Source organism: uncultured Pelagibacterium sp. (assembly GCF_963972885.1).
In the GTDB taxonomy this organism is placed as follows: Bacteria; Pseudomonadota; Alphaproteobacteria; order Rhizobiales; family Devosiaceae; genus Pelagibacterium; species Pelagibacterium nitratireducens.
In genome coordinates this window covers 1-42,739 of record NZ_CAXAXY010000016.1, presented here as the reverse complement: position 1 = coordinate 42,739, position 42,739 = coordinate 1, and the positions used below count along the sequence as shown (strand labels likewise).

48 protein-coding genes and 1 tRNA gene are annotated in these 42,739 nt (G+C 60.9%); 14 read left to right on the top strand and 35 right to left on the bottom strand.

The features are described from left to right. Positions 1–139: 139 nt before the first annotated feature. On the top strand, positions 140–1,177 hold the full coding sequence (locus AACZ55_RS04850) for an HD domain-containing phosphohydrolase (RefSeq protein WP_339643702.1): 1,038 nt from the start codon (positions 140–142) through the stop codon (positions 1,175–1,177). 338 nt (positions 1,178–1,515) lie between these two features. Here AACZ55_RS04850 and AACZ55_RS04845 read toward each other — a convergent pair whose 3' ends face one another. The 8 genes from AACZ55_RS04845 to gluQRS form a co-directional block, all read right to left on the bottom strand. Further along, positions 1,516–1,707, bottom strand: a complete 192-nt coding sequence (locus AACZ55_RS04845) for a hypothetical protein (protein ID WP_339643699.1) — start codon at positions 1,705–1,707, stop codon at positions 1,516–1,518. A 13-nt stretch (positions 1,708–1,720) separates the two neighbouring features. Next, positions 1,721–1,909, bottom strand: coding sequence for a YjfB family protein (locus AACZ55_RS04840; RefSeq protein WP_339643696.1), 189 nt, complete (start codon positions 1,907–1,909; stop codon positions 1,721–1,723). Between the two features lie 279 nt (positions 1,910–2,188). Further along, positions 2,189–2,869: a rhomboid family intramembrane serine protease gene (locus tag AACZ55_RS04835; RefSeq protein ID WP_339643693.1), complete on the bottom strand. Its 681-nt coding sequence runs from the start codon at positions 2,867–2,869 to the stop codon at positions 2,189–2,191. A 294-nt stretch (positions 2,870–3,163) separates the two neighbouring features. Next, positions 3,164–3,568 (bottom strand): hypothetical protein, encoded by a 405-nt coding sequence (locus tag AACZ55_RS04830; RefSeq protein ID WP_339643690.1) that lies wholly within the window; start codon positions 3,566–3,568, stop codon positions 3,164–3,166. Positions 3,569–3,817: 249 nt separating this feature from the next. Then, positions 3,818–4,690 (bottom strand): GGDEF domain-containing protein, encoded by an 873-nt coding sequence (locus AACZ55_RS04825; protein WP_339643687.1) that lies wholly within the window; start codon positions 4,688–4,690, stop codon positions 3,818–3,820. Between the two features lie 96 nt (positions 4,691–4,786). Next, positions 4,787–5,377 carry a cob(I)yrinic acid a,c-diamide adenosyltransferase gene (locus AACZ55_RS04820; RefSeq protein ID WP_338608968.1) on the bottom strand — a complete coding sequence of 197 codons (591 nt, stop codon included), beginning with the start codon at positions 5,375–5,377 and terminating at the stop codon, positions 4,787–4,789. A gap of 139 nt (positions 5,378–5,516) precedes the next feature. Beyond that, the gene (locus AACZ55_RS04815) at positions 5,517–5,714 is read right to left on the bottom strand and encodes a twin transmembrane helix small protein (RefSeq protein WP_338608966.1); all 198 of its coding nucleotides are present in this window, start codon (positions 5,712–5,714) and stop codon (positions 5,517–5,519) included. 168 nt (positions 5,715–5,882) lie between these two features. After that, entirely contained in the window at positions 5,883–6,740 is an 858-nt protein-coding gene (gene gluQRS / locus AACZ55_RS04810; RefSeq protein ID WP_339643683.1) for a tRNA glutamyl-Q(34) synthetase GluQRS, read from the bottom strand. Between the two features lie 34 nt (positions 6,741–6,774). Between gluQRS and AACZ55_RS04805 the strand changes: the two genes are divergently transcribed. The 3 genes from AACZ55_RS04805 (at position 6,775) to AACZ55_RS04795 (ending at position 8,840) form a co-directional block, all read left to right on the top strand. After that, positions 6,775–7,434, top strand: a complete 660-nt coding sequence (locus AACZ55_RS04805; RefSeq protein WP_339643680.1) for a DNA-3-methyladenine glycosylase — start codon at positions 6,775–6,777, stop codon at positions 7,432–7,434. Between the two features lie 25 nt (positions 7,435–7,459). Continuing rightward, on the top strand, positions 7,460–8,119 hold the full coding sequence (locus AACZ55_RS04800; protein WP_339643677.1) for a prolyl oligopeptidase family serine peptidase: 660 nt from the start codon (positions 7,460–7,462) through the stop codon (positions 8,117–8,119). Between the two features lie 163 nt (positions 8,120–8,282). Continuing rightward, the gene (locus AACZ55_RS04795; protein WP_338608960.1) at positions 8,283–8,840 is read left to right on the top strand and encodes an HNH endonuclease; all 558 of its coding nucleotides are present in this window, start codon (positions 8,283–8,285) and stop codon (positions 8,838–8,840) included. Positions 8,841–8,846: 6 nt separating this feature from the next. Here the strand turns inward: AACZ55_RS04795 and AACZ55_RS04790 are convergent, their stop codons facing one another. Together AACZ55_RS04790 and AACZ55_RS04785 are read right to left on the bottom strand one after the other, a co-directional pair. Further along, positions 8,847–9,365, bottom strand: a complete 519-nt coding sequence (locus AACZ55_RS04790; protein ID WP_339643675.1) for a disulfide bond formation protein B — start codon at positions 9,363–9,365, stop codon at positions 8,847–8,849. A 12-nt stretch (positions 9,366–9,377) separates the two neighbouring features. Beyond that, positions 9,378–9,959, bottom strand: coding sequence for a YqaA family protein (locus tag AACZ55_RS04785; protein ID WP_339643673.1), 582 nt, complete (start codon positions 9,957–9,959; stop codon positions 9,378–9,380). A gap of 281 nt (positions 9,960–10,240) precedes the next feature. Between AACZ55_RS04785 and AACZ55_RS04780 the strand changes: the two genes are divergently transcribed. Next, positions 10,241–10,325 (top strand) — tRNA-Leu (locus AACZ55_RS04780). Positions 10,326–10,391: 66 nt separating this feature from the next. On the opposite strand, the gene AACZ55_RS04775 is transcribed toward AACZ55_RS04780, so the two are convergent. After that, entirely contained in the window at positions 10,392–11,843 is a 1,452-nt protein-coding gene (locus AACZ55_RS04775; RefSeq protein ID WP_339643670.1) for a CHAD domain-containing protein, read from the bottom strand. A 134-nt stretch (positions 11,844–11,977) separates the two neighbouring features. Between AACZ55_RS04775 and AACZ55_RS04770 the strand changes: the two genes are divergently transcribed. Both AACZ55_RS04770 and AACZ55_RS04765 read left to right on the top strand, forming a co-directional pair. Then, on the top strand, positions 11,978–12,727 hold the full coding sequence (locus AACZ55_RS04770; RefSeq protein ID WP_339643667.1) for a GNAT family N-acetyltransferase: 750 nt from the start codon (positions 11,978–11,980) through the stop codon (positions 12,725–12,727). Then, complete coding sequence (locus AACZ55_RS04765; protein WP_339643664.1) at positions 12,645–13,568, top strand: hypothetical protein; 924 nt, start codon at positions 12,645–12,647, stop codon at positions 13,566–13,568. The genes AACZ55_RS04770 and AACZ55_RS04765 overlap by 83 nt, the downstream gene beginning before the upstream one ends. A gap of 7 nt (positions 13,569–13,575) precedes the next feature. On the opposite strand, the gene AACZ55_RS04760 is transcribed toward AACZ55_RS04765, so the two are convergent. Beyond that, positions 13,576–13,977: a helix-turn-helix domain-containing protein gene (locus tag AACZ55_RS04760; protein ID WP_339643661.1), complete on the bottom strand. Its 402-nt coding sequence runs from the start codon at positions 13,975–13,977 to the stop codon at positions 13,576–13,578. Between the two features lie 184 nt (positions 13,978–14,161). Between AACZ55_RS04760 and AACZ55_RS04755 the strand changes: the two genes are divergently transcribed. Further along, entirely contained in the window at positions 14,162–15,295 is a 1,134-nt protein-coding gene (locus tag AACZ55_RS04755) for a D-alanyl-D-alanine carboxypeptidase family protein (protein WP_339643658.1), read from the top strand. A 4-nt stretch (positions 15,296–15,299) separates the two neighbouring features. Here AACZ55_RS04755 and AACZ55_RS04750 read toward each other — a convergent pair whose 3' ends face one another. Further along, on the bottom strand, positions 15,300–15,533 hold the full coding sequence (locus AACZ55_RS04750; RefSeq protein WP_339643655.1) for a sulfurtransferase TusA family protein: 234 nt from the start codon (positions 15,531–15,533) through the stop codon (positions 15,300–15,302). Positions 15,534–15,822: 289 nt separating this feature from the next. Between AACZ55_RS04750 and AACZ55_RS04745 the strand changes: the two genes are divergently transcribed. Beyond that, entirely contained in the window at positions 15,823–16,332 is a 510-nt protein-coding gene (locus tag AACZ55_RS04745) for a PilZ domain-containing protein (RefSeq protein WP_338608947.1), read from the top strand. A 3-nt stretch (positions 16,333–16,335) separates the two neighbouring features. On the opposite strand, the gene AACZ55_RS04740 is transcribed toward AACZ55_RS04745, so the two are convergent. Then, complete coding sequence (locus AACZ55_RS04740; protein WP_339643652.1) at positions 16,336–16,824, bottom strand: CAP domain-containing protein; 489 nt, start codon at positions 16,822–16,824, stop codon at positions 16,336–16,338. Between the two features lie 279 nt (positions 16,825–17,103). On the opposite strand from AACZ55_RS04740, the gene AACZ55_RS04735 reads away from it, so the two are divergent. Then, complete coding sequence (locus AACZ55_RS04735; protein WP_338608945.1) at positions 17,104–17,361, top strand: hypothetical protein; 258 nt, start codon at positions 17,104–17,106, stop codon at positions 17,359–17,361. A gap of 1 nt (position 17,362) precedes the next feature. Here the strand turns inward: AACZ55_RS04735 and AACZ55_RS04730 are convergent, their stop codons facing one another. The 4 genes from AACZ55_RS04730 to AACZ55_RS04715 all read right to left on the bottom strand — a co-directional run bounded on the left by AACZ55_RS04730 (position 17,363) and on the right by AACZ55_RS04715 (position 20,444). Next, complete coding sequence (locus AACZ55_RS04730) at positions 17,363–17,767, bottom strand: hypothetical protein (protein WP_338608943.1); 405 nt, start codon at positions 17,765–17,767, stop codon at positions 17,363–17,365. Between the two features lie 97 nt (positions 17,768–17,864). After that, positions 17,865–19,265, bottom strand: a complete 1,401-nt coding sequence (fumC, locus tag AACZ55_RS04725) for a class II fumarate hydratase (RefSeq protein WP_338608942.1) — start codon at positions 19,263–19,265, stop codon at positions 17,865–17,867. A 126-nt stretch (positions 19,266–19,391) separates the two neighbouring features. Next, complete coding sequence (gene rpmF / locus AACZ55_RS04720) at positions 19,392–19,574, bottom strand: 50S ribosomal protein L32 (RefSeq protein ID WP_041528804.1); 183 nt, start codon at positions 19,572–19,574, stop codon at positions 19,392–19,394. A 156-nt stretch (positions 19,575–19,730) separates the two neighbouring features. Beyond that, the gene (locus AACZ55_RS04715) at positions 19,731–20,444 is read right to left on the bottom strand and encodes a transglycosylase domain-containing protein (RefSeq protein ID WP_339643647.1); all 714 of its coding nucleotides are present in this window, start codon (positions 20,442–20,444) and stop codon (positions 19,731–19,733) included. A 72-nt stretch (positions 20,445–20,516) separates the two neighbouring features. Between AACZ55_RS04715 and AACZ55_RS04710 the strand changes: the two genes are divergently transcribed. After that, complete coding sequence (locus tag AACZ55_RS04710) at positions 20,517–21,407, top strand: polyprenyl synthetase family protein (RefSeq protein WP_339643644.1); 891 nt, start codon at positions 20,517–20,519, stop codon at positions 21,405–21,407. Here the strand turns inward: AACZ55_RS04710 and AACZ55_RS04705 are convergent. The 3 genes from AACZ55_RS04705 to ispG are packed head-to-tail and all read right to left on the bottom strand — an operon-like array spanning position 21,404 to position 23,585. Then, the gene (locus AACZ55_RS04705) at positions 21,404–21,874 is read right to left on the bottom strand and encodes a GNAT family N-acetyltransferase (protein WP_339643641.1); all 471 of its coding nucleotides are present in this window, start codon (positions 21,872–21,874) and stop codon (positions 21,404–21,406) included. The two genes, AACZ55_RS04710 and AACZ55_RS04705, sit on opposite strands and share 4 nt — an antisense overlap. Next, positions 21,871–22,296: a GNAT family N-acetyltransferase gene (locus AACZ55_RS04700; RefSeq protein WP_338608938.1), complete on the bottom strand. Its 426-nt coding sequence runs from the start codon at positions 22,294–22,296 to the stop codon at positions 21,871–21,873. The genes AACZ55_RS04705 and AACZ55_RS04700 overlap by 4 nt, the downstream gene beginning before the upstream one ends. A 44-nt stretch (positions 22,297–22,340) precedes the next feature. Next, positions 22,341–23,585, bottom strand: coding sequence for a flavodoxin-dependent (E)-4-hydroxy-3-methylbut-2-enyl-diphosphate synthase (ispG, locus tag AACZ55_RS04695; RefSeq protein WP_339643636.1), 1,245 nt, complete (start codon positions 23,583–23,585; stop codon positions 22,341–22,343). 281 nt (positions 23,586–23,866) lie between these two features. Here ispG and AACZ55_RS04690 point away from each other — a divergent pair, with 281 nt between their 5' ends. After that, positions 23,867–24,115 (top strand): DUF1232 domain-containing protein, encoded by a 249-nt coding sequence (locus AACZ55_RS04690; protein ID WP_339643633.1) that lies wholly within the window; start codon positions 23,867–23,869, stop codon positions 24,113–24,115. A 79-nt stretch (positions 24,116–24,194) separates the two neighbouring features. Beyond that, complete coding sequence (locus tag AACZ55_RS04685; RefSeq protein WP_338608935.1) at positions 24,195–24,353, top strand: DUF3309 family protein; 159 nt, start codon at positions 24,195–24,197, stop codon at positions 24,351–24,353. A gap of 113 nt (positions 24,354–24,466) precedes the next feature. On the opposite strand, the gene pyc is transcribed toward AACZ55_RS04685, so the two are convergent. The 4 genes from pyc to AACZ55_RS04665 all read right to left on the bottom strand — a co-directional run bounded on the left by pyc (position 24,467) and on the right by AACZ55_RS04665 (position 31,352). Beyond that, positions 24,467–27,907, bottom strand: a complete 3,441-nt coding sequence (gene pyc, locus AACZ55_RS04680) for a pyruvate carboxylase (protein ID WP_339643629.1) — start codon at positions 27,905–27,907, stop codon at positions 24,467–24,469. Positions 27,908–28,050: 143 nt separating this feature from the next. After that, a complete protein-coding gene (locus tag AACZ55_RS04675; protein ID WP_338608932.1) occupies positions 28,051–28,473 on the bottom strand; it encodes a TIGR01244 family sulfur transferase in 423 nt (140 codons plus the stop codon). Positions 28,474–28,562: 89 nt separating this feature from the next. After that, entirely contained in the window at positions 28,563–30,092 is a 1,530-nt protein-coding gene (locus AACZ55_RS04670) for a bifunctional diguanylate cyclase/phosphodiesterase (RefSeq protein WP_339643625.1), read from the bottom strand. A gap of 198 nt (positions 30,093–30,290) precedes the next feature. Further along, positions 30,291–31,352, bottom strand: a complete 1,062-nt coding sequence (locus tag AACZ55_RS04665) for a glycine betaine ABC transporter substrate-binding protein (protein ID WP_339643622.1) — start codon at positions 31,350–31,352, stop codon at positions 30,291–30,293. 256 nt (positions 31,353–31,608) lie between these two features. On the opposite strand from AACZ55_RS04665, the gene AACZ55_RS04660 reads away from it, so the two are divergent. Continuing rightward, positions 31,609–32,817, top strand: coding sequence for an ABC transporter substrate-binding protein (locus tag AACZ55_RS04660; protein WP_339643619.1), 1,209 nt, complete (start codon positions 31,609–31,611; stop codon positions 32,815–32,817). Positions 32,818–32,959: 142 nt separating this feature from the next. On the opposite strand, the gene AACZ55_RS04655 is transcribed toward AACZ55_RS04660, so the two are convergent. The 10 genes from AACZ55_RS04655 to AACZ55_RS04610 form a co-directional block, all read right to left on the bottom strand. After that, positions 32,960–34,243 (bottom strand): branched-chain amino acid ABC transporter permease, encoded by a 1,284-nt coding sequence (locus AACZ55_RS04655; RefSeq protein WP_339643616.1) that lies wholly within the window; start codon positions 34,241–34,243, stop codon positions 32,960–32,962. Further along, positions 34,240–35,238 carry a branched-chain amino acid ABC transporter permease gene (locus AACZ55_RS04650; RefSeq protein WP_339643613.1) on the bottom strand — a complete coding sequence of 333 codons (999 nt, stop codon included), beginning with the start codon at positions 35,236–35,238 and terminating at the stop codon, positions 34,240–34,242. Before AACZ55_RS04650 ends, AACZ55_RS04655 begins: the two co-directional genes overlap by 4 nt. A gap of 18 nt (positions 35,239–35,256) precedes the next feature. Continuing rightward, the gene (locus AACZ55_RS04645; RefSeq protein WP_338608923.1) at positions 35,257–35,961 is read right to left on the bottom strand and encodes an ABC transporter ATP-binding protein; all 705 of its coding nucleotides are present in this window, start codon (positions 35,959–35,961) and stop codon (positions 35,257–35,259) included. Next, positions 35,958–36,743 carry an ABC transporter ATP-binding protein gene (locus tag AACZ55_RS04640; RefSeq protein ID WP_339643609.1) on the bottom strand — a complete coding sequence of 262 codons (786 nt, stop codon included), beginning with the start codon at positions 36,741–36,743 and terminating at the stop codon, positions 35,958–35,960. Before AACZ55_RS04640 ends, AACZ55_RS04645 begins: the two co-directional genes overlap by 4 nt. A gap of 91 nt (positions 36,744–36,834) precedes the next feature. Next, a complete protein-coding gene (locus tag AACZ55_RS04635) occupies positions 36,835–37,203 on the bottom strand; it encodes a methylglyoxal synthase (RefSeq protein ID WP_339643605.1) in 369 nt (122 codons plus the stop codon). A gap of 117 nt (positions 37,204–37,320) precedes the next feature. Beyond that, the gene (locus AACZ55_RS04630) at positions 37,321–37,710 is read right to left on the bottom strand and encodes a response regulator (protein WP_014132207.1); all 390 of its coding nucleotides are present in this window, start codon (positions 37,708–37,710) and stop codon (positions 37,321–37,323) included. 91 nt (positions 37,711–37,801) lie between these two features. After that, the gene (locus AACZ55_RS04625) at positions 37,802–38,851 is read right to left on the bottom strand and encodes a chemotaxis response regulator protein-glutamate methylesterase (RefSeq protein ID WP_338608920.1); all 1,050 of its coding nucleotides are present in this window, start codon (positions 38,849–38,851) and stop codon (positions 37,802–37,804) included. Further along, positions 38,848–39,708 carry a protein-glutamate O-methyltransferase gene (locus tag AACZ55_RS04620; RefSeq protein ID WP_339643600.1) on the bottom strand — a complete coding sequence of 287 codons (861 nt, stop codon included), beginning with the start codon at positions 39,706–39,708 and terminating at the stop codon, positions 38,848–38,850. Before AACZ55_RS04620 ends, AACZ55_RS04625 begins: the two co-directional genes overlap by 4 nt. A gap of 42 nt (positions 39,709–39,750) precedes the next feature. Further along, the gene (locus AACZ55_RS04615) at positions 39,751–41,322 is read right to left on the bottom strand and encodes a methyl-accepting chemotaxis protein (protein WP_339643597.1); all 1,572 of its coding nucleotides are present in this window, start codon (positions 41,320–41,322) and stop codon (positions 39,751–39,753) included. A 70-nt stretch (positions 41,323–41,392) separates the two neighbouring features. Next, a partial coding sequence (locus AACZ55_RS04610; RefSeq protein ID WP_339643594.1) for a PLP-dependent aminotransferase family protein occupies positions 41,393–42,739 on the bottom strand: 1,347 nt, incomplete at its 5' end.

Sequence of the window (42,739 nt, the reverse complement as noted above, 5' to 3'; positions counted from 1 at the left end):
ACATCTGACCGCGACACCTCCCGCAATTTTACTTACTAAAAATTGAGGGATCGGACGCATACTGATCGCGGAGGAGCCGCCACCCGCGGCGGCGAAACAGCGGATCACCAGCTTGGCCAGTTCGAGCGACGCGGTTTTGATGATCACCGACAGCCCTTTGGAGGCCTCGCCGCCGGCTGCCCGCTGGCCGGCGATCGCGCGGGTCGAACCGCTCAGCGCGTTGGGCACGATCGATCTCTCGCCCTATACGGCCATACTGGTCGACGCCGATCTCTCGAGCACCGCCACCATAGACCGTCTCAAAAAGAGCCTGCTCGCCCTTGAGCGCACTATTCCCCGCTATTTCCTGGTCGCCGAGGGCCGGCGCGTCGAAATCGTTCAGGCCAATGTGCTGGGCGCCCACGCCACCGAAACACGGCCGCTGACCGCCGATGGGCTCGAACGCCTGCTCTCGAGAACGGCGCGTCAGTCTCTTGAGGAAATGCTCGATAGCTCGAGCGCCGCCGTGGCGCAGGCCGCCTCACGGGCTTTGGGCACCGCCTTTGAAGCGCTGCGAACCAACACCGGCCTTGATTCGGCCAGCGTGGCGGAAGCCAGCGACACCATCGTTGACAGCGTCGGCACCGACGGGCTCGGCCAATGGCTCGACACCGTGCGCGCTCACCATCAGGGCACCTACCAGCACTGCCTGCTGGTCACTGGCGTTCTCACCAATTTCGCCCAGAAAGTGGGCATGAGCAGCGCCGATATCTCGAAACTCACCACCGCCGGCCTCCTCCACGACATCGGCAAGGCCACCATCCCCGTCGCCATTCTCGAAAAGCCCGGCAAGCTCACCCCCGCCGAATTCGCCCAGATCGCCCGCCATCCTCTCGAAGGTTACGACTACCTCAAGGCCCACGCCAATCTGAGCACCGATATTCTGGCCGCCGTCCGCAGCCACCACGAATATCTCGACGGCAGCGGCTACCCCGATGGCCTCGTGGCCTCCCAGATCGGCGATCTCACCCGCATCGTCACCATCTGCGACATCTATGGCGCGCTCAGCGAACGCCGCGCCTACAAGCCCGCCATGAGCCCGCCCCAAGCGCTGGCCATTCTCGAGGACATGTCCGCCGCCGGCAAACTCGAACCCGCCCTGGTCCGCGCCCTGCGCGGAGCGGTCGAAGCGCGCTAGAGCGCGTCCAGCAAAAGTGGAAACGGTTTTGCGGTTCGGACGCGCGACGAAACAACAACTTAGAGGATTTTCGCGATTCGAAGAAAAGCGGAAATACTCTAGGACCCGTTCGGCGCCGGCCGAACACCAGGATGGCAAGCGCGAACCGTTCTCGAGCGCCAGCGGTCCTTCCCTTTCCCAATCCACCACCGTCACCCCGGCCTTGAGCCGGGGCCCAGTACTCTCAGTGCCCGAGACAGAACCGCCACGCTGCCGCTTACTGGATCCCGGGTCTTCGCCCGGGATGACAACGCCGCGCGGGCAAAACTGGCCCGCTCTCGCCCTCAGCGAAAAAGCCCTCAGGCGCTCTTGTCGATCTGATGCGTCGCTTCGGCCTCCGCCCCAACGGGCGCATCGAGCCGCGCGATGGTCTTTTCGATCATCATCGCCCCGCGCTCCCGGGCGATCAGCGCCGCCGTGGCCTCAAGGCTCCCCGCCCCGATCCTGGCCATGCGGTGCAAAAGGATTTCTGGAGAATGCCGGATCAGCATGAACAGCCGCAGCTCAAGCCTGCTTGTCGACCCTGGTCCCCATCCCGGCAGGGGCCGGCGCCGGGGCGTTCTCGACAGCCTCGGTCAGCATGGAAATCATGCTCATTTCCATTTCGTGCTGCTTTTTGACCATCAGCATCTGGGCGGTCTGAACGGTCTGGGCCTGTTTCATGGCCACCGCCGTGGCGGCAATATCGCTCATCTTTGCCCATCCTTGTCGCTTCTGCGTTCGGGTCCAACTCTAGCGGGACACGCCTAAGAAACCCTTACCCCCGATTAACCATCGCCTGCCGACCAAACACACTGCCTGGCCGCCCCAATCCACCACCGTCACCCCGGCCTTGAGCCGGGGCCCAGTACACTCAGCACCTGAGAGAGAGTCACCACGCTGCCGCTTACTGGATCCCGGGTCTCCGCCCGGGATGACCGCGGAGAGCAGGTCAGCCTGGCGCCTTAATGGCCAGCCTGATGACACCACTCCCTACCCGCCCCACAGCGCAACCTCCCCCCGCTTGAACACCAGAACCAGCACCGCTCCGGCCACGACCCCGCCCAGATGCACCCACCAGGCCACCCCGTCATCGCCCCAGATAAAAACATAGAAAAGCTGTGTCGCGACCCACAGGCCCAGCACCGCCCAGGCCGGAAGCGCTAAAGGAAAGGTGATGATCAGCCGGTTGAGAACGAACACCCGCACCTTGGGATAAAGCACGAGATAGGCCCCGATGATCCCGGCCACCGCCCCCGATGCCCCGATCAGCGGCCCCATGGCATCGGGAAAAAGCCAAAGATGGCTCAGCCCGCTCAACACCCCGCAGGCAAGGTAAAAGACAAGATATTTCCAATGCCCCATGGCGTCTTCGACATTGTCGCCGAATACCCACAAGAACAGGAGGTTCGACAACAGGTGCAGCCAGTCGGCATGCAAAAACATATAGGTGAAAACCGTCGCCTGATCGGGCAGCCACGGCGCCGGGCCTTCGACCGCTCCGCTGACCACCGCCGGGATCATCCCATAGGTGATCTGGCCGAAATAGAGCCCGTCCTGCCCGCCCGCCCATTGCATGAGGAACACGGCGATATTGACCCCGATCAACCCGTAATTGACGAAGGGCCGCTCGATATGGGCGATCTTGTTGCTGTCATAGAGCGGCAGAAACATCGTCGTGGTCCCCTGTCTTAGAGCGTGCCCAGATAAAGTGGATACCACTTTATCGGTTCGGACACGCGACAAAACAAAGACTTAGAGCAATTGAAGCGATTCAAGGAAGCGCTGAAATGCTCTAACGCTCGGTGTGCCCGAGCGCTTCCCGACCACCCGATACCATTTTTGCCGCCGGAACGCGCGCCAAAACAAAAGCCCATGGCGCCGGCCCGTTCTCTCGGATCGGCGCCAAGGATAGCCATTCGTGCACCGGGCGAAAAGCCGCTCGTCCGCCCCGCTGCGGAAGGGCCGCTACTCGGCCGGCATCGGCCGGGCTGGTGAGGCGGTGCGCGCCGGCGCAAACACCGTGTAGCCAAAGATCAGCACCCCGGCGAACGTCACGAGCGAACCGCCCGCCACAAGAGGCTCAAAGCTGGCATTGCCCTGGAGCAGGAAATAAAGCCCCAGGACCATGACGGCCACACCCAGCGTATAGACGCCATAATGCACCATCGCCAGCCGCGTTGCCGCCTTGGCGGGGTTGAGCGCGTAATAGCCGCCGAACAGCGCGCTGGTCACCCAGCCGAGCAGGTTGAGATGGGCGTGGGCGCCGGTCACGTTGTGGACGCCCGATATGGACATCTGCAACCCCATGCCGATGCCGATAACGAGAAAGACGATACCGCTCTGGAAAAAAAGATGTGAGACCCTGGGCATTTTTCAAACCCTCATGGGCAAGCCCGACCTCCCCGTGAAGTCTCCGCCGCCCCAACGCGGATAATACGCCTCGAAAACGATCGCGAAAAGTGGAGAAATCGATGCTGACCGGGCGGTTGCGCCCGGTCCTGGAACGTGTCGGGCAAAACCATGTCCTCGACGCGATGTGGGATGGAAACGGTTTTGCGGTTCGGACGCGCAGCAAGGGTTTGGAGCCAGGGATTTCAGTCAGTCAGATCCAGAACGGCTCTAGGACGCAACCGCCGCCATGTTCCGGCCGTCCTGCTTGGCCTTGTAGAGATAGGCGTCCGCACGCCTGTAGGTGTCCAGGAACCCACTGTCCTGCCGGTGCAGATTGGCCGCCCCGATGCTCACCGTCACCGTCTGGTCGAGCCCGATCCCGCGCAGCGATTGCCCCGCCGCCTTGCGCAACCGTTCGGCCGCCAGCGCCACATCGCTGCCGCCGGCCGACGGCATGAGCACGCAGAACTCGTCACCGCCCGTTCGCACCAGATGGTCCGTCTCCCGGATATTGGCTCTTATGATGTCGGCGGTCGCCAGGATCACCTGGTCGCCCACCGTGTGCCCATGGGTGTCGTTGATGGCTTTGAACTTATCGAGATCGATGACCAGCAGGCCAAAGCTCTTGCCCGCCTTTTTGTAGTCCTCGAACATGGGGATGCCGTATGCGTTGAGCCAGCGCCGGTTGCGTGCCCCTGTCATGTCGTCGGTCAGCGCCACATCGGCCAGCCGGCCCACCTGCCGGTCGATGGTGGCCACCGCCCGCTGTACGTTGGTCATCAATAACCCGGCCTCATCGCCATAGCCTGTCGGCAGGTCGGGAAAATCGCCACGCTCGAGATAATCGGACAGCGCCAGCGACGAGCGCCGGATCGGCTCCATCATCGCCGCCATGGCCACAAAGGCCAGTCCCGTGCCCAAAAGCGTGGCCAGTGTCGCGATCGCCAGCACCGGCAGGCTCCCGCCCACCTCCGATCGCACCGCAAAAAACGCCAACAGCGAGAGCAGCGGGATATGGGTCGAAACAAAGCAGACAAGAAAGATCTTGCCCTGAAAGCTTGCCGGCCATTTCAGCGACGCCATATGCGAATAGAATTTCAAGGTCCGGCGTCCGTTCTCGTTGCCTGCTCGGGTTTTGCCCGGTCTATAGGGCAAGATCGTGATGTCGGCCATCCCCGCCGGGCGCATGGCAACCATTCAGCTTTTTTCGGTGCCCGTATTGCGCCCCGGCTCCCACAGGACGTCCTTGCTGCCATTGCCATTGGCCACCCGGCCCAGAACGAACAGCAGATCCGAGAGCCGGTTGAGATAACGGATCGCTTCGGGGTTGAGATCGGGCTCGGCCCGCCGCGTTGCAACGCACACCCGCTCGGCCCGCCGCGTTATGGTGCGCGCCAGATGCAGCGCCGCCGAAAGCGGTGTGCCGCCGGGCAGCACGAACGAGGTGAGTGGCTCGAGCACTTCGTTGAACGCATCGATCTGGCCCTCGAGCCATTCCACCTGCCGCGCCGTCACCCGCAGGGCCTTGTAGGAACGATCCTCGTCGGGACCGGGCGTTGCAAGATCGGACCCCAGATCGAACAGATCGTTCTGGACCCGCCCCAGCGCATGATCGACCCGCGCCATGTCCTTGGTGGAAAGCCGCGCCAGCCCGATCGCCGCATTGGCCTCGTCCACGGTGCCATAGGCCTCGACCCGCAGATCGTCCTTGCCCCGCCGCGGCCCGTCCACCAGCCCGGTCGTGCCGTCATCGCCGGTCTTTGTGTAGATCTTGTTGAGCTTGACCATCAGAAAATACCTGGGATGTCCAAGCGGGGTCAGGATGAGGCGAAAGCGGTAAACCGTGAGAACCGGAGCGGAGCGTATTTGAGATACGTGAGCACCGGAAGCGCAGCGGTTTGCCGTTTGCAGCCCATCCTCACCCTGCTCAGCGTTGAGGACCGAAGAAATACAATGCCGCCATCAAAAGCGCCACAGCAATAGCTTGCATGATGACGCGGGCCCGCATCAGCTTCTGGCTGGTGTTGCCCGACCCGCCCTTGAACATGTTGTAAAGCCCCATGCCCAAAATGACCGCCACCGCAGCGACGGCCAGAACGATCACGATGTTGAGGGAAGTTTGCATGGGATCGCTTTCAAAAAATGGATCGATACGCGTGTCTACGACACCGCATCGCTATCGGGTCATGCCCCATTTTGTCGCCCCGTTACACCCATCGCGGCAATCATTGCAAATGTTGTGGTCCCGAACACACAAGTCCATAGATTTTCGCGCCATTGTTTGGGCTAAAATTCAAAACGAAAACTGCGCCCTGATGTCCTCGGGCGCAATCCCCAGCGCCCGCAACCCGGCAAGGCTTTCCGACCCTTTGGACTTGGATAGCTTTTCCGCGTCCGCCCCGACAATCAACCGATGATGGGTATAGACCGGGCTCGGCAAATCCATAAGCTTTTGTAAAACAACGTGAATATCGGTCGAGGCATAAAGGTCCATTCCCCGGGTCACATGCGTTGTGCCTTGGATGGCATCGTCGACCACCACCGAAAGATGATAGCTGGTCGGGGTATCCTTGCGCACGATCACCACATCCCCCCACCGCCCGGGCTCGGCCGGCCGCTCGATCACCGCGCAAGAGGGGTCAGGCATCGCTTCGCGGATCACAAATTCCTTTTTTTCTTCAAGGGCTTGCCCCATATCCAGACGCCATTGCACCGGCACCCCGGACTCGAGTTTTTCCAGCCTTTCGCCCCCCGAAAGATGTCGGCAGGTCCCCGGATAGATCGGCGCCCCATCCGGATCGACCCGCCCATCGCTCGCCGCCCGGATCTCGGCCCGCGAACAGAAACACGGATAGAGCAAACCCTTGCTCCGCAAGGCATCCGCGGCCGCCAGATAGTCGGAAAAATGCTCCGACTGCCGCCGCACCGGCTCGGACCATTCAAGCCCAAGCCATTGTAAATCAACAAAAACCGCTTCGACAAATTCGGGTCGACACCGCGCGATATCGATGTCTTCGATCCGCAGCACAAACACCCCACCCGGCGCTCTGGCCCAATGTTGGGTATAGAGCGCCGAATAGGCATGCCCCAGATGCAACAGCCCGTTCGGGCTTGGCGCGAAGCGGAAAATAGTGCGAGATGGCAATGACATGACCGACAGAAAATCCTCTTTGAAAGCCCCTATCATGAGCGCCCTTGCCACTCCAGCCCGGCTCGACAGCGCCCAGGCGCTCGCCGCTCATCTCGAGGGATTAAGCCAGCGCGATCAACGCCTTGCCGCTGCCATAAGCCGGGCGGGCGAGATCACCCTGCGCACCTCGCCATCCGGCTTTGAGGGCATGGCCCGTATCGTTTGCGGCCAGCAGCTCTCGGTCGCTTCCGCCCGCGCCATCTGGGGCCGGGTCGAGGCGCTGGGCGCCATAACCCCGGACGCCTATCTCGGGTTCGACGAACAGACCCTGCGGAAAACCGGGCTTTCGCGGGGAAAATTCGAAACGATTCGCGGCGTCGCCCTCGCCATCACCGAGCAGGGATTGGACTTTTCCCAGGTCGATGTGATGGAGCCCGACGACGCCATCGAGACCCTCACCCGCCTCAAGGGCGTCGGCCCCTGGACTGCCGAGATTTATCTCCTGTTCTGCGCCGGCCACCCCGACATCTTTCCCGCCGGCGACCTTGCCCTGCAAAAGGCCGTCGAACACGCTTTCGATCTTCCCGCGCGCCCGCTGCCCAAGGACTTGATCCCCCTGGCCGCCCAATGGTCGCCGCACCGGGGCGCCGCCGCCCTGATGTTCTGGCGCTATTTCTCGGCCATGAAAAATTCCGACGCCTGGGACGCCCTATGATTCTCCCTCAATCCAAGGACCATCGATGACCGAACCCGTAAAGCTCTCCGGCCCCATGCTGCCCGCGGTTTCAGGAGCCGCGAAAAGTCTCGTCGTGCTCCTCCACGGCTATGGTTCGGATGGCCGTGACCTGATCGCACTCGGCCAGTTCTGGCGCGACAGTTTCCCCGATACGATGTTCGTCGCCCCCAACGCACCCCATGTCTGCGGCGGCAATCCGTTCGGCTATGAATGGTTTCCGCTTGATCTCGAACGCGACCGCACGCTGGCGCGGCTCACCGGCGCCGAGACCGCCCACCCGGTCCTTGAAACGTTCCTCGCCGACCTCTGGGCCCAGACAGGTCTTGGCCCCGCCGACACCGTCCTCGCCGGCTTTTCGCAAGGGGCCATGATGGCGCTCTATACCGGCCTGCGCCGTCCCGAAGCCCTCAAGGCCATCATCGCCTTTTCCGGCCTTCTCGTCGCGCCGGAAAAGCTCGATGCCGAAATCGCCTCCAAGCCTCCCGTGCTGCTTATCCATGGCGATATGGACGAGGTCGTTCCGGTCATCGGAAGCCAAACCGCACTGCCCAGACTCCTCGATCTCGGCATTGATGCAAAGCTCCATATTTCCCAAGGCTCGGGACACACCATTGCCCAGGACGGGCTCGATACGGCCACCGTCTTCCTACGCGAAATCCTCTAGCAGGTTGGATTCCCCGCAGCTTTTCAACAAAGTTCTTCACAGCTCTGTCACAAGAGGCGTAGAGTATAGCGATGGAATCGCCGGAGCGCTTCCGGCAGCGGTCAGAGCGCATTCAGGATTGGAAGCGTTGCGGGGAGGTTAAGTCCATGCCCCGGAGGATTTTGTGACAATCCACGTGTCACCTCAGGCCTGTCCCGCTCTTGTCCTGAACGCCGATTTCAGGCCGCTCAGCTATTATCCATTGTCCCTTTGGAACTGGCAGGACGCAATAAAGGCCGTTTGCCTGGACCGCGTTCATATTGTCTCCGAATACGACAAGGTGGTCCGAAGTCCGAGCTTCGAGATGCGCCTGCCGAGCGTCATTTCGCTCAAAGACTATGTCCAGCCCGCCAAATACCCCGCCTTTACCCGCTTCAACGTTTTCCTGCGAGATCGTTTCCAGTGCCAGTATTGCGGCTCGCGCCACGATCTGACCTTCGATCACGTCCTGCCGCGCTCAAAGGGTGGCCGCACGACCTGGGAAAACATCGTTGCCGCCTGCTCGCCCTGCAATTTGCGCAAGGCCAATCGCACCCCGCGCGAAATCGGCATGATCCCGCGCCAGAAGCCCTTCCAGCCCACAGTGCACGATCTGCACAATAACGGCCGGGCTTTCCCACCCAACTATCTCCACGATAGCTGGCTCGATTATCTCTATTGGGATATCGAACTCGAGCCGTAGGCCGGCTTACGCTTTGCGGCGCAACTGTCCAATGATGGCGAGTACCAGCAACACCACGATGGCTGCCGATATCAGTGCGTTAAACCCGGCCAGCGAGATGCCGGCCATCTCCCACTGAATGGCGTCGCACGGCACAATGCGCACATCGCTCATGTCCGAAAGCATATCGAGGCTGACAGCGTCGTCGCCGACCCCGGTACAGCTCTGCGGACCGGGCCACCAGCCCCATTCCACACCTGCGTGATAGCCCCCCACCCAGGCGCCCCAGGCAAACAAGCCGGCAACCACGCCCATCAGTCCCACCCGGAATGGCGTCGGAAGCTTTCTCCAAACGATCAGCGCCAGGGCCAGTAGCGGCAGGCCGATATAATAGGGCCAGCGCTGGGTCAGGCACAATTCGCACGGATAGAGCCCGCCGATGAACTGGAACGCCAACGCTCCGAGAATGGCGGCAAGCCCCAGAACGAATGCCGCGCCGGCCTTGACCCGATCCGATGCCGGTGAAAGTGGAGAAGTCTGCGACATGAGGCGAAAATCCTAGCTCAGATAGCGGATGGCGACGAACCCGCCGATCAACAATACGGTAAACACCATTGTGACCAGACCGAGCCGTTTTTCGATAAAATCGCGGATCGGTGGGCCGAAGAAATAGAGCAGCGTCGCCACGAGAAAGAACCGCGCACCGCGCGAGATAATCGAACCGAGAACGAAGACCGGAAGCGACAGCCCGGCAAAGCCGGACGCTATGGTAAACACCTTATAGGGAACCGGCGTGAACCCGGCGACAAAGACGATCAGCAACCCGTAATCGGCAAACCATTGCTGGAGCTGCTCGAACGCCGGTCCGTAGTGGTAGAAATCGATGATCGGCCGCGCCAGCGGCTCGAACAGGAACGCGCCGATCACATACCCGAATATCCCCCCCAGCACCGAGGCGATCGTGCAGATCGTGGCATTCCACCAAGCCGACTTGCGGTCTGCCACCACCATGGGGATCAGCATCACATCGGGCGGCAGCGGAAAAAACGAGCTTTCGGCGAAACTCACCCCGGCCAGGGCATAGGGAGCCTGTCGGCTCGCGGCCATTCTCATGGCCCAGTCATAAAGGCGGCGCAGCATATATAGTCGTCCCCAACTGGCGGGCGGGCCGGCAAGCCATGCTCCATCCGCACTAACTTTTCAATCACGATCACGCCGGATTTACGGCGCAGCCCGCGAGCACTTCACTATCCCTATCGGCAAAAGGTTCAAAAAGCGCCAAAGCGCTCTTATCGCACCGCGCGGGCCAGCGCGCTGATCGGTCGTTCCGGCATCAAAATCACAACGGAACGCAAAAAGGCCGGCCCGGGGCAATTGACGCGGCGCACTGTTTGCCTATAGTCCGCCGCGACAAATCTGCTGCGGGTGTGGTGGAATTGGTAGACGCGCTGGACTCAAAATCCAGTTCCGAAAGGAGTGCCGGTTCGATTCCGGCCACCCGCACCATTATCTTTGGCTTTATAGGCAGTCCGCTGGCGCCGCCTCAATCGCACCGGCGAACGCGAAAATTCCCTAGTGCCAGAAGGGCTTGAGACCAATCAAGCTGTCACGCGCCGCCTCAGCGCTTTCAAGCGTTTCGGTCGTGTCGGCGCCCGACAACACTCCTTCCGCCCCCTCGGTACCGTCCAATCCGTTGCTTGCCAGAAGATCCGGCGCCGCCGCAAGATCGTTGAGCGTGCCCAGCTTGTCCTGAACCGCCTGCAGCCCGTCGATGAATCGGCCATGTCGCTTGGCGGGCTTTTTGCCGGTATAGAGTCCGGCAAAAAACTCGGCTCCATAGCGCAGCTTCTTGGCCAGCTTGCGCACCTCGTGCCGATCCTCATCGCCGAGCCCAGCCAGCCCGTCGCTGCGCTTTTTGAACTTACTGAAAGCTTTCTCCAGCGCCTGAGCGGCAAATTCGCCGAGCACGCCTTCATGTGACCCATCGCCATCGTCTCGCCACGCTCCCACGGCGATCCACTCGGCGAGGTCCACCATCAACGCTCGGGCCCGCGCCGACCCCAGTATCGCCTCGAGCCCATCCTGGGCCTCTTCACGCAACCTACCGATGGCGATCCGCAACTCACTCGATTGCGCACGACCGTAGAGCACGTCGAGATCGCGCACATCGCCCAATTCCTGCGCCAGCCATTTGAGTTCGTCCCGAAAATGGACGTACCGCCCGTCCTCGACCGCCGGCTTGAACAGCGTGAGCGCCGAACGCAGCCGCCGCAGGCCCACTCGCGCCTGATGCAAAGCTTCGGGCGAACGCCGCCGCACCAGGATATCCTCGTTCAGCCGATATTGCCGCATGCACGCAGCGGCAATCACCGAAAACCCGTCCGAGACCTTCTGGTCGGCTGAAAGCGGTATGAACTCGGCCTTGACACTCTCGGCCACCGCGTCGAGCAACCGGTTGCCGCGTTCCGATTTGGTCATCACCCCGAGCCGCACACTGGCCAGCGCGTCCAGTTCCCGCGCCAGCTCGAACAGCACATGGGCCCCACCCGATTTCAGTTCGAGTTCGATCTCGCAGAAATCGCTTTGTCGGTCGTCGGCTACAACAATTGCGGTATCTATCGCGAGTTCAACGACGCCGTCTTGGCGCGCAATGTCGAGGCTCCGTCGCTCCACCTCGAGCGAAAACAGCGGCGCCAGCGCGTCCAGCGTTTGGGGTGGCAGCCCGGCCAACGGCGTATCCGAACCCGGTTCAGGCTGCTCGGACGGCACCGGCTTTTCCCACTCATTACGCGCGAACAGCCCCGCAGCCTTGCCTTGCGTGGCTTTCACGGTCTGGACGTATTGCGCCCCGTCAAAGCGCGTCCTCAGCGAGAGCCCCGCCATAGCCAGTGAGCGACCGGGTGTGTCGAAATAGACCGAGCGCAAATCCCGCCGCCCCAACTCTCCATGCACCTCCGCCCACTGGAGAACCGGCCCCGCAGCCCCGGGCGCGATCTGCAGCTTGAGTTCAATTTCCTTACCCATCGCAAAATCTGCCAGTTCAACAAAACTGCCCTACCCAATACGAAATGTATTTCGAGAGCAATCGAGGAACGGCGGAAGGGCTTTTGCATTAACCTTTTGTCCATCAAAGTTAACGCGCCCCAAGGATTGCGGCCATGCTGTCCATCGAACCGCTCAATCAAGCCGATATCCCTGTTACAGCCAGCCTGCATCGCGACAATCTGCGTCTTGGGCTTTTTCCCAAGCTCGGCCGGCATTTCCTTGGCCTCTATCAGCAAAGTTTCGCCAGTTCGCCCTATGGAATCGCGCTGGTGGCCCGCGACGAGGGCACTGTAGTGGGGGCCCTGTTCGGCACCACTTCGAATGCCGAACACTACCGCTGGGTTACCCGTAATTTCGGCTCGAAACTCGCGCTGGCTGGATGCAGTGCCATGCTCACCCGCCCTCAGGTCGCTCTCGATTTTGCCTGCACCCGCGCCGGACGTTACGCCAAGGGCATCGCCCGCCACGTGGGGCTCACCCCATCGGGTTCGAGCGGACCCAAAGCCACCTCGCGACCGGTTTCTGTGCTGAGCCATATCGTGACCGACGTCAATGCGCGCCGCCGCGGCGTTGGACGCCGGCTGATCCAGGGCTTCGCCAGCCACGCAACCTTGCTGGGAATCCATCGGGCTCTGTTGGTCACCGAGGAGGGTGGACTGGGCACACCGTTTTTTGAAAGACTGGGCTGCCGGCTGGTTGGACAGCATAAGAGCCAGGACGGCGCCACGCTGAGGGAATACAGGCTGATATTTGATGAGGAAGGCGCTTATGAGGATAGGGATGGCGGTCGGGTCGCTTACACTGTTGTGCGCGCTTATCCAAAACGGCTGGGCCCAGCTTCCACCCGTCCCCAACGCCCCTGATATCGTCAACCCGGCCACCCATCAGAACGGAGCCGAACCACTTTCCCAAAACGAGACCCATCCCAACGCCAAGCGTCTGGCGAGCCAGGTTGCGCTGGCGCTGACCACTTACTCCCAAACAGAAACCGCTGAACAGATCGCTCGACGGCTCGACTTCGCGGGTTCCGAAGCAAAGGAACTGGCGGCCACATTCCACATCCCCGGGGCGTGGTCGAAGGGACGGATCATCTATCCCCAGCTCGGTGGTCTGGGCGCCAACTCCGCCTCGGTCATGGTGGTCGTCGAACAGATGGTTGGCACATCCGAGGACATTCGGGTGTTCATACGAACCCTTGATGTCAGATTGGCGCTGTCCGATGGGATTTGGCGCTTTGCCGATCTCGCTTCCATCGGCGGCACGCTGATTACTGAGCCCGCCCCGCCCTCGCCTCAGGCTCTCGCAGTTCTCAACGATCCTCGGATCGAAATGCCGGATTCGGCCCGTTGGGACATTCTGTCAGGCAGTATTTCCCAGAACCTGCTCGCCGTCATGGCGCGCCTTGCCGAACGGTTCCCTTTCGGCGTGGTTACACTTTCGCAGGGCCATCCCTATGAGGTGTTCGGGACCGACCGGCAATCCGATCACACAAGGGGGCGGGCCGTCGATATATACAGGCTCGGCGACACTCTGGTCATCGACGGCAGAGCGGACGGATCGGCGGTCCATCAGACGGTGCAGTGGCTCTACCAGCAGCCCGAAATCCGTCAGATCGGCTCACCCTGGGCCCTTGACGGCGTCGGCGGCAAATCATTCACCGACGGGCTGCACCAGGACCATCTGCACATCGCAGTCGCACAATGAGCAAGGATCAGGCCCGCCGGCGCTCGGGCTGTATGGCGGCCCCATCTTGGGCGCGATCATAATGGATACGCGCCCGCGCCACTTGATCCTGATGTTCTGCCGCCCAGTCCCAAAGCGCCCCAATCGGCCCCGTCAGCGTACGACCCATTTCGGTCAACGTATATTCCACCCGGGGTGGAATTTCCGCATAGACGGTGCGCGTCACAAGCCCGTCACGTTCAAGATTGCGGAGGGTAAGCGTGAGCATGCGCTGGGATACCCCGTCAATGGCCCTACGCAGTTCGGAAAAGCGCATGGTGCCGCCCTTGAGCCTACCCACCACCATGACGCTCCACTTGTCGCCAATCCGGTTGAGTATATCGCCCATCGCCGTGCAAACCGTTGCTTCATCAGGCTCGATACCGGCCATTGCAGCATACCTCTGAGATTGAATTAGGTTACATATATTCCTCTTGGTTACCAATGGGAACCCTTGACCCAAAAGCCTTGCCCCGGCCAAATTGCCCAAAGAAGGCTTGCGGGCATTGTTTGGCCAAATTTGCCCTGTTATGGATCGGCCCGATGATTAACGAAACGGTAACGGAGTGAGCGCGGTGCAGTCTGTCCAGCGGTTGCTGTCCATTTGCGTCCTGGTTCTCGGCATCCTTGCTGCCACCCTGTCTTCAGCACTCGCGCTGCCGCAATTGCTCATAGATATGCGCACCAATGAGGTGCTGTACGAAAACGAGGCCGGCATTCCTTGGCATCCTGCCTCCCTGACCAAGCTGATGACAGCGCTTATCGCGTTCGAGGCCATCGAGACCGGACAGGCTTCGCTGTCCACGCCCGTCATAACCTCGGCAAACGCGCTTTCGGCGGCGCCCTCAAAGCTGGGCCTGCCCGAGGGGACCGCAATCACGCTCGAGGATGCGCTCTATATCCTGGTTGTAAAATCAGCCAATGACATCGCCGTCGCCATTGGCGAAACCATCGCTGGCAGCGAGCCAGCCTTCGTTGACATGATGAACGCCCGCGCAGCGATTATGGGGCTGACTGGCACCCATTTCGTCAATCCCCACGGCCTGCACGACCCAGCCCAGGTAACCACCGCGCGTGACATCGCCATGATCGCGCTGACCATCAGGGCGCGTTTCCCCCAGTATGATGCACTGTTTTCCACCCGCACCGTGGCGCTCGGCGATTCACGGTCGCAGTCCAACAACGAGCTTCTGACCGGCTTTTCCGGCACCGATGGGATGAAGACCGGCTATGTCTGCGCGTCCGGGCTCAATATAGTGGCCACCGTAACCCGCGGCGGGCGGCAATTGATGGCCATAACCTTGGGGGCCAGTTCTTCACGCGAACGTGGCGAGATGACCGCCCAGATGCTGTTTTCGGGCTTTGCCGGTGGCTATCGCGGCACGGGCCGCACCGTTAACGCCGTCGTCAACCAGCCCGGTCTTTTGCCCGTCGACATGCGCACTGATATCTGCGGCACCAATGCTTCGCAGTACACCGAGGAACGTGCCGAGATTTTTTCTGCCGGCCTTGATGGCCAGATTTCCTATCTCAACGACACCATAGTTCCGCCCACTCACACCATTGCAACGCTTGGCCGGCTGGCCGACGTGCCTCTGCCCCGCCCCCGACCGGGAATACCTGACATCGCAGCTGGAAGTCCTGCCAATCAGAACCTTTCGGCCGGCTTTGGCGATTCCTCGATCGTGTCACTGACGCCCAATCCCTGAGGCTTCACCCCGCAATTGGGGACTTGATCACAGTAAACCGGACGGCTTTACCCTCGTCGCGCGTATCGAGTGCGTGTCCCTCCTGATGGCAATAGAGGGCGATATCGATCCGCGCGATGGGATCGGTCGCCAGCACCACAATCGTCTCGCCCGCTTTGGCGCGCGCCAGCGCCTTTTCGAGCTTGAGGACGGGCAGCGGACATTTGAGTCCACGCGCATCGACAACAGTATCGCCCATATCTTTATTCACCGAGAAACGAGTACACGGGCAAAGCGGCTACACCCCAAGAACCCGTCAATTACAAACGTCAATGTTTATTAAGGATTAATACTGTAAGGTATTTCCCTCTTGGGGGAGCATTGCGATGACACAGGTGAAACGGGCCGACGCCCGCACGAGCCGGCCCCGGTTGGATGACCGCCTTCGGCTTATGACCAATATGCCGGGACGATACCACCTCGAAAAGTGGCCCAGCACAAATGATAAGAAATCCTATTTCGCTTGTCGCGTGCAACGGATTTCACCAATGACCATGTCCGTTGCCGCCCCGATCGGCGGCGATGTGGGGGATTGGGTGACGGCCCATTTCGAGGAGTTCGGTGTGCTGCGCGGCCAGATCGCCCGCCCCATGGGCTTTGGCTTTACAATGTCGCTCGATATGACCGATGAGGAACGCGAGCGCCTCGCCTCGCACGTCCAATGGCTTGAGCAGCACAAGAATTACGAGGTTTCCGAGAACCGCCGCTACCGGCGCGTCACGCCCAAGGACCCCCAGTCAACCATCATTCTGGCCGATGGAACGATGATCGATTGTTTCGTGATCGATATTTCGATGACCGGAGCCGCCATCTCTGCCGATCTCGGTGTCGAAATCGGTATGCCGATGGCGCTGGGTACCGTGGTCGGGCGCGTCGTGCGCATGCTCGACCCCGGCTTTGCCATCGAATTTCTGACCCGCGTCGATTACGACAGTCTCGAGCACAAACTCATCTGTCCCCGCGCCGAACTGCGCAAGCGCCTGCTGGAAGAGGCTTAGCCCCTACCGAGCCAACAGCATCACCCAATGCGCGCCGTAGGCCGAATTCGGCTCGTACACGGCAGCGAACCCGGCGCGCCGCGCATCGCCCTGCGCCAGAACATCGGCATCGGCTGGACTGTTGCGCCACCCCGAAAACGTCTCGGCAAAATTGGTATAGCCCGCAGAAAGCCGCATATTGGTTGTGCCTGCCGGACGAGTTGGCGGGTTACCCGTGCTCGCATATTGCGCTGCAACACTCTGAGCCTGCGCATCGAGTGCCGGATCGGCGCTCAGCGGCGCGGCCCCGCGCACCGCGCGGTACTGGTTGATGATCCCCAGCGCCGCCTGCCGATCCATCTGAGCGCCCGGCACATTGATCTGACCGACAAGGCCCGGCGCCAGCCCACCACCTGTCGAAGACGGCGCCCCTGAGCAGGCGGCAAGCCCGCCGACGCAGAAAAGGGCAAGCGCAATCGCGCTCAGTCGGGTAGGGGCGAGCTCAAGGGTCATAGGTTCGGCCTCTCGGGTCTGGTCCAATAAAATATCTTGACGCCCTAAAAGCGCAACAAAGCCGCGAAATTGCGGCGCTTCCCTTACCGCGTCGTTAACCGTGCTCTCTCCTGCCCGAACCAAAGTCCCTCCGCCACGTTAACCATGCGCTCGATTGCCTGTGGCAAATGTTAACGAAACATTGCCAACTGGCACGGCGATTGCGACTTCTGGGGGAGCAGGGCACTCGATGCGTGCCAGAACGGGACACATGTCCCACTTTGAAACGGAACCGCGCAAGTGGATACGAGCAAGCCAGAGAAACGGACGATTTCGGGACACCGCCTCCCGGTCAGCCTTTCCGTGCCGCGCGCCAGACCGTCCCTTGCCGGCTCGGCGCCGCAGGCGGCTTTTCTCGCCCAATTGATCGACTCCGCCCGCGCCAGTACACCGGCCTCGCCTTCACGCGAATCGCGCGCCAGCCAGTTCTATCGCGCCATCGAAACAAGCGATCTCAAACGCTTACCCATGGGCTACCGCAAATCGGTTTCGGCCTGACCTATTCGGTCCCGCCAAACTGCACGTCCCGCGCTGCGGCACGGATGGAAACGGTAAATCCGGCGATCACGTCGATCAGCGCCATGACCATCAGGATGAAAAACACCGACGTCGCGGCGTAGCCCACCAGCAGAAATTCCACGAGACAGATCACAAACACTGCAGTCGAAAGCATGTGATCGACCACCGAGGCATTGCCGAACCGTGTCGATTTGAGAATTTCGCCAAACAGCAGCACCAGCGAAACAAGCACGAAGACGTCCCCCACGCTCAACGCCCATACGCCGCCTGAGACCATGGAAATGGTCGCGAGCGGCGACATCCAGGCCGCACCGTCGGCAAAGCCGAACAGCGCCATCACATTGTAAACGATCAGGGGCAGTGCCAGGAGCGGCGGCATAAACATCGATGGGTTCCGTCGGGCAGGTGGTCTCATGGGTGCGACCCTGCCTCAAAACCCCGATTTTGGCCAGAAAAAAGGCCGGTCACCGACCGGCCCTACGTTACTTCTTGATGGTGATCGGCCCGACCATCTGCTCGGGCCGCACCTCGGCGTCGAACTCGTCACCGCTCAAAAGCCCCAGCGCAATGGCTTCCTCGCGCAAGGTCGTGCCGTTCTTGTGCGCCGTTTTGGCGATCTTAGCCGCGTTGTCGTAACCAATCTTGCGATTGAGTGCGGTCACCAGCATCAACGAATTGTTCAAATGCTCGTTGATCTTCTTGCGGTCCGGCTCAATGCCGATGGCGCAATTGTCGTTGAACGATTTGGCCGCGTCGGCCAAAAGCCTCACTGACTGGATGAAGTTGAACGCGATGACCGGCTTATAGACATTGAGCTCGAAATTGCCCTGGCTCGCCGCAAACCCAATGGTGGCGTCATTGCCCATCACCTGCGCCACGACCATGGTCATGGCTTCAGACTGAGTCGGGTTGACCTTGCCCGGCATGATCGAGGAGCCGGGCTCGTTTTCGGGAATGGTGATCTCACCCAGTCCCGAGCGCGGCCCAGAGGCCAGCCAGCGCACATCATTGGCGATTTTCATGAACGCAACCGCCAGTTGCTTTAATGCACCCGAAGCCCCGACGAACGCATCGTGCCCGGCCAGCACCGCAAACTTGTTGGGCGCCGTCACAAACTGATGCCCCGAAAGAGTCGAAATTTCCTCGGCCACCATGCGCGCATAGTCGGGGTGGGTGTTAAGCCCCGTCCCCACAGCTGTTCCCCCCAGCGCCAGTTCGCGCAATTGCGGCAAGCTCGCCTCAATGGCCTTGAGCGCCAGGTCGATCTGCGCCACCCAGCCCGAAATTTCCTGCCCCAGCGTCAGAGGCGTCGCATCCTGAAGATGGGTGCGGCCGATCTTGACCACGTCCATGAACTCCTCGGACTTTTTCGCCAGCGTGTCGCGCAGCAGCTTGACCTTGGCGAACAGCTTGTCCTCGACAATGGTCACCGCCGCGATATGCATGGCGGTGGGATAGGTGTCGTTGGAGCTTTGGCTCATATTAACATGGTCATTGGGGTGCACGGGCTTCTTGCTGCCCATCTCCCCGCCGGCCATTTCGATGGCGCGGTTGGAAATCACCTCGTTGACGTTCATGTTCGATTGGGTGCCGGACCCGGTCTGCCAGACAACCAGCGGAAAATGATCGTCGAGCTTACCGGAGATCACCTCATCGGCCGCCGCGACCACGAGGTCGCGGGTCGTTTCGTCCATAAGCCCGAGTTTTGTATTGGTGACCGCCGCAGCCTTTTTCAGAGTTCCGAAGGCATGGACGATTTCGAGCGGCATCTTTTCGCCGCCGATATCGAAATTCATCAGCGAGCGTGCGGTCTGTGCCCCGTAATATTTCTCGTTTGGAACCTCGATAGGGCCCATAGAGTCGGTTTCAGTCCGCGTGCTCATCACAATCCTCCAGTGGCTGGGTACTGGCCAATAAAAAGGCCAGTCCCTGTTTCAAGGACTGGCCGTATTCTGGACGGGCGAACCCGTCAATGGCGCTTTGGTCTAAAGCACCAGAGCTTTAAGCAATCAGTTGCCCTTGGGCTCAAGAATCTGACGGCCGCGATACATGCCGGACTTCAGATCGACATGGTGCGGACGGCGAAGCTCGCCGCTGTCCTTGTCTTCAACATAAGCTGCGCCCTTGAGCGCATCGGCCGAACGGCGGAACCCGCGCTTCATCGGCGTCGTCTTCCTTTTGGGGACTGCCATTTGACTACTCCATTTTCATGCTGCGTGCCCTGCTCAGGCAATAGAACTCTGCCGCGCCGGCCACGCCAAAACCGTTTTACCCTATTGGGATCGTGGCGCTCTATACAGGATCACCGGGGCCTTGGCTAGTCTGTCGGTCAGGAAAATCGCACGCTTTCATAGCGCCGGTGCCCCGTCGAACAGACACTCGGCCTGCGATGAAAACCGCTGCACTCTCACTTCGACAATTCCGGCCGTCCGAACCAGCCCCGACGTCGGGTTGCCGGGCCGCCGCACATGTGGATTGGGCAGCGTCACCACAAGTAGCGTGGCGCGCTGCCATGAAAAACTTTCAGCGCTTGTCCCAAACGCCGCCTGCGCTCCTGCCTCCACGCCGAACTCCCCGTTGGGGCCCCATTCTGCGATATTGAGATAGATCTCCATGATCCGCTGCTTGGGCAACACAAGATCGATGTACATGGCCAGCGGCACCTCGAGCGCTTTGCGCACCACAGAGCGCGAATTGGTCAGAAACAGGTTCCGCGCCACCTGCATGGTGATGGTCGACGCCCCCCGGGCCTCGCGTCCAGCCAGAAATTTGTCGATCTCGGTTCGCAGTGCTGCGACATTGACCCCGTGATGAGTGCAGAACTGCCAGTCTTCAGAGAGGACCACCGACGTTTTGAGCCTGTCGGAAATCTCGTCGAGATCGCGCCATATGCGCGTCACGGGCTGGCCGGTGACATATCGGCCGATCATCAGCGTGGAAACCGGCGGCACCACCCAATAGAGTGGCACCAGCACCAGCGGAATGGCCACCAGCGCCGCGGCCAGCACCAGCGGCACCGCCACCCAGGATTTCCAGCCCCGCCTTTTCCGCCGTCTGGCCAAATGTCGCCTCCCGGTTCAGTCGCAAACGAGCGCGCTTGTAGAATGGACACGGAGGCTTTAGCAAATCTTGCCATGACCGAAGATCAATTCGATTCCCAGCTTGCCGATTGCGCCACCCAGACCGAAGCGTTTCTGGCCGCCCATATTGCAACGCTCGACGCCCCCGAGCGCCTCTTGGCCGCCATCGCGCACGGTACGCTGGGCGGCGGCAAGCGCCTGCGCCCCTTCCTCGTGCGCCTTTCCGCTTCGCTGTTTGACGTGCCGCACGAAAAAAGCCTCGCTGTGGGCGCCGCACTCGAAATGATCCATTGTTATTCCCTCGTCCATGACGATCTGCCCGACATGGACCATGACGAACTCCGCCGCGGCAAACCCACCGTCTGGAAAGCCTTCGATCCGGCTCTCGCCATCCTGGCCGGCGACGCGCTTCTGACCGAAGCTTTTGCGCTCTTGTCCGATCCGCGCAGCCATCCCGATCCAGCCATCCGCGCCGAACTGGTTCTGACCCTCGCCCATGCAGCCGGATCCGCCGGCATGGTGGGTGGACAGGTCCTCGATATCGAAGGCGAAACAAACCCGCTCGACGAAGACGCGATTTTCACGATGCAGGCCAAAAAAACCGGCGCCCTGATCCGGGTGGGCGTTGAAATGGGCGCCATTCTCGGCAATGCCAACTCCACCCAGCGAGCCGAACTGATCCGCTTCGGGACCGCCGCCGGGCTCGCCTTCCAGATCGCAGATGACATCCTCGATGTCACCGCCACCTCCGATGCGCTGGGCAAGACCGCCGGCAAGGATGTGGCGCAAAACAAATCGACGATCATTGCCCGCAGCGGCCTTGATGCCGCCCGGAAGGTCTTGGACGATGCCGTAGCAAACGGTCTCGATGCGCTGGAGAATTTCGGCCCAAGCGCAGATCGCCTCCGGTCGCTCATTCGGCATTTCGCCGACCGCAGTCACTAAAGCCGCTTTTCCATGGCAATTCCGTAAGCCGGTCGCTGTTCAGGCAAGAGATCGCGTTCGCGGTACCCTCTCGCCTCATAGAACCGCCGCGCGGTTATCGTGCTGAACAGATAGGCCACTGACTCCCCCCGCGCGCTCAACATCTGTTCGAGATGAACCATCATCGCCCCCGATACGCCCATGAACCGACTCTCGGGATGCACATAGTTGAGGACGATCCCCTCCCTCTCCCGAACCCCTCCGGCGCTGGCCATGTGGCCATTGGCGAAAGCCACAAAAATCGTATTGAGCGGATCATCGATCCACTTCAAAAAGTGCTCGGGCGTCTTGTTGGAAAGCCAGTGCTCCAGCCGCTCGGCATCATTGCCATGGTCGGGTACGCAAAGCTCGACAATCGAGCGCCGCAGCAGCACAGCCGCCTCTTCGGCGTCTCCCGCCAGCGCCGGGCGAATGGTAATCGTGCTCATCGCCGCCGGCCCAAACGCCTGCCGAGCGCCGATCCCGCAATGCGCGCCCGCTCGATACGAAGGGCGAACCCCTTTTCGTTTTCCATGAACCGCTCAAACCCAAGCTTTTCATGGAACGCCAATGACAATGTATTGGTGCGATAGACATGGCTTTCGAGCGTCTCGATACCCTTGTCTTCCATGATAGCCGCCATCCGCCGCCCGATTTCGGCCAGAACCGATGCGTTGCGATGCGCCGGATCGACACTGAACGCACCGACAAACCAGCGCCCCTCCGCCAGCGGCCAGAAATAGGTATGAGCCACATGCCGGCCATTCCGCTCGACGCAGATCAGTTGGGATTTTTCGAGCGATGCCGCAACCTTTTGCCGATAATCCGCAACATCAAACGCGTCGCCCGCTTCTGTCGTGTGATCAGCCAAAACCCGCGAATCAAGCGTTACAATGCTATCAAGGAGAACAGAGCTCATTCCGCCGCTGGCTTGGCCCGCCCTGCCCCGAACCGGTTTTCAATATAATCGGCAACCATGCGCTTGAACTGGTCGGCAACATCGGCGCCCTTGAGCGTCGTCACCTTCTGGCCCTCTATAAACACAGGCGCCGATGGCGTTTCCCCGGTGCCGGGCAGCGAAATGCCGATATCGGCGTGCTTGGATTCCCCCGGCCCGTTGACGATGCACCCCATCACCGCAACGCTCATGGCCTCAACGCCAGGATATTTCTCCCGCCATTCAGGCATTGAGGTTGAGAGATGGTCCTGGATATCTTTTGCCAAAGTCTGAAACGTCGTCGACGTCGTCCGGCCGCAACCGGGGCAAGCCGCTACCACAGGCACGAACTGACGAAACCCCATTGTCTGGAGCAATTCCTGCGCCACCTTGACCTCAAGCGTCCGGTCGCCGTCCGGTTCGGGGGTCAGCGAAATGCGGATCGTATCGCCAATACCCTGCTGCAGCAGGATGCCCAGCGCCGCCGAGGAGGCGACGATCCCCTTGGACCCCATTCCCGCTTCGGTTAGTCCCAGATGCAGCGCGTAATCGCAACGCACCGCCAGTTCCTGATAGACCGAAATCAGCTGCTGGACGTCCGACACCTTGGTCGACAGGATGATCTTGTCGCGTCCCATGCCCAGCTCTTCGGCCCGCTCGGCCGAAAGGATCGCCGAGCGGATGATGGCTTCGCGCTGAACATGCGCTGCGCTCCAGGGATCGGTCCGGCCCGCGTTTTCATCCATCAGAACGGTCAGCAATTCCTGATCGAGCGAGCCCCAATTGACCCCGATCCGCACCGGCTTGTCGTACCGGTTGGCGATCTCGATCATCTGGGAGAATTGCTTGTCGCGCTTGTCCTTGAAGCCAACATTGCCCGGATTGACCCGGTACTTGGCCAAAGCCTCCGCACACGCGGGATGGTCGGACAGCAGCTTGTGCCCGATATAGTGGAAATCGCCCACCAGCGGCACGTTGACACCGCGCACCATAAGCCGGTCGCGGATATGAGGCACCGCAGCGGCGGCCTCGTCCCGGTCCACGGTAATGCGGACAATCTCCGAACCGGCCCTCGCCAGCGCCGCGACCTGACGCACTGTTGCATCGATATCGGCGGTGTCGGTATTGGTCATCGACTGGACCACAATGGGGCCGCCGCCTCCCACCATCACTCCGCCGACATCGACCCCGACCGTTGTTTTGCGCTGCGCTGGACCTGACATGACCCGTACTCTTTGTTCTCGTCGAACACATAAGCCTTCACAAAGACCAGTGCAATGTTACACCCGTGCGACCAGGAGTGCTTCCAGGATAAGTGAGCACCACTTATCCGGTTCGGAAGCACGACCAATAAAGACTGCGAGAAATTGAAGCGATTCCAAGAAGCGCTGAAATGCTTTAGCGGCCTTGAACGCTGCTCGCCGATCCCTATCTAAAACTCATGATAAAGAACCTCGCTTCCCTCCTGCTGCCTCGCTTCCTGCGGTTTCGCAAGGAAGCACTTTTGCTCTGGAAGGCCTTCTGGTCGCCGGGCACCCCGCTCTATCTCAAGTTCGCGACCTTTGCGGCCGCGGCCTATCTGGTCTGGCCCATCGATCTGATCACGGATTTCATTCCGCTGCTCGGTTGGGTCGACGACATTATTCTGGTGCCGCTCCTGGTCAGTTGGATCGTTTCGCGCCTGCCGGTAACCGCACCGGTTCGCGCGCGCCGGGACGGCCCGATCATTGATGGAACGGCGCGCCGTATGTAAAATAGCCTGTCCGCGGGAACCATTTGTCCCTCACAAAAGTTTTACGGGCCATAATGGTCACTGTGAGGGAATTTGAAAAATGGGCCTTTCGACAATTCTGATTATCATTTTGATTTTGCTTTTGATCGGCGCTTTGCCCACTTGGGGATATTCACGCGCCTGGGGCTACGGCCCGACCGGTATTCTCGGTGTCATTCTGGTCGTTATCCTCATCCTGATGTTGATGGGTACGATCTAGCTGTTTGACGGCCCGCGCATCCTTTCTGGTGCGGGCTGTCCTTCCCGGGGATTCCGGGCTCTATGATTGATCTCCTCCCCTTGGACGGCCCGGATTTTCCGCGCCGTCCTTTTTTAGTCCAGCCGGATCAAGAGGTCCTTGGCATCGATCTGATCGCCGGGCTTGACGAGAACTTCGGCCACGGTCCCGTCGGCCTCGGCGTGCAGCGCGGTTTCCATCTTCATGGCTTCGATCGAAAGCAGCACATCGCCAGCCTCGACCTTCTGGCCTGCTTGCACGGCCAACGATGAGACAACCCCCGGCATGGGTGCGCCAACCTGTTTGACATCGCCTGTTGTCGCCTTGGGGCGGGCAACGATGTCGCCGGCCTTGAGCCGGTCAGGAACGGCCACGGCGCGAGGCTGACCGTTGAGGTCGAAAAACACCCGCACCATGCCCTTTTCATTGGTTTCCGACTGGCCGAGGAACTGGACCACCATGGTCTTGCCCTTTTCGAGATCGACCATAATCTCGTCGGCCGGATTAAGTCCGTAAAAATAGACGGGCGTGGGCAGCACTTCGGTCGGCCCGTAAAGGTCCTGGGCCTTGGCGAATTCGGCAAAGACTTTCGGATACATGAGATACGAGGCAAGCCGGAAATCGTCGATTTCCATGCCAGAGGCCTCCTCGGCCTTCTTGCGCTCTGCTTCGAGATCAGCCGGAGCCAGCCCCTTGCCGGGACGCTCGGTCAGGGCCTTCTTCCCCTTCAGAACCTTTTTTTGCAGCGCCTCAGGAAACCCGCCAGTCGGCTGGCCCAGATCGCCGGCAAAAAACCCGATCACCGAATCGGGGAACGACACATCCTTTTCAGGGCTCTCGACGTCGGCACGCTTGAGACCCGATGACACCATGGCCAGCGCCATATCGCCCACCACTTTGGAGCTTGGCGTCACCTTGACGATATCACCAAACATCTGGTTGACGTCTGCATAGGTCTGGGCGACTTCGTGCCAGCGGGTTTCCAGCCCCATCGAGCGGGCCTGTTCCTTGAGATTGGTGAACTGCCCGCCCGGCATTTCGTGCAGATAGACCTCGGAAGCGCCGCCCTTCAAGTCACTCTCAAAGGCGCGATACTGCGTGCGCACCGCTTCCCAGTAAAACGAGATTTCTCTTATCGCCTTCGGCGAAAGCTGCGCGTCGCGCTCGGTCCCTTCAAGCGCGGCGACCAGAGACCCAAGAGTGGGCTGGCTCGTCGTGCCCGAAAACGAATCCATCGCCGCATCGACCGCGTCCACTCCGGCCTCACAGGCCGCAAGCACCGTCGCCGCCGAAGCCCCCGACGTGTCGTGGGTATGGAAATGAATCGGTAACCCGATCTCTCTTTTAAGCGTCGCAAACAGCTTTTTGGCCGCCGGCGCCTTCATCACCCCGGCCATGTCTTTGATGCCCAGCACATGCGCGCCCGCAGCTTCGAGTTCCTTGGCCAGCCCAACATAGTATTTCAGATCATATTTTGCCCGGTCCGGGTCGAGCATGTCGCCGGTGTAGCACACGACGCCCTCGCAGACCTTGCCGCTCTCGATCACCGCATCCATGGCGACCCGCATGTTCTCGACCCAGTTGAGGCAATCGAACACCCGAAAAATATCGATTCCACCTTCAGCGGCCTTTTTGACAAAGAACTGCACGACATTGTCGGGATAATTGGTGTAACCGACACCATTCGCCCCGCGCAGCAGCATCTGGGTCAGAATGTTGGGCGCCCCCTCGCGAATCTTTTTCAGCCGCTCCCATGGATCCTCGTTCAGAAACCGCATGGAAACGTCAAACGTCGCCCCGCCCCAACATTCGAGCGAAAACAGGTCAGGCAGGCCGCGACTATAGGCCTTGGCGATCTTTTCCATGTCGAAGGTGCGCATGCGGGTGGCCAGAAGGCTCTGGTGCCCGTCGCGCATCGTCGTGTCGGTGAACAGCACCCGATTTTGCGCCTTCATCCAGTCAGCCAGCCCCTTGGCGCCATCGCGCTCGAGGATCTGCCGGCTGCCCTCGACGACGGAAAGCGGCGGATATTCCGGGATCACCGGCGCCGCCGCATTGGTTGGCGGCCTTGGCCGGTCACGCACTTCGGGGTGACCGTTGACCGTCACATCGGCGATATAGGTCAAAAGCTTGGTCGCCCGATCCTTGCGCTTTTCGATATCGAACAGCTCGGGCGTCGTGTCGATAAACCGCGTTGTATAGGTGTTGTCGCGGAATTTGGGGTGCGAAATGATGTTTTCGAGGAACGCAAGATTGGTCGACACGCCGCGAATGCGGAATTCGCGCAGCGCCCGGTCCATCCGCGCAATCGCTTCTTCAGGCGTCGGCGCCCAGCAGGTCACCTTTTCCAAGAGCGGGTCGTAGAACCGGGTGATGATCGCGCCCGAATAGGCCGTCCCGCCATCGAGCCGCACGCCGAACCCGGTCGCCCCGCGATAGGCCGTTATCCGCCCGTAATCGGGGATGAAGTTTTCTTCGGGGTCTTCAGTGGTAACCCGGCATTGCAGGGCATGGCCATGCAAAACGATGTCCTTTTGTTCAGGCACTCCCGATTGCGGCGTCCCGATGACCGCCCCGTCCATAACCCTGATCTGCGCCTTGACGATATCGATGCCCGTGACCTCTTCGGTCACCGTGTGCTCGACCTGAATGCGCGGATTGACCTCGATGAAGTAGAACTCGTCGGTCTGGGCATCCATCAGGAACTCGACGGTCCCCGCACAGCGGTAACCCGCCTCATTGCCCAGCTTCAGCGCCGCATCTGTCAGCGCCTTGCGGGTCTCTTCCGAGAGGTACGGCGCCGGCGCGCGCTCAACCACTTTCTGGTTGCGCCGCTGTACCGAACAATCGCGCTCGAACAGATGCACCAGATTGCCGTGATCGTCGCCGAGCAGTTGCACCTCAACGTGCCGGGCCTTTTCAACAAGCTTTTCGAGATACATCTCGTCCTTGCCGAACGCCGCCTTGGCCTCACGCTTGCCTTCGGACACTTCGGACCGCAGTTGCTTGGGGTCGGTGATGCGTCGCATGCCGCGTCCGCCGCCGCCCCAACTCGCCTTGAGCATGAGCGGATAGCCGATCGCATCGGCCATTTTGGCCACTTCATCAAGATCGTCGGGCAAAGGGTCTGTGGCCGGGACCACCGGCACGCCCGCCTTGATCGCCATATTGCGTGCCGCGACCTTGTTGCCCAGATCGCGCATGGTCTGGGCTTTCGGCCCGATAAAGATGATTCCTGCATCCTCGCACGCATCGGCAAATTCAGGGCTTTCCGACAACAGCCCGTAACCGGGATGGATGGCATCGGCACCCGAAATTCGGGCCACGCGAATATATTCGTCGATCTGCAGATAGGCTTCCACCGGCCCCTTGCCCTGCCCGATCAGATACGCCTCGTCCGCCTTGAACCGATGCAGCGCCAGCTTGTCCTCTTCAGCAAACACAGCAACCGTTTTCAGCCCCAGCTCATTGGCGGCCCGGAACACCCGGATCGCGATCTCTGAGCGGTTGGCGACGAGAATCTTCTTGATGGCCATGGACTGGGAAACCCCCTGCTAGAGCGTGTCGGGGCGCATGGGAACACACGCCCGCAGATCGTGTTGCCGTCACTAAAACCGGCCGCCATACGGCCGGACGAAACCCCGTGCCAACGGGGAAAGGGCCCTGGGCAACCGGGCGGTCAGGAAATCGGCTTATCCAGATGCGCGGCCAGATGACTCATGTCGTAGCCGGCCCCGGCCGCGGCATCGATGATTGCGTCCGATGTTTCGGTGCCCGCCTGGCTGAGCGCCCACAGCGTCGTCGAGCGCGTACCGGAGCGGCAAAATGCAAACACCGGCCCGCCGCTCTCATCGAGCGCATGCCGGGTGGCGGCCACCATGTCGGGGGTCACGCCCTCGCGGCCCATGGGAATTTCGTAATAGCCAAGCCCAGCCGCCTTTGCAGCTGTCGCGATTTCGGCACCTGCCGGCTGGTCCGGTGCCTCATCATCGGGGCGGTTGTTGATGATCGAGACAAAGCCCGCCTGCTTGATCGTCTCGACATCGGACGGCAGGATCTGCCCCGAAACGCTCACGCGGTCATTGATCTTTCTGATATCCAAAACCCGGTCTCCCTGACGCCGAAAAGTTCCTACCACTCACCGCTCTTATAGCCATCAAGGCCACCGGTGCGCAACAGAACCCACAAGGGTCAGGCCGCTTTGATTGCCGCGTCTTCGGCTTCGATCTTGGCTTTAAGCGGTTGTGGCCGGCCCAAAAGAAAGCCCTGGAACCCCGTGCAGCCCAACTCAACCAGCGCCGCATGCTGCTCGGGCGTCTCCACGCCCTCGGCAATCACCTCGATCCCCAACCCTTTGGCGATCTTGCAGATCGATTCAACAATCATCGAATCCACCGGCCGCGAAGTGATTTCAGCGACATAAGCCCTGTCGATTTTCAGGATGTCAAAAGAGAGATCGCGCAGATAACCAAGGCTTGCATGCCCGGCCCCGAAATCATCGACAGCTATGCGCACGCCCAGCGCCCGCAGGAATTCGAGATTCTTTCGCTCGGCAGAATTCTTGTGCAATGGCGCCGTTTCGGTAATCTCGACAATGAACCGCTCGCCCATCAGCCCTGCCGCAGCAATCTCCTCTGCAAACCGCGCGGCATAATCGGGATGGCGCAGTTCTGCAGCCGATACATTGATCGCCACCACCTTCGTGGGCAGCCGCGGGACATCGGCACAAACCCGCCGCAGAACCCATTGCCCGAGCTTGGCGATCAGATCGGACTGTTCGGCAATCGGAACGAACGCTCCGGGCGAAATCATCCCCCGCACCGAATGCCGCCAGCGCACCAGCGCCTCGACAGAACGCTGTCTTCCATCCTGGCCAAAGACCGGCTGATAGTGGATTTCGAGCTCATCCATAAGGATCGCCGCCCGCAATTCTCGCTCGATAAAGCGCTGATAGCGCTCCTCGCTGAGCAACTCGCGTTCAAAGGCGATCACCCGCCCGCGTCCGCCATTCTTGCCCTTGTAAAGGGCAAGGTCGGCCTTTGAAATCAGCGTGTCCGCATCGCCCGCATCGCCGGGTGCCGTAGCAATTCCCATTGTGGCCGACAGTCGCACATCGCGTCCAGCCAAAGGTTCGGGACGGTCGAGCGTTTCGAGCACCCGGTCTCCTAGCCGTTTGAGCGCCGCCTTGGAACTGACCCCCGACAGTGCCACGGCAAATTCGTCCCCACCCAACCGGCCAATCACCGCGCCGGGCACCAATTCCTCGAGCGTCCGCACCAACCGCACCAGCGCCTGGTCTCCTGCCGCATGCCCCGTTCCGTCGTTGATGGCTTTGAGATGATCCATATCGATCTGGATATAGGCGACCGGCATCCGCTCGGCCTCCCGCACCATGTCCCGCAGCCGGTCGAGAAAATATTTGCGGTTGAACGCTCCGGTGAGCGCGTCACGGTTGAGAGAAGCCAGCAGATCGCGCCGCCGGGTTTCGGCAAGGCTGAGCGCCCTGCGCAACGAAAAATAGCCCCATACGATGATCGCGAGGAGCGCCAGCCCGGCAATGGCCACCACCGGCAAAACCACTTCTGCGTGCCTTGCGCCCAACCAGCCGGCAATCAGCGCTTCAAGCGCCGTGAACACGATAAGGCAGCCGGCCGCCCCTGCGGCAAAGGCAGTTCCGCGATAGACGGCCAAGATATTGGTGAGGGAAAGTTCTGTACGCATGCAACGCCACGACCGCTTGTTCGGCCCGACCATACGCAGCGCGTTTTAACGCAAGGTGAATATCGAAAAATATTTCCAAGAAATCAATAACTTGCGCCAGAAATCCACTGACAGACTCCGGCAATCCACCATCATCGGACCATTATGTGACAGTCCTGCGACAACGCTCTGAAACCCGGTCTCATGGTTAGGGATTTCTTATGGCGCCGTTGCACCGTCCTCCGATTCGGCCCCGTCCACCCAGTCCTGCCATACATCGCGTCCAGTGATCAGAAAATTCTGCGCCACGGCTTCCGCACTCGCATCGTTCTCGGCTTGCCAGGCCAAAAGCCGGTTCATTTCATCGAGCGGCATGGAGGCGCGCGCAAAATAATCGGCAACATCGGGCGTATCTGAAAAGAGCCATTCGGCCACCGCAATCACAACGGTGTCGGGCGCAAACCCCGATCCTCCGAATGGCACGCAATCGCGAATGGCCATGCATTGGGCATTGCCCGCATCGAATCCGCCCATGTCGAGCGGAACGAGATCAAGCCGGTCAATAAGTGCGTTGGGTTGCCAGTAATAGGTCAGCACCGGCTGGCGCTGGCTGACCGCATCGGTAATTGCCCCATCCATGGCGAACCTGTCGAGCGGCTCGACGATATCGAATCGTTCATCAAGCCCGAGCCCCGCGGCCATGTTCCTGTTGATGATCGCGCAAGCCCAGTCGGCGGGACACGAATAAAGTTCGGCCCGGCTTTCACCTGCCGGAACGAACACCTGCCAATGGTCCATGATGTCGTCGGCGGCTGCCAGCCCGCTGTTGTTTTCCATAACATAGGAGGGTACGAACCAGGCCTCCAGCGCGCCACCGGTAAAGGTGGAAGCCGCGGCCCGCGCACTCGACGCTTGCATGGCTCCGTTCCACACCTCGGCCTGTCGAGAGACCCACAACTCGGGCGCCACCGCCGGTTGCTGCGTGGTCGCCATCGATGCCAGCGTTGCTTCGGGTTCCCCCGGCACCAACCGCACTGCGCATTGATATTCGACCCGCAAGAGCGTCGCGTGGATATTGGCCAGAATTGCCGCCGATGGCCAGCCCATTTCGGCAATGGTGATCTCGCTGCTGCCGCAAGGCGGTTGCGGTGCGGATTCGGCGCTGGCAGGAGCTGCCTCGCCCGCTCCGCCCGAGCTATCGAGCACTTGCACCTGCCCATACCCCGTTGCCGGCACAAAGCCGATCACCGCCACAAGGACATGGGCCATCTTGATCCGCATCGGCCACCTGCCTCCCTGAATGATCAACGATCATAACTGGCAAATGCCCACCCGTTAAGCAACTGTAGGCTCAAGAAAATTCGTGCCAAAACCTGATGACTCCATAAACGCAACTGTGCAATGGTACCGTCTGGAGCGGGTCCAGCGAGTGGACCTTTTTCCAGTTGGGCTGTCCGAACCGAAAAGATCGCACTGGGATTTTGACCACCATGCGGCACGGGAGGGGCATGGCACGACCAAACTCTTGAGGGATATCATGCGTCATATCAAAAAATCTCTGACCCTTGCGGTCGCCGCAGGCGTTCTTTCGATGGCGGCGCCCGCCGTCGCACAGGATGTCACGATCGGCTTTATGGGCGGCTTCACTGGCCCCATTGAAAGCCTTGCGCCCCCGATCTTTGCCGGCGCCGAACTGGCCGTCCAGCAGGTCAACGATCAGGGTGGCATACTTGATGGCGGCACGTTCTCGATCGTTTCGGCCGACGGCGCCTGCGATGCGACCGCCGCAGCCAACGCGACCGACCGTCTGGTCAACACCGACCAGGTGAGCGCCATTGTGGGCGGGCTTTGCACCGGTGAAACCATAGGTGGCGCCAATTCTGCCGCCATTCCCGGTGGCGTCGTCATGATCTCGCCCGCCTCCACTGCGCCGGCCCTGACCACGCTCGAAGACAACGACCTTGTCTTCCGCACCACCCCCTCCGATGCCTTCCAGGGCCAAAAGCTCGCCGAGCTGCTTTTGTCCAAGGACATCACCGAAATTGCGCTGACCTATGTCAACAACGACTATGGTTCGGGCTTTGCTTCGGCTGTCACCGAGGCCTATGAAGCTGGGGGCGGCACCATCGCAGCCAACCTGGCCCATGAAGACGGCAAGGCCGATTATCGCGCCGAGCTGGGCAATTTGGCCTCCTCGGGCGCCCAAACCCTCGTTGTCCTCGCCTATGCCAATTCATCGGGTCAGACCCTGCTGCGTCAGGCGTTGGAATCGGGCAACTTCGTCACCTACGTTGGTGGTGACGGCATGGTCGGCGACGACTTGTTCACCGGTATCGATGCTGGCAGCGTGGAAGGCATGATCGCCACCCGCGCCGGTGCGTTCGAAGGCGAAAGCGCAACGGTTTACGCCGATCTGGCCACCGCCGCCGGGCTGACCCCGAACGACGTTTACGCTCCCCAGTCCTACGATGCGGCCTTCCTTCTGGCCCTCGCCATCGAAAAGAACGGCTCGGCTGACCGGGAAGGCCTCTCCGCCGCCCTGCGCGAAGTCTCCTCGGCTCCGGGCGAAACCATCCTTCCGGGCGAATGGGAAAAGGCCAAGGAACTGATCGCGGCCGGCACCGACATCGACTACCAGGGCGCCGGCGGCGACCTGGACTTTGATGATGCGGGCGATGTTGACGGCGTCATCGTCGAAATGACCGTCGAAGGCGGCTCGTTCGTCGAAGTTGGCGTCATCGAATAAGCCGACCAGGACCCCAATACGAAAAGCCCGGGAGCGATCCCGGGCTTTTTCTTTTTTGCTTTCCCTTTGGGGAGAAAGGACCTGCCCAGTTGCTTGACCAGGGGGCGGAGACCCTCACATGACCCCCGAACCGGACGCCGTTCTAGTCTTTGCGTTTGATATGCTCGGGCAACAGCCCCTTGGGCGCAAACCGCAGGGCAATGGTCACCACCAGCCCCAGAACGAAAATCCGCATCTGTACGGCACGAGTTTCGATGTCGGGAATTTCGCCCCAGCCCATCGAGGACGACCAGTTGCTCAGGGCACCGAACAGGCCCGTCGCCACCTGCTCGGAGAGCATCCAAACGACATAGATGAACAGCCCGCCAAAAAGCGCCCCGAAATTGTTGCCGGCTCCACCCACGATCAGCATCACCCAGATGATGAAGGTGTGGTTGATCGGCTGGTAGCTCGAGGGGTCATAGATGCCCACGAACGAAACGAGGATCGCCCCGCCAATGCCCATGAGCACCGAGCCGAAAATGAAAATCTCAAGTTGCCGCCCCGTTACATCCTTGCCCATCGATGCCGACGAGATGTGATTGTCACGAATGGCCCGCATCATGCGACCCCATGGCCCCTGATACGCCCTGTGGATCAAGAACAGCGCCACAATGACGATAGCCACCACCAGCGCGAGAAACCCGGCCCGCGCGTAAACAAAGCTGTCGGTGATCGAAACACCAAACTCCTGATAGTATTGCGGATTGGGTACCGGCCAGGGAATGGGCGAAACCGTTAGCGTGCCGCGCGTCAGCCATTCCATGTTGCGGATCACAGCCCGCAAAATTTCGGCAATCCCGATGGTCGCAATCGCCAGATAATCGGCCCGCAGCCCAAGGCTGACCTTCCCCACCAGAAACCCGATCAGCCCGGCCAGAATACCCCCGAAGGCCCAGCCAAGGATCACCGGCAGGCCCAGCCCACCGACCCAGCCGGCGGTCGAGGTGATAGTGTTGGCGACCGGATCCATCTGCGTACGGAAGATAACATAGGCGGCAAACCACGCGACAACGATCACCGCCCCGCGCCATTTGCCCGTTATTCCGAACCGCTGCACGCGATGGGCGAAAAAGATGATGATCGCCCCGATCGCCGCCGCGATTGCGGTGCGCCCGAGCAGCATCGGGCCCTCGGATTCCCAGAACGCCGCGTTGACCGGAAAGGAGATGAAGGTGACGGCAAACCCGCCCACCATCAGCATGCCCAGAATGCCGAAATTGAACAGCCCGCCAAAGCCCCACTGGATATTGAGCCCCATGGCGATCAGCGCAAAGGCGAAGGCCTCCACCATCAGCCGCACGGTGAACGGGGTGCCCATCATCACACCCACGAAAACGATCAGCGCAAACAGCGCTGCAAACAGCCCGATATAGCGCGCGGTCATGTGGAGGCTCCCCTGAAGATTCCCGTTGGCCGCACCAGAAGCACGACGACCAGGATCACGAAGGCGACGGTGAGTTTGTATTCGGACTGAACCAGGGTCAGCGAAGCGGGGATGTCAAACCAGAGGACATCGCGGAACGGGCGTAGCAGAACCGACCAATTGAACACCGCCAGCGTTTCCGCAAATCCCAGAACGAACCCGCCAGCAATTGCCCCATAGGCATGCCCCAACCCGCCTAGGATGGCTGCTGCAAAGATCGGCAACACGATATTGAAGGCCAGATCGGGTTTCAGTGTTACATCGAGCGCCAGCATGGTGCCCGCCAGGCAAGCCAGCGCACCCGCAATCACCCATGTCACCCGCACGACGAGCTTGGTGTTGATGCCTGAAACCTTGGCCAGGTCGGGATTGTCGGCCATAGCCCGCATCCCCTTGCCTAACCGCGAGCGGGTGAGAAAGTAGTGCAGGGCAATCACGGCGATAGCGGTCGAAGCCACCAGCCAGACCTGCGGCTCTGTAAAGGTGATGGGCCGGGTGACCCCCTCGAAGGGCAATTCGATCCGGAAAATCTGCTTGGGTTCGGTATCGAAGAACGAGCGCGTCTCCACCCCGAAAAACAGCCGGATCAGCCCCTGGATCATCATGGTGACCCCGATAGAGGCGATCAGCAATGTCACCGGTTTTGCCCCGCGGGCCCGAAGCGGCGCATAAAACCCTTTGTCGATCCCCAGCGCCAGCCCCGCCGCCAGCATCATGGCCAGCGGCACCACCAGCACACCGGTCGGAATGGGTGTCACGATCCCCAGCGCCGTCAAAACGCCGGCCAGGATAAAGGTGATGAACGCCCCCATGGTCATCATGTCGCCATGGGCGAAATGGGCAAACCGCAGGATACCGAAAATCAGCGTCACGCCCACGGCGCCCAGTGCATAGACCGAGCCCAGCACCACCCCGCCGATCAGCGCCTGATTGAAGAAAAAGATAAGATCGTTCATGCTTTCATCAGCTCCGGATCACCCGCCAAGAAAGCTCTTGGCCACATCCGGATCGTCGAGCAATTCCTGCCCGGTTCCGGTGAACCTGTTCTGTCCGCTGGTCAGAACGAACCCCTTGGTCGCGAACGCCAGCGCCTGACGCGCATTCTGCTCGACCATCAGGATACCAACGCCCGCGGCGTTGATCTTGACCACCTGTTCGAAAATTTCCATCATGTAGCGCGGCGAAAGCCCGGCCGATGGCTCATCGAGCATCAACAGTTTCGGCCGGCTCATCAGCGCCCGCCCCATGGCCACCATCTGGCGCTGTCCGCCCGACAGTTCGCCCGCCGGCTGTTTGCGCTTGGCCTTGAGATCGGGAAACATCTCATAGACCATATCGAGACTTTCGGTGATGTCGTCGCGCCGCACGAAGGCGCCCATCTCGAAATTCTCGTGTACCGACATTGAGGTAAAGACGTTGTGCTCCTGGGGCACGAACGAAAGCCCCATCGGCACCAGCCGGTCGGCCTCGAAATTGGTCACATCCTGTCCACCGAATGTCACGGTCCCGCCCGTAACGGTCAAAAGCCCGAAGATAGCCTTCAGAGTGGTCGATTTGCCCGCCCCGTTCGGCCCAACGATCACTCCGATATCGGACGCGTCGATCGCCATATTGACGCCATTGAGGATCGGCGCCCCGCCATAACCGGCCACGATGTCCTTAAGATCGATAAGGCTCATTGCACGGCCTCCACCGGGCCACCGAAATAGGCCTCGACGATCATCGGGTTGGCGCGCAGCTCTTCCATATTGCCCTTGGCGATCACCTCGCCCTGCGCCATCACGATCACCGGGTCGCACAGCCGCGCGATCAGATCCATGTCGTGCTCGATGACAAAGAAGGTATAGCCGAGCTCTTTGTTCATGCGCTCGATATTGGCGGCCAGATCGTTGAGCAGGGTCTTGTTGACCCCTGCTGCCACCTCGTCGAGCAGCACGATCTTGGCGTCCACCATCATTGTGCGGCCCAGCTCCAGCAGCTTTTTTTGTCCGCCCGAAAGATTGCCCGCCAGCTCGTTCTTCACATGCCCGAGTTTGAGAAAATCGATGACATCGAGTGCTTTCTGACGCACCTCCGCCTCGCGCGCCGCAGCCCTGCCCGGCTGGAACCACAGGGTCGAAAGGCTCTCGCCCGGCTGATCGCCGGGAACCATCATCAGATTCTCCAGCGCCGTCATCTGGGAAAATTCATGCGCGATCTGGAAGGTGCGCAACATGCCCAGCCGGAACAACTCGTGCGGCTTGAGCCCCGTAATGTCCTGCCCATCAAAGATGATCTGCCCGCTGGTGGGCGCAAAATTGCCGGCCACCATGTTGAACAGGGTGGATTTGCCCGCCCCGTTCGGCCCGATCAGTCCGGTGATCGACCCGCGCTCGACTTCGAGCGAACAGTTCGAAACAGCCAAAAGTCCGCCAAACCGTTTTGAAACGGAACGCACCTCGATTACCGCGTCAAACGCCACGCCTATGCTCAGCCCCTGAATTATTGTTGGACCAAAAGGTCAAATTCGTTGGAATTGCGGCATCTGCTCACAAGCGGTCCATTCGGTCAACTCAAAGCGCTTTGAGCACGGCTTCGGCTGTGGACTTGTTGTAGGCCACCGGGATGTCATAAAGCGTCGCAAGCCGGGTCAGCGCCTTGACGTCGACATCGTGCGGCAGCGCGCTCATCGGGTCTATGAAAAAGATCAGCGCGTCCAGCCGTCCCTCGGCAATCATCGCCCCGATCTGCGCATCCCCGCCCAGCGGACCGCTTTTCAGCGCCAGAACCTCGAGCCCGGTTTCCTGGGCCACGCGTCCGCCGGTCGTACCGGTGCCCACCAGCGTGAACCCATTCAACTGGTCCTTGTGCGCCAGCGCGAAGGCGACCATGTCGTTCTTCTTTTCGTCATGGGCTACCAGCCCGATGGTCTTTGTGGTCATGGCACTTGCCGTCCTTGCCCGTTTTGCTCTTCAACCATGCGATAGCCGCCTTGCCAAGCCCGGCATGCAAAAGGGCGCCCCGATGGACGCCCCTGCAAACGCAAATAATCCGGTCGCTCAGCTCAGCGCGCCGATAACCGCCTCGATGCGCTTCTTCATTGTCCCGGCATCGTAAGGTTTGATGATGTAGTTGTTCACACCACTCTCGATGGCTTCCTTGACCTGCTCCTTATCGGAGCGGCCCGTGGCCATGATAAAGGGCATGCCTTGCGTGCGCGGATGCTTGCGGATCACCTTGAGCAGCGTCAGCCCGTCCACATCATCCATGTTCCAGTCGGAAATGATGAGGTCGACACTTGTCTTTTCAAGCTTGGTCAGCGCATCGCGGCCGGACTTGGCCTCCACGATGTCCTTGAACCCGAGCTGAGTGAGGATGTATTTGCAGATGCCCCGCATCGATTGCTGGTCATCGACAATGAGAACGCTGACAGCGCTGGCCTTTGGCATGGATTCTCCGCCTTCAATACCCGGTCTTCTTCCGGAATGGTCAACCTGTGAAATTAGGGGACAAGCGTTACAATAATCTCAATACAAAGCCTCAAGCTGCAGCCTTGAGCTTCATGAGTGCACTAACCAACCGCCCGGCGATCTTTTCCACCGGCGCTTCCTCGATCACCGCACCCATCTCGAACGCTGCCTTGGGCATGCCGTAGATCAGGGCCGATCCCTGCGACTGCCCGATGGTGAACGCCCCCGCCTCGCGCATGGCTTTCATGCCCAACGCGCCGTCGCGCCCCATGCCCGTCAGGATTGCCCCCACGGCCATCGAGCCCACCACCTTGGCGGCGGATGAAAAAAGCACGTCCACGCTCGGCCTGTGTCCCGACGTTACCTCATCCTGGGTCACCCGGCATTTGAGCTGGCCCGAGGTCTTTTCCACCCGCAAGTGAAAATCTCCCGGAGCGACATAGGCTGTCCCGCGCTCGAGCACCATGCGGTCGGCAGCCTCGATCACCCTGACCGGCACGAGCTCGTTGAGCCGGGCGGCGAACCGCGCTGTAAACCCCTTGGGCATGTGCTGGGCGATCACGATTGGTGGACAATCGGAAGGAATGGATGAAAGCACCTGCCGGATCGCCTCGACACCACCGGTGGAGGCGCCAATGGCAATAAGCGCCCCCTCGGGCGCCGCAGCCGTCTTGAGCGGCAAATCGGGCGCTGGGGCGCGATGGGCCCGCGCCTGCACGTCCGACTGCGCCGCAAAGCGTACCTTCTCACGCAGCGTTGCGCCGAATGCCTCCAGCCCTCCTGCCATCTCGGTGCCGGGCTTGGCGACAAAATCGACGGCACCGAGCTCCAGCGCCAGCATGGTTTCGGACGCCCCTTTGGTGGTCAGGGTTGAAACCATCACCACCGGCAGTGGCCGCAGCCGCATGATCTTTTGCAAAAAGGCCAGCCCGTTCATATTGGGCATTTCGATATCGAGCGTCACCACATCGGGGTTGAGCGCCTTGATCTTGTCGCGCGCGTCCAGCGGATCATGCGCGGTGCCCACCACGGTGATATCGCCCTCTTGCGCCAGCGTTTTGGAAAGCACGTCCCGAATGAGCGCCGAATCGTCGACGACGAGGACCCTGATATTGCTCATGCTGCATCCTTTGCGTCGGCATTTGCCTTGCGTTGATAGACAGTCTTGCCGACCAGTTTGAAGCCCTTGGAAACGGCCTGCAGGTTTTCCGAGTGGCCGATATAGAGAAAGCCGTCGGGCGCCAGAACCTGACCGAGCCGATCAAACAGCACCCCTTGGGTTGGCTTGTCGAAATAAATTGCCACATTCCTGCAGAAAATTGCGTCGAACGGACCGCTGACCGGCCAGGCCTCGATCAGGTTGAGCAGCTTGAAGGTGACCAGCTCGTGCGCGGCGCGCGGGATACGGATTTCTCCCGTGTCGACCTTTTCGAAAAGCGCCGCCCGTTGCGCGGAGAGCCCGTTGAGTTCGGTGGACGGATAGATGCCTCTGGCCGCCTTGCCCACGACATTGGAATCGATATCGGTGGCCAGGATACGGAAATCCCAGCGCTTGAGTTCAGGAAACGCGGCCAGAAGGCTCAACGCGATCGTATAGGGCTCCTGCCCGGTCGAACATCCCGCTGACCAGATGCGCAGGCGGGGCTTGCCGCCCTTTGTCATGCGCCGCGGCCTGGCGATCAGCGCAGCCACGTGGCTGACAAGATGATCGAAATGGTGATCTTCGCGAAAGAACCGTGTCAGATTGGTGGTCAGTGCATTGACGAAATCCTGATCGTCCTCGGGCCGGCCCCGCATCTCGAGAAAATCGATATAGGCATCGAACCCAGGCAAAGAGAGCCCGCGCACGATCTTGGACAAGCGCGACACCACAAGCGTGCGCTTGGCGTCGGAAAGCGAAATCCCCGCCACGCGATAGACGCGCTCGCGGATTCGCGAAAATTCTTTTTCGCTAAGCGGAAATTCACCAGTATCCATACAAGTTCCGACTCCCCGATGCCGGTCTGCGCCCAGAAAAAGCTAGGCTCTGCCGGCAGATTGCCCCGCCGGCTGCGCGGTGAGCGCCTCGGCCTGTTGTTTTGCCTTGTCTCCGATCAGATCGACATCGGCGCCTGCCGCCACAAGCGCTTGGTCCCCGCTTGCCAGACTGGCCCCGATCATTGCCGTTTCCTCACTTAAATTCAGTAAATGGGCTGTGACCACACCCATGGTCTCCGCCAACCCCCGCGCCCCTTGCACCCCGGCATCGGCCTCCCCCAGCCCCGACTTGACCAGGGCCCTTATGTCCTTGGAGGTTTTGGCACTCGCCTGAGCCAACTCGCGCACTTCGCTGGCCACCACGGCAAACCCCGCGCCCTTCTCTCCGGCCCGCGCCGCTTCCACGGCGGCGTTGAGCGCTAAAAGATTGGTACGGAACGCCACCTCTTCGATCCCTGCGACAAGCTTGTCGATCTTGCCCACCAGCCCGGTCACCGCCATCACCCGCTCACTAGTCTCCTCGGCCGACGCCATGGCGATCTCGACATCTGCCCTGATTCCTTTGGTCCCTTCAGCGGTGCGTCCGGCCAGCAACCGACCGGCATCGATCTCGCCCCGTGCCGTCTCAATATGGGTGCGCGCATCATCGGCCGACTGCGTCAGGGTTTGGGCTGCCTCGCGGCAGATTTCGACAAGCGCGCCGACCTTTTCGAGCCGTTCGCGGGCTTGCCTGTGCATGTCGAGCGCTGCTTGGCGTTCTGAATCGATGCCTTCGATCTGCCGCGCCAACCCGGTGATCCGCGCCGCGAGGCCGTCATTGCCGCCCGCATCTGTGATCGGGGTGCCCTGCGCCAGCGCATCGAGCCGCGCCGCCGCCGCATCGAGCGTTGCCAGCCCTGCGTTGACCAAGTCGAACTCGGGCACGTCCTCGACGATGTCGGTGCCAATCCGGTAGCCAACATGCCCGCCGACCAGCGCCTGCCCAATCTCGTCGAGCACTTGAGCTGGAACCACCCGGCCCGGCCGGTCGATCTCGATCAGCCAGCGGTCCGGGGCCAGCGCGCTGACGGTTGCCATATGGCGCTGACCGGAAAGCGCGATGGCATAATCGGCCGGCTCATCCCCAAGCGCGAACACAATGCCCAACAGAGCCGCAGCCGTGTCGGTTTCGGCGCATTCGGGCGCCAGGGCCGTCAGCCCGGCGCTCATCTTGACGATAACGCCCTGTCCATCGACCAACATAGCCGGCCGTGCGAGCGTCTCGAATGCCGTGCAATAGGTCATGCCGCGTTCGAGCCGTAGGCACATATTGGCGGTGATGGCGCGCATATGCTCGATTTCACGGCTTTTCCCGATCGGGCCGCTTCCCACCGCCTCGCCCAACGCTGACAGCACACGGCGCTGCGCTCGGTCAGCCAGGATTGCGACAGCAAGACTCACCGCAATCGCCGCCACCCAGACCCCGGAGATCGCCAGCGGCCACCATGAAAAAGAAGAAAAATTGACGGCCAGAAACAGGCAGACCGCGAGGGTCGCCGACCAGAGCGCCAGCAATGCGGTAACGAGGCGGGTTCGAGCCAATGGACAGCCGACAATAAGAATGCGTCGCGTCACCCTAAAAGCCTATGGTTAACGCTTCGTGAGCGTGACACGTTCGCGGTAAGATTGTGGGAAGGTCTTCGCCTCACCCCGTCTGGCTCTGTATCGCCCTTTCAAGCACAGCGAAGATTTTCGGGTCTCCGCACTGCGCAACATTAAACCGCATGAAACGCCCGGCGGTTCCCGACGCGCTGTAGACGTTACCCGGCGCCGCAACGACGGCGTCCACCAGGGCCGTTCGCGCCACCTGCGCTGAATCCACCCCATCGGGCAATTGCCCCCAAAGGTTGAATCCGCCCCGTGGCAAGATCCACGGCTCGATCCCTATGCGCCCCAACGCGACTGCCGTTTCGCCCTGCGCCCGTGCCAGCTTGCGCTGCAGCTCCTCGATATGGCGGCGATATCCGCCTCCGGCCAGAACCCCGGCCACGACTTCGGCGGCCACAGGGCTCGGTCCGCCGAACCCTGCGGCAATCTGGAGATCGATAAGCCCCTCGATCCAGTCAGGGCGCGCCGCGATATAGCCGCAGCGCAACGAAGCCGAAATCGTCTTTGAAAAGCTTCCGATGCGCACCACCCGATCCAACCCGTCCAGACCCGCCAGATGCGGCACCGGCTCGGGCGCAAAATCGGCGAAGATATCGTCTTCGATGATCGTGACGTCATGAGCCGTCAGGGCTGACAGCACCCTGTGCGCGGTTTGAGCCGAAACCATCGCCCCCGTCGGATTATGCAAGCCATTGTTGGTGACATAGAGTTTTGGCCGCTCGGCGGCCAGAACCGCCTCGAAACGCTCGATATCCGGCCCGATCGGCGTATAGGGCACCCCGACGACTTTCACCTGGTGAGCGCGCAGCAGCGCGCGGAAATTGAAATAGCACGGATCGTCCACCACAACCGTATCGCCTGGCCGCAGCACGAAACGGCACACCAGGTCGATGGCGCTGGTCCCCGACGCAGTGAGCAAGAGCTGGTCGGGCGCCGTCTCCACGCCGTCTGCCGCCAGCCGCCTGCTGATGATGCGCCGCAGCGCTACCGAACCGCGCGTCGAACCATAATCGACAAGCGCGCCATCCCCGCTCCGGGCCAAGGCTCGCATGCCCTTGCGGATCGCCTCGGCGGGCATCCAGTCCGCCGGCAGCCAGCCACAACCGGGCTTGAGCGCTTGGGGGTCCGCGTCAAGCGATTGCCGCGACACCCAGAACGGGTCGATGTCGCGTTCCTTGGGCGCGATCTCCTGGGCCAGCGCCAAGGGTGGCAGCGCCGTCGCGCAAACATAAAACCCCGAGCCCCGCAGCGCCCGGATAACCCCTTCGGCCACCAGCCGGTCATAGGCCTCGACCACTGTCGATGGGGAAACGCCGATCTCGACGGCCAGCGCCCGGATCGAAGGCAACCGGTCGCCAGCCACCAGCACCCGACTGGCCACCCG

Bases quoted from the DNA above. Each gene is read 5' to 3' on its own strand.
- AACZ55_RS04760 (WP_339643661.1), bottom strand. From the start codon at position 13,977: ATGGCCGGTATCGAGCCTGATGAAGCAACGGTTTGCACGGCGATGGGC.
- AACZ55_RS04830 (WP_339643690.1), bottom strand. From the start codon at position 3,568: ATGCCCAGGGTCTCACATCTTTTTTTCCAGAGCGGTATCGTCTTTCTC.
- AACZ55_RS04665 (WP_339643622.1), bottom strand. From the start codon at position 31,352: ATGCGGATCAAGATGGCCCATGTCCTTGTGGCGGTGATCGGCTTTGTG.
- AACZ55_RS04710 (WP_339643644.1), top strand. From the start codon at position 20,517: ATGACCGAAGATCAATTCGATTCCCAGCTTGCCGATTGCGCCACCCAG.
- AACZ55_RS04805 (WP_339643680.1), top strand. From the start codon at position 6,775: ATGAGCGCCCTTGCCACTCCAGCCCGGCTCGACAGCGCCCAGGCGCTC.
- AACZ55_RS04840 (WP_339643696.1), bottom strand. From the start codon at position 1,909: ATGAGCGATATTGCCGCCACGGCGGTGGCCATGAAACAGGCCCAGACC.
- AACZ55_RS04645 (WP_338608923.1), bottom strand. From the start codon at position 35,961: ATGAGCCTTATCGATCTTAAGGACATCGTGGCCGGTTATGGCGGGGCG.
- AACZ55_RS04650 (WP_339643613.1), bottom strand. From the start codon at position 35,238: ATGAACGATCTTATCTTTTTCTTCAATCAGGCGCTGATCGGCGGGGTG.
- AACZ55_RS04815 (WP_338608966.1), bottom strand. From the start codon at position 5,714: ATGCAAACTTCCCTCAACATCGTGATCGTTCTGGCCGTCGCTGCGGTG.
- AACZ55_RS04660 (WP_339643619.1), top strand. From the start codon at position 31,609: ATGCGTCATATCAAAAAATCTCTGACCCTTGCGGTCGCCGCAGGCGTT.
- AACZ55_RS04740 (WP_339643652.1), bottom strand. From the start codon at position 16,824: ATGACCCTTGAGCTCGCCCCTACCCGACTGAGCGCGATTGCGCTTGCC.
- AACZ55_RS04820 (WP_338608968.1), bottom strand. From the start codon at position 5,377: ATGGTCAAGCTCAACAAGATCTACACAAAGACCGGCGATGACGGCACG.
- rpmF (WP_041528804.1), bottom strand. From the start codon at position 19,574: ATGGCAGTCCCCAAAAGGAAGACGACGCCGATGAAGCGCGGGTTCCGC.
- ispG (WP_339643636.1), bottom strand. From the start codon at position 23,585: ATGTCAGGTCCAGCGCAGCGCAAAACAACGGTCGGGGTCGATGTCGGC.
- AACZ55_RS04630 (WP_014132207.1), bottom strand. From the start codon at position 37,710: ATGCCAAAGGCCAGCGCTGTCAGCGTTCTCATTGTCGATGACCAGCAA.
- AACZ55_RS04770 (WP_339643667.1), top strand. From the start codon at position 11,978: ATGCTGTCCATCGAACCGCTCAATCAAGCCGATATCCCTGTTACAGCC.
- AACZ55_RS04625 (WP_338608920.1), bottom strand. From the start codon at position 38,851: ATGAGCAATATCAGGGTCCTCGTCGTCGACGATTCGGCGCTCATTCGG.
- AACZ55_RS04845 (WP_339643699.1), bottom strand. From the start codon at position 1,707: ATGCTGATCCGGCATTCTCCAGAAATCCTTTTGCACCGCATGGCCAGG.
- AACZ55_RS04655 (WP_339643616.1), bottom strand. From the start codon at position 34,243: ATGACCGCGCGCTATATCGGGCTGTTTGCAGCGCTGTTTGCGCTGATC.
- AACZ55_RS04765 (WP_339643664.1), top strand. From the start codon at position 12,645: ATGGCGGTCGGGTCGCTTACACTGTTGTGCGCGCTTATCCAAAACGGC.
- gluQRS (WP_339643683.1), bottom strand. From the start codon at position 6,740: ATGTCATTGCCATCTCGCACTATTTTCCGCTTCGCGCCAAGCCCGAAC.
- AACZ55_RS04745 (WP_338608947.1), top strand. From the start codon at position 15,823: ATGACCATGTCCGTTGCCGCCCCGATCGGCGGCGATGTGGGGGATTGG.
- AACZ55_RS04775 (WP_339643670.1), bottom strand. From the start codon at position 11,843: ATGGGTAAGGAAATTGAACTCAAGCTGCAGATCGCGCCCGGGGCTGCG.
- AACZ55_RS04850 (WP_339643702.1), top strand. From the start codon at position 140: ATGATCACCGACAGCCCTTTGGAGGCCTCGCCGCCGGCTGCCCGCTGG.
- AACZ55_RS04800 (WP_339643677.1), top strand. From the start codon at position 7,460: ATGACCGAACCCGTAAAGCTCTCCGGCCCCATGCTGCCCGCGGTTTCA.
- AACZ55_RS04685 (WP_338608935.1), top strand. From the start codon at position 24,195: ATGGGCCTTTCGACAATTCTGATTATCATTTTGATTTTGCTTTTGATC.
- AACZ55_RS04635 (WP_339643605.1), bottom strand. From the start codon at position 37,203: ATGACCACAAAGACCATCGGGCTGGTAGCCCATGACGAAAAGAAGAAC.
- fumC (WP_338608942.1), bottom strand. From the start codon at position 19,265: ATGAGCACGCGGACTGAAACCGACTCTATGGGCCCTATCGAGGTTCCA.
- AACZ55_RS04670 (WP_339643625.1), bottom strand. From the start codon at position 30,092: ATGCGTACAGAACTTTCCCTCACCAATATCTTGGCCGTCTATCGCGGA.
- AACZ55_RS04785 (WP_339643673.1), bottom strand. From the start codon at position 9,959: ATGCTGCGCCGCCTTTATGACTGGGCCATGAGAATGGCCGCGAGCCGA.
- AACZ55_RS04835 (WP_339643693.1), bottom strand. From the start codon at position 2,869: ATGTTTCTGCCGCTCTATGACAGCAACAAGATCGCCCATATCGAGCGG.
- AACZ55_RS04750 (WP_339643655.1), bottom strand. From the start codon at position 15,533: ATGGGCGATACTGTTGTCGATGCGCGTGGACTCAAATGTCCGCTGCCC.
- AACZ55_RS04790 (WP_339643675.1), bottom strand. From the start codon at position 9,365: ATGTCGCAGACTTCTCCACTTTCACCGGCATCGGATCGGGTCAAGGCC.
- pyc (WP_339643629.1), bottom strand. From the start codon at position 27,907: ATGGCCATCAAGAAGATTCTCGTCGCCAACCGCTCAGAGATCGCGATC.
- AACZ55_RS04705 (WP_339643641.1), bottom strand. From the start codon at position 21,874: ATGAGCACGATTACCATTCGCCCGGCGCTGGCGGGAGACGCCGAAGAG.
- AACZ55_RS04620 (WP_339643600.1), bottom strand. From the start codon at position 39,708: ATGGATACTGGTGAATTTCCGCTTAGCGAAAAAGAATTTTCGCGAATC.
- AACZ55_RS04730 (WP_338608943.1), bottom strand. From the start codon at position 17,767: ATGTTTATGCCGCCGCTCCTGGCACTGCCCCTGATCGTTTACAATGTG.